A 55,794-nucleotide genomic window follows, 5' to 3' on the forward strand; every position below is an offset into this window, starting at 1 on the left:
CAATAGGCGACTTGTGAAGTGAGGGTGCGGACGCGCCAGTCGCTGCGGGCGAACACCCCCGCCCCGTCCCCTTCCCGCCGCGCGCGACCGACCCCCGCCCACCGCCGGCGGTACCCGGCCGCCATACGCGGGCCGGGGGCAGGCACAAACCCCCTCGCCACCGCCCCTCGCTCCCGCGGGCAGTCGTGCCGCTGGGGCGGCACGGGTGGGCGCGGCACCCCGCTGGCGCCGGGCTGCGCAGGCACCCCCCGTCCAGCACCAACGCCGGGGCACCAACTGAAGGGCACCGGGTTGGACAGCCCAACCAATGCCGCGCAGCAGCGCAGCGCCGGTGCGGCTACATGCGCGACACGTTCCGTTCGTACACCAGGCGGAGCCCGATCAGCGTCAGCCACGGCTCGTGCTCGTCGATGACCGAGCTCTCGCCCAGCACCATCGGCGCCAGCCCACCCGTCGCGATCACCGTCACGTCCTCGGGATCGTCCGCCAGCTCCCGCGCCATGCGGTTGACGACCCCGTCCACCTGTCCGGCGAAGCCGTACACGATGCCCGACTGCATCGCCGCGACGGTGTTCTTGCCGATCACGGTCCGGGGCCGGGCCACCTCGATCTTCCGTAGCTGAGCGGCCTTGACCCCGAGCGCCTCGACCGAGATCTCGATCCCGGGGGCGATGACCCCGCCGACGTACTCCCCCCGCGCGGAGACCGCGTCGAACGTGGTCGCCGTACCGAAGTCGACGACGATCGCCGGGCCGCCGTACAGCTCGTTGGCCGCGACCGCGTTGATGATGCGGTCGGCACCGACCTCCTTGGGGTTGTCGAACTGGATCGGCACGCCCGTCTTCACACCTGGCTCCACGAGGATCGCCGGCACGTCCCCGTAGTACCGGCGGGTGACCTCGCGCAGTTCGTGCAGCACGGACGGGACCGTCGCGCAGATCGCGATGCCGTCGATGCCGTCGCCCAGGTCGTCACCGAGGAGCGGGTGCCTGCCCATGAGGCCCTGGAGGAGGACCGCGAGCTCGTCCGCCGTGCGGCGCGCGTCCGTGGAGATGCGCCAGTGCTCGACGATGTCCTCGCCGTCGAACAGGCCCAGGACGGTGTGCGTGTTGCCTACGTCGATCGTCAGCAGCATGGCCGGTCCTACTCCGCCGCTCGCAGGTCGAGACCGATGTCGAGGATCGGCGAGGAGTGGGTGAGGGCTCCCACGGCCAGGTAGTCGACGCCCGTGTCGGCGTATGCCTTGGCGTTGGTCAGGGTGAGGCGGCCGGAGGCCTCCAGGGCGGCGCGGCCGTCGACGAGGGCCACCGCCTCCGCGCACTCCTGCGGGGTGAAGTTGTCCAGCAGGATCAGGTCGGCTCCGGCGTCCAGGACCTCGCGGAGCTGGTGCAGGGTGTCGACCTCGACCTCGATCGGGACGTCGGGGAAGCGTTCGCGCACCGCGGTGAAGGCCTCGGCGACGCCGCCGGCCGCCACCACGTGGTTGTCCTTCACCAGCGCCGCGTCCGAGAGGGACATCCGGTGGTTGACCCCGCCGCCGCAGCGCACGGCGAACTTCTCCAGGCTGCGCAGGCCAGGGGTCGTCTTGCGGGTGTCGCGGACCTTGGCCTTGGTGCCCTCAAGGGCGTCCGCCCACGCGCGCGTGGCGGTCGCGATGCCCGACAGACGGCACAGGAGGTTCAGGGCGCTGCGTTCCGCGGTGAGCAGGTCGCGGGTGCGGGTCGTGACGGACAGCAGGGTCTGGCCGGCTTCCACAGGGTCGCCGTCCTCCGCCTGGCGTTCGACCTCGAACTCCTCCGTGCAGACGAGCGACATGACCGCCTCGGCGATCCTGAGGCCCGCCACCGTGCCCGCCTCCCGCGCGGTGAAGTCGGCGGTGGCGACGGCGTCCTCCGGGATGGTCGCGACCGTGGTCACGTCCACACCGTGGGCCAGGTCTTCCTGGAGGGCCACGTTGGCGATGTCCTCGACCTCCACCGGGTCGAGACCCGCGTCGGCGAGCAGCTGGGCGAGCGCGGGGTCGAGGCCGCACTCCAGGTAGGTCTCCTCGTCGGCGCCGCAGGCACAGCCGTCGCCACAGCCACCGGAGGAGACGAGGGGAAGGTCGGGGGTGGTCACTGCTGTCACTGCTCCTGGGGCTGGGGAAGGGTCGGGGGGAAGTCTGTGGTGCCGGTGGTGTGCGCCGCCAGCGATCGGTCCGGATTCAGCCGTACGACGATGTGGCGGCGCCAGGTCTCGTCGTCGCGCTCCGGGTGGTCCTCGCGCCAGTGGCAGCCGCGGGTCTCCTCACGGCGCCGCGCGGCGTCGACCAGGACGCGGGCCACACACAGGAGGTTGGTGGACTCCCAGGTGTCCACGCCGGGCTCGGCGGTCTTGCCGTTCTCGTCGAGGGCGTCGCGCGCGTCGGCGTGCAGGTGGTGGAGGCGGTCGGCGGCCTCGGAGAGGGAGGCCTCGGAGCGCAGCACACCGGCTCCCCGGGTCATGATCCGCTGGATGGTGAAGCGGGCCTCCGGGGGGAGGAGGGGGTGCGCGGGGCGTTCCGTTGCGGGGAGCGGTTGCGGCACGCGCGGGTGGAGGGTTCCGGTGCGCGCGATGTCGGTGGCGATGCGCTCGGCGTAGACCAGGCCTTCGAGGAGGGAGTTTGAGGCGAGGCGGTTGGCGCCGTGCACGCCCGTGCAGGCGACCTCGCCGCACGCGTACAGGCCGGGCACGGTGGTGCGGCCGTGGGAGTCGGTGCGGACGCCGCCGGAGGCGTAGTGGGCGGCCGGGGCGACGGGAACGGGTTCGGTGACCGGGTCGATGCCGTGGGCGCGGCAGGCCGCGAGGATGGTGGGGAAGCGGTGCTCCCACATCTCGGCGCCGAAGTGGCGGGCGTCGAGGTACATGTGCTCGGCGTCCTGCTCCCGCATGCGGCGCATGATGCCCTTGGCGACGATGTCGCGCGGCGCGAGTTCCGCGAGTTCGTGCTGCCCCTGCATGAAGCGCACGCCGTCGGCGTCCACCAGGTGGGCGCCCTCCCCGCGGACCGCCTCGGAGACCAGGGGCTGCTGTCCTTCGGCTTCGGGTCCGAGGTAGAGGACCGTCGGGTGGAACTGGACGAACTCCAGGTCGCTCACCTCGGCGCCGGCGCGGAGGGCGAGAGCCACGCCGTCGCCGGTGGAGACGGCGGGGTTCGTGGTGGCCGAGAAGACCTGGCCCATGCCGCCGGTGGCGAGCACCACGGCGGGGGCGTGGACGGCCCCCACGCCGTCGTGCTGGCCCTCGCCCATGACGTGCAGGGTGACACCGGCGGTGCGGCCTTCGGCGTCCGTGAGGAGGTCCAGGACGAGGGCGTTCTCAATGGTGCGCATGCCTCGCGCGCGGACCGCCTCCACGAGGGCGCGGGAGATCTCCGCACCGGTGGCGTCGCCGCCCGCGTGGGCGATGCGGCGGCGGTGGTGGCCGCCCTCCCGGGTCAGTTCCAGGGCGCCGTCGGTCGACTCGTCGAAGTGCGCGCCCGTCGCGATGAGACGGCGTACGGCGTCGGGGCCCTCGGTGACCAGGATGCGGACCGCTTCCTCGTCGCACAGGCCCGCGCCGGCGACCAGGGTGTCCTCCTGGTGCTGCTCGGGGGTGTCGCCCTCGCCGAGGGCGGCGGCGATGCCGCCCTGGGCCCAGCGGGTGGAGCCGTCGTCGAGGCGGGCCTTGGTGACGACCACCGTCGTCAGGCCGGCGGCCTCGCAGCGCAGGGCCGCGGTGAGGCCGGCGACACCGGAGCCGACGACCACGACGTCCGCGTCGATGGACCACCCGGCCGCGGGGGCATGCAGTCGTATGCCGGTGCTGGTCACGAGGCGGCTCCGAAGGTTCCGAAGGTCAGGGGGATGTTGTCGATCAGGCGGGTGCCGCCGACGCGGGCGGCCACCGCGAGGACGGCCTCGCCGGTGAAGTCGTCGCCGATCTCGGTGAAGCCGGACGGGTCGACCAGGGCCAGGTAGTCCAGTGCGAGGGGCGGGTCGAGACGGGCGGCGTCGTCGAGGACCTGGCGGGCGGCGGCGCGGACGGCCGCCGGTCCGCCGGCGGTGGTCGCGACGGCGTGCGCGTCGGCCGCCGCGCGGGACTCCCCTATGGCGCTGAGGGCCTCGGCCCGCGCGAGCGTGGCGGGCACCTCGCGGGCACGCGCGCGCAGCGCCTGCTGGGCCGCGTGCCGGTCCCGGCCCGCGAACAGGGCCTGGGAGAGGGCGAGCGCGGTGCGCCGCTCGGCGGGCGAGAGGTAGCGGTTGCGGCTGGACAGGGCGAGCCCGTCCTCCTCGCGGACCGTGGGGACGCCGACGATCTCGACGTCGAAGTTCAGGTCCCGCACCATGCGGCGGATGAGGGCGAGCTGCTGGGCGTCCTTCTGGCCGTAGAGGGCGAGGTCGGGACGGGTGAGGTGGAGCAGCTTGGCGACGACGGTGAGCATGCCGTCGAAGTGGCCGGGGCGTGCGGCGCCCTCCAGGCGTTCACTCATGGGTCCTGCGGTGACACGGACCTGGGGCTCGCCGCCCGGGTACACCTCGTCCACGGGCGGGGCGAACACGGCGTCGGCACCCGCCCGGCCGGCGAGGTCGAGGTCGGCGTCCAGGGTGCGCGGGTACCGGTCGAGGTCCTCGCCCGCGCCGAACTGCAGCGGGTTGACGAAGACGGTGACCACGACCTCGCCGCCGGGGCCGGTGATCTCCCGCGCGGTGCGGATCAGCGTGGCGTGGCCCTCGTGCAGTGCGCCCATGGTCATCACGACGGCGCGGCGGCCCGCACGGGCGCGGGCGCGCAGTTCGGCGGCGGTGCGCAGCAGGGTGGCGGTCATCGGGCGGCTCCGTTCCGGGACGCGCGCGGCGTCGTGCGGCGGGGAGGGGCAGGGGTGTCCTGGATGCCGCTCACCGGTCCTCCCCGGGGGTGTCTCCGGTGCCGGGGGAGCCGGCCGCTCCGCCCGCTTTGTCGGCGAGCACGCCGAGGAGGTCCTCGGCGAGTTCCGCCTTCAGCAGGCCGTGGGCGAGGGCGCGGTCGGCGGTCGCGCGGGCCATCGCGAGGTAACCCGCGACGGTTCCCGGGGCGTGCCGCCGCAGTTCGGTGACATGCGCGGCGACCGTCCCCGCGTCGCCCCGCGCGACCGGCCCGGTGAGGGCTCCGTCGCCCGAACGCAGGGCGTTGTCCAGGGCGGCGCCGAGCAGCGGGCCGAGCATCCGGTCCGGGGCCTCGACGCCGGCGGTGCGCAGCAGTTCCAGGGACTGGGCGACAAGGGTGACGAGATGGTTGGCGCCGAGGGCGAGGGCCGCGTGGTAGAGCGGCCGGTTCTCCTCGGCGATCCACTCCGGTTCGCCACCCATCTCGATGACGAGCGCCTCGGCGGCCAGCCGCAGCTCCTCCGGCGCGGTGACGCCGAAGGAGCATCCGGCGAGCCGCTGCACGTCGACGGGGGTGCCGGTGAACGTCATCGCCGGGTGCAGGGCGAGCGGCAGCGCACCGGCGCGCAGGGCGGGGTCCAGGACCCTCGCGCCGTACCGGCCGGAGGTGTGCACCAGCAGCTGGCCCGGCCGCACCGCGCCGGTGTCGGCGAGTCCCAGGACCAGCTCGGGCAGCGCGTCGTCCGGAACGGTCAGCAGCACCAGCTCGGACCGCTGGAGGACCTCGGCGGGCGGCAGCACCGGTACGTCCGGGAGCATCTGCTCGGCGCGTCTGCGGGAGGCGTCGGACACGGCGGAGACGGCCACCGGGCGGTGCCCGGCGAGCTGGAGGGACGCGGCCAGGGCGGGGCCCACGCGTCCGGCGCCGACGACGCCGACGGTGAGCCGCGCGGGGCGGTCCCTGGGATCGGGCTGTGGGGTTGTGTTCACGCGACGGTGGCCTTCCCGTTCCAGTCCGCTCGGGGTACCGGACGATTTCTCGTCATGTTAACGCGATCGGTTCCGGGGGCGGTCGGTTGTCCACAGGGTGTGGGTTTCCGTGCGGCGCCGTGACACACGCGCGTGCGGAAATGGGGGTGCCCGTGAGGAGTGGGGCGCGGGATGATCGCGGGCATGAGTGACGCGGCGGACGGCAGGAACGGCACGGTGCCCGGGATCGAGCGGAGGGCCGGGGAGGAGGACGCGTCGCGGCCGTCGCCGCGCGAACGGCGGATCGCCGCCTGGCGCGGTGCCCCGCGGGTGCTGGCGCGTCCCGGTTTCCTCGCCCCTCTCGCGGAGCGGCTGGCTCTGCTGGAGGCGGCGGGCGGCGTGTACGACCTCGACGAGGACTCCGACCTCTACGGCAACGGTGTCGTCGAGGCCTTGGAACGGCGGGTCGCCGGTCTGCTGGGCACCGAGGCCGCCGCGTTCTTCCCCACCGGCACGATGGCCCAGCAGGTGGCCCTGCGCTGCTGGGCCGGCCGCACCGGCGATCCGGCGGTCGCCCTGCACCCGCTCAGCCACCCCGAGGTCCATGAGCGGAACGCGTTCAGCCAGGTCAGCGGGTTGCGTCCGGTGCGGATCACGAACGAGCCCCGGCTGCCCACCGCCGAAGAGGTGCGCGACTTCGAGGAGCCCTTCGGGGCGCTGATGCTGGAGCTGCCGCTCCGGGACGCCGGCTTCGTGCTGCCCACGTGGGAGGAGCTGACCGAGGTGGTGGACGCCGCGCGGGAACGCGAGGCGGTCGTCCACTTCGACGGTGCCCGGCTGTGGGAGTGCACCGAGCACTTCGGCCGGACCCTGGCGGAGATCGCGGGCCTCGCGGACAGCGTCTACGTGTCGTTCTACAAGTCCCTCGACGCCTTCGGCGGCGCCGCCGTCGCCGGTCCGGCGAGTCTGGTCGACGAGGCGCGCGCCTGGCGGCACCGGTACGGGGGCAATGTCTTCCAGCAGTTCCCGACCGCCCTGTCCGCGCTGATCGGACTGGAGCGGGAGCTGCCCCGGCTGCCGGAGTACGTGCGGCACGCGCGGGTGGTGGCCGCCGCGCTGAGCGAGGGTCTGGAGGCCGGGGGGCTGCCCTGGTTCCGTGTCCACCCCGATGTGCCGTACACGCACGACTTCCAGGTGTGGCTGCCGTACGACGCCGAGGTCGTCGCGGAGGTGGCGATCCGGGGGGCGGAGGAGACGGGGGCGATGCTCTTCGCCGACCACTGGGATCCGAAGGGGCCGGGGCTGTCCTGCACGGAGGTGTACGTGCGGGCGGCGGGCCTGGAGTGGACGGCGGGGGATGTGCGGGCGGCGGCGGAGGAGTTCGCGCGGCGGCTGGTCGGCAGCTGATTCCGCCCCCGCCGCCCCTTCCCGTTCCCGTCCCCCGGGGGCGGAGCCCCAGGGTGCGGCCGGGTCAGTCCCGGCGGATGTGCCGGATACCGACCCCCGCCTGGCGCAGCCGCGTCCGCAGCCGCCCCTCGTCGTTGGGGCGCAGGGTCAGTCCGGCCAGTACGGCGATGCGGTCCGCCGTCCTCGGCACCGTGCTGCGGTCGGTCCACAGGTGCTCGGCGAACTCCGGCTCGCCCAGTCGCTCCAGGCAGTGGTCCAACTGCGACACCGCCCAGCTCTCCCGCCGGAGGGATGCCTTCCCCAGGGCGGCCCCGACGAGGCGTCCGAAGCCGCGCTCGCGCAGCCGCCGCAGCACCGTCCCGCGCTCGGCGAGGAGGGTGAAGTGATGGACGTCGTGTCCGAGTTCACGCAGCCGGCCGACGGTCTCCGCGAAGTGGCCGGAGTCCGTGACGGTCATGGGAGCGATCACCACGCCGTCGTGCCGGGTCAGCGTGAGGTCGAGGACCTCGACGACGCCCTGCCGCCAGGACCGCAGGTCCCGGAAGTCGTCGCGGAGGGCGGGCGGCAGCATGCGGTGCAGACCGAACCCGGGGTGCTCGGGGTCGCAGACGACGCTGCCCGGGAGACGGCGTCGTATCTCGTGTGCGGTCTGTGTCTTGCCGCCCCCGAAGGGGCCGTTGATCCACAGGAGCATGGGCGCACCCTACCGACGCGCGGGGCCGGTTTCAGCCGTGTCCGCCGGCCCGTACCAGACCCGTCTCGTAGGCGAGGACGACGACCTGTACCCGGTCGCGCAGGCCCAGCTTGGTGAGGATGCGCCCCACATGGGTCTTCACGGTCGCCTCGGAGAGCACCAGCCGGGCCGCGATCTCGCCGTTCGACAGCCCCTGCGCGACGAGCACCATGACCTCCCGTTCCCGTTCGGTGAGGCGTTCCAGCCGCTTGTGCTCGGGCTGCTTGCCGGAGCTGGGCAGCATCGGCGCGAAGCGGTCCAGGAGCCGGCGGGTGGTGGACGGCGCCACCACGGCGTCGCCGCTGTGCACCGCGCGGATCGCGGCGAGCAGCTCGCCCGGCGGCACGTCCTTGAGCATGAAACCGGAGGCGCCCGCCTTCAGCCCGGAGAAGGCGTACTCGTCGAGGTCGAAGGTGGTGAGGATCAGCACCTTGGGCGGGTCGGTGTCCGCGCAGATCCGGCGGGTCGTCTCCACACCGTCGAGCTTGGGCATACGGACGTCCATCAGCACCACGTCGACGGCGGCGGACCGCAGCACCTGGAGGGCCTCGACGCCGTCGCCCGCCTCCGCCACGACGTCCATGTCCGGCTGGGCGGCGAGCACCATCCGGAATCCGGTGCGCAGCAGCACCTGGTCGTCGACGAGCATCACGCGGATCGTCATCGGGTCTCTTCCGTTCGGTTGTCGGTGATCAGGTCGTCGCGGGGGAGGTGACGGGGGGTTGGCAGGGGGGTGGCAGGTGTCGGCAGGGGCGTGCGGGTACGTCACAGCGCGGGTTTGAGCGGCAGCAGGACGCTGATGCGGAATCCTCCGCCCGGACGCGGTCCGGCGTCCAGGGTGCCGCCGACCATGCCGACCCGCTCGCGCATGCCGATCAGGCCGTGGCCCTGCCCGTCGAAGCCGCCCTCCTCGTACAGTTCGTGGGGAGCGCCCTTGCCGTCGTCCTCCACGAGCAGTCCCAGCCCGTCGTCGAAGTACACGAGACGCACGCTGGCGCCCGCGCCCGGGCCGCCGTGCTTGCGGGTGTTGGTGAGTGCCTCCTGCACGATGCGGTAGGCGGTGAGCTCGACGCCGCTGGGCAGCGGGCGCGCGGTGCCCTCGACCTTGAAGTCCACGGGGAGTCCGGATTCCCGGCACTGCCCGACGAGGTCCTCGATCTGCCGCACGTCGGGCTGCGGCACGTACTCCCCGGCCTCCTGGTGCTCACCGGTGCGCAGCACGCCCAGCAGGCGGCGCATCTCGGCGAGGGCCTGGCGGCCGGTGGAGGAGATGGTCTCCAGCGCCTTCTTCGCCTGGTCGGGTGCGGCGTCGAGGACGTAGGCGGCGCCGTCGGCCTGCACCACCATCACCGACACGTTGTGTGCGACGACGTCGTGCAGTTCGCGGGCTATCCGGGCGCGCTCGGCGGCGACGGCGACCTTGGCCTGGGCCGCGCGTTCCTTCTCCAGGCGGGCGGCCCGCTCCTCCAGTTGCGCGAAGTACGCGCGGCGGGTGCGGATGGAGTCGCCGAGCACCCAGGCGAGGGCGAAGGGCACGGTCTGGAAGACCGCCACGGCGATGTTCTGTGCCGTGCTCGCCGCGCTGTCCGGCCAGCGCAGCTGTGCCAGCGGGGCCGCGCACAGGGCGGCGGTCAGCGCGGAGCGGGAGGCCCAGCGGGCTCCGGTCGCCGCGACCGTGTAGACGATCACCAGCAGGGCGAAGTCGGCGGGCAGCGGCGCCACGTCCACGACCAACTGACCGACACCGGCCACGAGGGCGAGGATCAGCATCCGCTCCGGCATCCGGCGGCGCAGCGCGACGACCAGCGACAGCAGCAGCATGACGGGCACGGTGAGGACCGGCCGGTCCGTTCCCCGGGGCGTCTCCACGGCCGCTCCGGCGAGGAGCGAAATCCCGAACAGGACCACGGCCCAGAAGCCGTCGACCCAGGCCGGGTGTCTGCGGAGGAAGTCATAGAGGCGCTGCACGTAACCCAGCGTAGGGAAGCGAAATGCGTGCAGGGGTCAACCGAAGGGCCGATCCCCAGTCGGTACGTGTACTCCGCAAGGTGGATGCCGGGCGTGGACGCGCGCCCAGGCCTGTCCGGCGGAGCATGCCGGAGACGCGGGGTCCGGCACGCCCGTCCGGGCTGCAAGGCGCCGTAGCTTTCCTCCGACTTGATTCGCCGGACAGGCCCTAACCTGGGCCCGTGACGACGAGGGCGGGTGAGCGGAACCGGTGAGGGCAGGTCTCGGGGAGGGCGGCAGGAAGGGCTGGCGGGCGGCGGCCCAGGAGGCCCTGTACGGGCCGCGCGGCTTCTACCGCGGGCCCGGCGAGGGCCCGGCCGGGCACTTCCGTACGTCGGTGCACGCCTCGCCGCTGTTCGCCGGAGCCGTGGCGCGGCTGCTGTGCCGGGTCGACGAGGCGCTGGGACGTCCGCCGGTGCTCGACTTCGTGGACATGGCGGCCGGACGGGGCGAACTGGTCACCGGGGTGGTCGCCGCACTGCCGGCCGAGGTGGCGGCGCGCACGCGGGCGTACGCCGTCGAGCTGGCCGGGCGGCCCGCCGGGCTCGATCCCCGGATCGAGTGGCGGGCGGAGCCCCCGGAGCGGATCACGGGACTGCTCTTCGCCAACGAGTGGCTGGACAACGTGCCCGTGGACGTCGCCGAGGTGGACGCGGCGGGCGTACCGCGGCTGGTGCTGGTGCGGGACGACGGGACCGAGCGGCTCGGGGAGCCGGTCGGCGGTGCGGAGGCCGCGTGGCTGGCGCGCTGGTGGCCGCTGGGGGCCGAGGAAGGGCTCCGGGCGGAGATCGGGCTGCCCCGGGACCGGGCCTGGGCCGCGGCGGCCGGGACGCTCACGCGCGGGCTCGCCGTCGCCGTGGACTACGCGCACACGGCCGTCGCGCGGCCGCCGTTCGGGACGCTGACGGCCTTCCGGGAGGGCAGGGAGACCGCGCCCGTGCCGGACGGCTCGTGCGACATCACCGCGCATGTCGCCCTGGACGCGTGCGCCGCGGCCTGCGCGCTCCCCGGCGCACGCCTGCTGTCGCAGCGGGACGCCCTGCGCGCCCTGGGCCTGAGCGGCGTACGCCCCCCGCTCGCCCTGGCGTCCGCCGACCCCGCCGGGTATGTACGCGCCCTCGCGAGCGCCGGGGAGGCCGCCGAACTCACCGCGCCGGGGGGACTCGGGGACTTCGGGTGGCTGGTGCAGCCGGCCGGGATCACGGACGTGCTCGGCGGCTGAGCCGCGCCCCCGGTCCGCCCGTCCCCGACGTCTGGCCCGCCCGCGTCACTTGTCGATGTCGCCCACCACGAAGAACAACGACCCGAGGATCGCCACCATGTCCGCGACCAGCGTCCCCGGCAGCAGCTCGGTGAGCACCTGGATGTTGTTGTACGACGCCGAGCGCAGCTTCAGCCGGTACGGGGTCTTCTCACCCTTGCTGACGAGGTAGTAGCCGTTGATGCCGAGCGGGTTCTCGGTCCACGCGTACGTGTGCCCCTCGGGTGCCTTGAGGACCTTCGGGAGCCTCTGGTTGAGGGGGCCCGGGGGCAGCTCGGCGAGCCGGTCGAGGCAGGCGTCGGCGAGGTCGAGGGCGTTGTGGGTCTGCGCGAGGAGGCACTCGAAGCGGGCCAGGCAGTCGCCCTCCTCGCGGGTCACCACCTTCAGGACGTCACCCAGTTCGCCGTAGGCGAGGTACGGCTCGTCGCGGCGCAGGTCGAAGTCGACCCCCGAGGCGCGCCCGATCGGCCCGCTCACCCCGTACGCGTGCACGGCCCGCGGGGACAGGACGCCGACACCGCGCGTGCGGCCCCGGAAGATCTCGTTGCCGAGCACCAGGTCGTCGAAGCGGTCCATGCGGGAGCGCACGTCGGCGACCGCGCCCCGCGCGCGTGTGGTCCATCCGGCGGGGAGGTCCTCCTTGAGGCCGCCCACGCGGTTGAACATGTAGTGCATCCGTCCGCCGGAGACCTCCTCCATGACGTGCTGGAGTTCCTCGCGCTCGGTGAAGGCGTAGAAGATCGGGGTGATGCCGCCGAGTTCCAGCGGATAGGAGCCGAGGAACATCAGGTGGTTGAGCACCCGGTTCAGCTCGGCGAGCAGCGTGCGCAGCCACACCGCGCGCTCGGGGACCTCCATGCCGAGCATCCGCTCCACGGCGAGGACCACGCCCAGCTCGTTGGAGAAGGCCGAGAGCCAGTCGTGGCGGTTGGCCAGCATGATGATCTGGCGGTAGTCCCGGGCCTCGAACAGTTTCTCCGCGCCGCGGTGCATATAGCCGATCACGGGCTCCGCGCGCACGACGCGCTCGCCGTCCAGGACGAGCTTCAGCCGCAGCACGCCGTGCGTGGAGGGGTGCTGGGGTCCGATGTTGAGCACCATGTCGGTGCTCTCCGCCGCGCCGCCGATACCGACCATGGTCTCCGTCGTAGGAGTCATGAACACAGTCTCCCCTACGTACGCTGGCCCCATGGAGACGGGGAGCCCGCAGAACGCGGGACCGGTGGAAACGGGCGCGACGGCGCAGGCGGCAGGACCGGTGGGAGCGGAGGGCGAGCCGACCGGCGCGGAGGGCGAGCCGGTATGGATCGCGCTGCCGCCCCGGCTGCTGAGGATGCGCCGGTTGCTGCTGGTGGTGTGGCTCGGACTGCTGACCCTGGCCACCGGGCTGCTGCTCGGGCTGCTGGCCGGGCCGGGGTGGGCCGCCTTCGCGGCACTGCCGCTGGGGGTGCTGGTCTGGGGCTGGGTGCTGCTGGAGCGGAACTGGCGTTCCTGGCGGTATGCGGAACGCGCCGACGACCTGCTGCTCAGCCGAGGTGTCCTGTGGCGCCAGGAGACGGTCGTGCCGTACGGACGGATGCAGCTGGTCGAGGTCACCTCCGGGCCCGTCGAGCGGCACTTCGGGCTGGCCAGCGTGCAGTTGCACACGGCGGCCGCGGCGACCGACGCCACCATCCCCGGCCTCGACCCCGCCGAGGCGGAACGGCTGCGTGACCGGCTCACGGAGCTCGGCGAGGCACGATCGGCGGGGCTGTGACGGCCCCGGACGTCCACGAGGACGTACTACGGGACCGGCCGCCCGTGTCCGAGAGGCGGCTGCACCCCATCACGCCGTTCAGGCGGGCGTGGGCGTTCGTCGCGGTGCTGATCGGATGGGCGGTGCACGACCCCGACCAGGCGCAGCGCCAGCTGACCCGGCTGACGACCACCACCCTGCTGATCGGGCTCGCCGTCATCCTTCCGGCCGCAGCCCTCTACGGCTTCCTGACCTGGTGGTTCACCCACTTCGCGGTGACCGAGAGCGAGCTGCGCATCCGCACCGGGCTGCTGTTCCGGCGCACCGCGCACATCCGGCTGGAGCGGATCCAGGCCATCGACGTCACCCAGCCGCTGCTCGCACGGGTCGCGGGCGTGGCGAAACTCAGACTCGACGTCATAGGCACCGACAAGAAGGACGAACTCGCCTTCCTCGGCGCCGGCGAGGCGCGTGCGCTGCGCGCGGAGCTGCTCGCGCGGGCGGCGGGTTTCGCACCCGAGACGGCCCACGAGGTCGGCGAGGCGCCGTCCCGGCAGATGCTGCGGGTGCCCCCGGGTGTCCTGGCCGTCTCCCTGCTGCTGACCGGCGCGACGTGGGGCTGGCTCATCGTCGCCGCCGTCGCGCTGCCGTCGCTGTGGGCGGCCACCCACAGCCTGTGGACCGTGCTCGCCGCGGCCGTGCCGATGCTGGGCGCGGTGGGCGCGGGCAGCGTGGGGCGGTTCGTCACCGAGTACGACTGGACGCTGAGCGAGTCACCCGACGGGCTGCGCATCGACCACGGGCTGCTGGACCGGGCGCACGAGACGGTACCGCCGGGGCGTGTGCAGACCGTGCGGCTCGTCGAACCGTTGCTGTGGCGGCGGCGCCGCTGGGTGCGCGTGGAGCTGGACGTGGCGGGGTCCTCGAACTCCCTGCTGCTGCCGGTCGCTCCGCGCGAGCTCGCCGAGTCGGTGGTGGCGCGGGTGCTGCCCGGGGTGGACGTGCCCCCGCGTGAGGCGCTCGTCCGGCCGCCGCGCCGCGCGCGGTGGTGCGTACCGGTGTGGTGGCGCGGCTACGGGTTCACCGTCACCGACGCGGTGTTCGCCGCGCGTCACGGGCTGCTGCGGCGCAGCCTGTCCCTGGTGCCGCACGCCAAGGTGCAGAGCGTACGGCTCGTCCAGGGCCCCTGGCAGCGGGCCCGGGGCGTCGCCGACGTCGTGGTGGACACCGGCGCCGACAAGTCGGTCACGGCCCGTCTCCGGGACACCGCGGAGGCGGCGGCCCTGCTGCGGTCCCAGGCCGAGCGGTCCCGTACCGGCCGCAGGGACGCCCTCCCGGACCGCTGGATGACCTGACCCCCGCGGGTACGGCGCGCCGACCCGCACGTGACGAGCCGGACGGCGTATCCGCGTGTGCGCCTGCGCGCAGAGGTGCCCGGGTCCACCGTGCCGCCCTCGCCGTGGGACGGGAACCGGAACGCCGGATGCCGCAGCGGGTGACCACCCAAGTGGGGCGTGTGCGGGCGGGACCGTACGGAACAGGCGGAGGCGAGGGTGCGGTCGCGGGCCGCGTCCGGTCGTGGTCGGCGGAGACGCGCTACGCGTGAAGCGACCCGAGGCCCCGCGCGCGTGCGCCGGACGGCGGCAGGCCCCGGCGTGCCGTCCCCGGACCGGGACGGGGGCGGGGCCCCGCGCGTGGTGTGTGCGCGGGGCCCCGTCGAGGTGGTCGCCGGTCAGGACACCGCGCTGCGCAGGCCCTGGAGGTCGATGTGTTCGGTCTCGTCGTGCTCCGTCAGGTCGATGACCTGGCCGACCTCGCGGGCCTCCTCATCGGCGGGCTTGTACCGCGCCTCGGCCTCGGCCTTGTGCAGCGCGAGCGCCTCCTGGCCGACGACATCGGCGAGGTCCTCGTTCTGCACGGCGTCCAGGGCGGACCCGTCCGCCTCCTTCTTCGTTCCGAAGAAGTCGAAGCCGCCCTGGGCCACCGGACGCCGTACGGGCGCGGTCGGCGGTACGACCGCCACCGCGGTCGGCACGGTGAAGTGGCCGGAGGGCTGCCGCACGGGCTGGGACGGCGGAGCGGCCGGTGCGGTGGAGGCGGCCGCGCGCTCATGGTCGCCGACCGCCTCGGGCTGCCCCTCGGCCTCGTCCTCCTGCGCGGGCTCCGGCTTGGGCTTCCTGGTCGGCTCGGGGCCGTCGTCCTCGGGGGTGCCGTCGCCCTTCGGAGGGTCGTTCCGCTCCGGGGAGGCCTCGTCCCTCGGTGCGTCACCGCCGGCCCGGGGGGTCACGCCGTCCCGCTCGGCGGTGCCGGCCCCGTCAGCGGCCTCGGCACGGCCCTTTGGGGCGTCCGCATCCCCTGCGTCCTCCCCCGCCTCCGCGGCGGCGTCCTCGCCCTTGGCCAATCGCGACAGCGCCGCGTCGGCGCGCAGGAACAACTGCGACCCCTCCGGCGAGAAGACCGCGGGAGCCTCCGACTCCGCCGCGTCCACCGCCTCCTCGGGCGTTTCCTCGGGCGTTTCTGCGGGTGTTTCCGCGGATTCCGGTTCGCCGGATGCCTCCGACGGCCCCGCCGTCAGCGCGCGGGCCGGAACCGTGGCCTCTATCTCGAGCACCCGGCGCTCCTCCAGGACGCTCGCCCGGTCGACCTCCGCCGCCGCGTACCGCCGCAGCAGCGACGCGTGCTCGTTGCGCAGCCCGGCCAGTTCCGCGCGCTTGGCGCGCAGCCGCTGCTCCAGCTTCGTCCGCAGCTCGCGCGACTCCTCCAGGTCGGACTCGAGTTCGGCGACCCGTTCCTCGAAACGCCACTCGTCGCTCGCACGCGCGCGCGTGAGATCGGCGACGCGTCTGCCCGCCTGGGCGTCCCAGTTCCGCATCACGACGGCGCCGACCACCGTGGTGACAGCGGCAACCGCGGCCACCACACGAAGCGCCGTCGGTTGCGTGAACACCCAGGGCCCCAGGGCGCAGACGACGGAGACGCCTGCGATCGCCGACGGGGGCAGCATTCTGTGCAGAGGCGGGGAATGACGGTGACGTCCACGTGGCATGGCCAGAAACTTACCGCGCGTAGGCGAAGCATGGTGCCCTGCCCCGCAAAATCAAAGCCATACCGTAAGTTTCACAGGGCATCAGGGAACCCGTTCCGAACGTGAATGGACACAGGACCCGAATTCATCAAGATCATTTCCTGCCCGGACGACGGTCCGGCCGCAGGGAAGCCGTCTCCCGGGCATTCCACTTCGCGTGTCTCCGCACCGCTGTCCACGGCACCCACCCCGTCCGGGCCTCCACCCGCGCGGAGGGAACCTCTCCCCCGAAGACGCCGTCCTAGAGGGCGCAATGTCACCGGACGCCCGTATCGGCACCGGATCCACGGTCCCCCGCTGAGCCACGGGACGCGATGTCTGTCAGGACAGGTGAGGAAATGTCGGGCGGGAAGCCGGAACCTCCGGGTGGTCGGCACACCCCGGGCCGACGGCGGGATCCCGGGACCCGGCACGGCGTACGCCGCCTGCTGCGCGGACCGCGTCCCGAGGCGGTTCCCTCCCTCGCCGGGCCCGCGTGCGGTCTGCTGGGCCTCCTGGACATCACCGCCGGCGTCCTCCCCCGCTTCCGGCACCACCGTACGCACGCGGTCGCCGAACTGCTGCCCGGCACGCTCGGCCCGTTCGCGGCCGCCCTCTCGCTCAGCGCCGGGGTGCTGTTACTGCTGCTCACGTGCGGGCTCGCCCGGGGCGAACGGCGGGCCTGGCAGGCCGCCGTCACCCTGCTGCCGGCCGGGGCGGTCGCCCAGTTCGTCTACCGCGACTCCCTCCTCGGCGTCCTGCCCGCACTGGCCCTGCTCGCGTTCCTCGTACGCCACCGCGACCGGTTCACCGCCCCGCCCGGCCCGCACGGCAGATCGCGGGCGCTGGCCCATCTCGTCCTGATGGGCGCCGGTTCACTGCTCCTGGGCCTGGTCGTCGTCAACGCCCACCCGGGCCTGCTGATCGACGACCCCAGCCTCGCCGCCCGCCTCACCCACGTCCTGTACGGCATGTTCGGCTTCGAGGGCCCCGTCCACTACCGGGGTGACGTCTCCTGGACCGTCGCCTTCTCGCTCGGCTCACTCGGCGGACTCACCGCCGTCACCACCGTCTACCTCGCCTTCGGGCCCGGACACCCGGCCGCGCGGCTCACCGAGGACGACGAGACGCGGCTGCGCCTCCTGCTCGCCCGGCACAGCGGCCATGACTCCCCCGCCCACCTCGCGCGGCGCCGCGGCAGGGCCGTCGTCTTCTCGCCCAGCGGCAAGGCCGCGGTGACCTACCGCGTGGTCTCCGGGGTGATGCTGGCCGACGGCGACCCGATCGGCGACGTCGAGGCCTGGCCCGGCGCCATCGAACGATTCATGTACGAGGCCGAGGCCCACTCCTGGACCCCGGCCGTCATGGGCTGCTCGGCGACCGGCGCCGAGGTGTGGACCCGCGAGACCGGGCTCGACGCCCTCGAACCGGGCGGCGCGGCGGCGAGGGACGTCGCGAACCCCTCCCTCACCCGCAGCGCCACGCGCAGCGTGAGAACCCGCTGACCGGACCCACGGTCCAGCGCGTCCCGCGGTCCGGCGCCGGACGCACCGTCGTGCGCCGGGAGCCGCCCGGTCGTGTCCTCGCCCCGTCCGGGGCACACCCGGGCCGCCCCCTGGGCCTACGCTGAAGATATGAGCAACCACAGTGGACGCCGTCGGGTCGCGGGCCTTCCTCACTGGGACCGGTGCGCGGTCATGGGAGTCGTGAACGTCACCCCCGACTCCTTCTCCGACGGCGGCCGCTGGTTCGACACGACGACGGCCGTCAAGCACGGCCTCGACCTGGTCGCCCAGGGTGCCGACCTGGTCGACGTCGGCGGCGAGTCCACCCGGCCCGGCGCCTCCCGGGTCGACGAGGCCGAGGAGCTCAGGCGGGTCATCCCCGTGGTCCGCGGCCTCGCCTCCGAGGGCGTCACCATCTCGGTCGACACCATGCGCGCCTCCGTCGCCGAGCGGTCCCTGGAGGCCGGCGCCGCCCTCGTCAACGACGTCAGCGGCGGCCTCGCCGACCCCGCGATGATCCCGGTCGTGTCCGCCGCCGGGGCCCCGTTCGTCGTCATGCACTGGCGCGGCTTCCTGGAGGGCGGAAACGTCAGGGGCGTGTACGCCGACGTGGTCACCGAGGTCCGCGACGAGCTGCACGCGCGTGTGGAGGCCGTCCTGGAGGGCGGCATCGCGGCCGACCGCGTGATCGTCGACCCGGGCCTCGGCTTCTCCAAGGACGCCGACCACGACCTGGCCCTGCTCGCCCGTCTCGACCGTCTCCTGGGTCTCGGCCATCCCGTACTCGTCGCCGCCTCCCGCAAGCGGTTCCTCGGTCGTGTCCTGGCCGGCCCGGACACCACGCCCCCTCCCGCCCGCGAACGCGACGCGGCCACCGCCGCCGTCTCCGCCCTCGCCGCGAAGGCGGGCGCCTGGGCGGTCCGTGTGCACGAGGTACGCGCGACCGCGGACGCCGTACGGGTCACCCGCGCGATAGAACAGGCACGCACGGCACCCCCCACACCCCCCCGACCCGGCGCGCGCGGCGCAGAGGGAGCCCGGTGACCGCACCCCACACCGATGTCGAGCAGGTCGAGGCCGCCAACACCGCCTTCTACGAGGCACTGGAGAGGGGCGACTTCGAAGAGGTCGCCTCGCTCTGGCTCACCCCGGCCGATCTCGGCGTCGACGAGACCTACCACGACCCGGCGGACAGCGGCGTGGTCTCCTGCGTCCATCCCGGCTGGCCGGTACTCACCGGACGCGGCGAGGTCCTGAGGTCGTACGCCCTGATCATGGCGAACACCGACTACATCCAGTTCTTCCTCACCGATGTGCACATCTCCGTCACCGGCGACACCGCGGTGGTGACCTGCTCCGAGAACATCCTCAGCGGCGGCCCGGCCCCCGAGGCCGGCGAGGAGCTGGGCCCCCTGGTGGGCCAGCTCGTCGTCGCCACCAACGTGTTCCGGCGCACCCCGGCCGGATGGAAGCTCTGGTCGCACCACGCCTCCCCGGTCCTCGCCGAGGAGGACGAGTCCGAGGAGGACGACACCCCCGAACCCGGCACCCCCGGCTGAACACCGGGGACGGAACACCCCGGACCGGGCATCTCGGATCGGGCCTCTCGGACCGAGCGCCCGGGACAAGCGATCGGGACAAGCGATCGGGACAACAGCACCCCGACCGAACAGCCGGGCCGGATTCCGGCCCTCCGACATGGCCGGAATCACGACGCCAGGGGCGGATACGGCCGCCGGCCGTCCTGTGAACCTTCGCCCTCCTCAGGGCAAACGGGAGGTGAGGCCTCCGCACACCGGCCCGCGGCGGCACCCCCGGGGCATCGGCGATGTCGGTGGCCACGGGTAGATTCGGGTACAGGCCGGTGTGCCCTCCGTACCCGGGACCGACCGGCCGGACCGACGACTGCAGGAGTGATTCGCGTGGATCGTGTCGCGCTGCGCGGCCTGAAGGCCCGCGGGCACCACGGGGTGTTCCCGAAGGAACGCGAGGAGGGCCAGACCTTCATCGTGGACCTCGTGCTCGGCCTGGACACCCGGCCGGCCGCGGCCGACGACGACCTGACGAAGACCGTGCACTACGGCATCGTGGCCGAGGAGGTCGTGGCCGTCGTCCAGGGGGAGCCCGTCAACCTCATCGAGACGCTCGCCGAGCACATCGCCCAGGTCTGTCTGAAGCACGACGTGGTGCGGGAGGTCGAGGTGTGCGTCCACAAGCCGGACGCGCCGATCACCGTGCCCTTCGACGACGTGACCGTCACCATCACCCGGAGCCGCGTATGACCAGGCCGTCCACCACGGGCCACACCGACCCGACCGTCCAGCCCGTCCCCGCCTCCGTGGTCGAGCGGGTCGACGCCGCCGACACCACCCTGCAGAACCCCCGGCCGGCCGTGGTCTCCCTCGGCGCCAACCTGGGCAACCGCCTGGAGACCCTCCAGGGCGCCGTGGACGCCCTGGAGGACACCCCGGGCATCCGGGTCAAGGCGGTCTCCCCCGTGTACGAGACGGAGCCATGGGGCGTCGACCCCGGCAGCCAGCCCTCGTACTTCAACGCGGTCGTGGTCCTGAAGACCACCCTGCCCCCGTCCTCCCTGCTGGAGCGGGCACAGGCGGTCGAGGACGCCTTCCACCGGGTACGGGACGAGCGCTGGGGCCCGCGCACCCTGGATGTGGACATCGTCGCCTACGCGGACCTCCACTCGGACGACCCCCGGCTCACCCTGCCGCACCCGCGCGCCCACGAGCGTGCCTTCGTCCTCGCCCCCTGGAACGACATCGACCCCGGCGCGCGCCTTCCCGGCCACGGATCGGTCGCCGATCTTCTCGGCGCGGTCACCCGGGACGGGGTCACGCCCCGCGCGGACCTGGAACTCCGGCTGCCCGAGTAGCCGTTAAGGTCGAGACGACCACTTTCCGGGGCACCGGTCCGGGGAACGCGAAGGGACACCGTGAAAGAGCTGCGCATCAGGGTGCTGGCCGGCGTCTTCGTCGTCGCCGGAATCCTGTCCTGGGCCGGCGCCCGCCTGTGGAACTCCTTCGGGACCCTCCCGAGCGTGCCCGTGGCCGCGCCCATCGTCCTCGCCCTGATCGCGGTGGTCCTCGCGGCCACCGCGCTCTCGCTGCGCGCCCGCCTCAAGGCCCAGCGCGAGCGGCAGCACGACGCCAAGGGCGTCGACCCGTTGATGGCGGCCCGGGCGGTCGTGTTCGGTCAGGCCAGCGCCCTGGTGGCGGCCCTGGTCGCCGGTATGTACGGCGGCACGTTCGTCTTCCTGCTGGAATCCCTGGACATCCCCGCCCGCCGCGACCAGGCCATCTACGCCGGGTTTTCGGTCGTGGCGGGCATCGGCGTCATAGCGGCGGCCCTCTTCCTGGAGCGCGTCTGCAGGCTCCCGGAGGACGACGAGCACAACGGCCCAGGGGCTGTGCCGACCGTGTGACACGTCTGGCCTACCAAGGCTGGCGGGCCAGGTGTCCGTTGACCAGGAAGCCGGGGTGGGGATCGAGTCGGTAGCTGTAAAGGGTGAACGGCTTGTTCGTGGTGGTCCGCAGCCGAACCTCGCGGACCTGGGTCCAGTTGGACTCTCGGAGTTGCAGGGAGTGCTGCTCAGCTTTGAAGGTCCCCCGCGAGGGCCAGCTGTCGGCCACGACCAAGTGTGATGCCAACCCGTTGGTCTTCGGGGTGAACCGTGCGCCCACCACCTGCGCCGGCTCGGAAAGGAACGGCACGTTGCCGCTGACCAGCAGGCGACCGGACCAAGCCCTGGAACGGAAGCCATCGCCGTCCGTGTAGCCGTCGAGGAAGCCCTCGAACGTTTCCCCGTCCCGGAGTACAACCCTGGGAAATCGCTGTCTCATGTGGTGCGCGTCTCCGCCCACGTACTGCCTCATCAGGTCGGCCAGATACGACGACACCACACGCACACGAAAGCCCGGAACATCCCTCTGGAGGTACCCGGATGGCCGCGTCACTGCCTCCAGACGTGCAGGGAGACCGGTGGCCGCTGTCAGGCACGTCGCATAGCGCGTGGCGAACGTCTTGTCATTGACCACCAGGGACAGATAGTTCTTGCCGACGCTGCCGTCCGCGCAATTGGCTCCGATCAGGTAGCCGAGCTCATAACCCGGCTTGATGATCAACCGTGTACGACACAACTTCCGCGCCTGTGTCCAGGCGAGCACGGTCCCCGCAGCGTCCCTCGCGTTGACCCATCCATCGGGCGTACCCAACATCTGGTCGGGTGCCACGGTGAATCTCACGTGATCGGTCACGACGTCCGCCACTTCACGAGCCCGGACCGTGGTGACCGCTGTGACCGTGGTCCGGACCGTACGCCCCCCGTCCAGCGTCCAAAGGCGACACCCCACCCGTACATCCCTCGCCGGCAAGCGACCGTCCACAGCGTTCACCGTCTGCTTACTGGGCAGTCCGTACTCCACGGCAATCCTCCTTGATCAGCGAGCAGCTCACTGATCAAGGAAGGTATCGGGCACCACTGACAATCACGTCAGCGCGCCAATATCAGGCTCATTGCCTCGGATCGGGTCGTAGCGTCCCGCAGCTGACCACGCACCGCCGACGTCGTGGTCTTGGCACCGGGCTTGCGAATGCCACGTACCGACATGCACATGTGCTCGGCCTCGATGACGACAATCGCACCCCGAGCTTCAAGGATTCTCATGAGAGAGTCGGCAATCTGTGTGGTGAGACGTTCCTGCACCTGCAGGCGACGAGCGAACACCTCAACCAGCCGGGCAAGCTTCGACAGGCCGGTGATCTTGCCGTTTTCGGCCGGGATGTACCCGATGTGGGCCACGCCGTGGAAAGGCAACATGTGGTGCTCGCACAGGCTGACGACTTCAATGTCCTTCACGAGGACCATTTCGTCATGCCCGATGTCGAAGGTAGTCGTGAGTACTTCCTCGGGCTGCCGCGCATGCCCGGCCAGAAGTTCCCGATACGCCCGCGCCACCCGTGCCGGAGTCTCCTGAAGCCCTTCGCGGTCCGGATCTTCCCCAACCGCGATCAGCAGCTCACGTACGGCGTTCTCAGCCCGCTTCTCGTCGAACTCGCCGATGCGGGCCTTGCCGTCCAGCGTCACGGGGTCGGTCATGGAGTGCCTCGTTCCTGTGCCTTCACGCGTGACGGGCACGCGTCTCAACTGCGGGTACGCAAAACGCCGCGCCCCCAGGCTAGAACCAGGGGGGCGCGGCATCCATTCCGGGCCCGGTGGGGCGCCGTGAGCCGTGGGTCAGCTCTCGGGGCGTTCCTCCGGGGTCCGCTCGGGCGCCGGGGCGGGCTCCGCCGCGGTGCTCTTGACGGTGGTGATGGCCGGCGTCGCGCCGTTCGCGCCGTTCGTCAGGGCCAGCTCCTTGGGGGAGAGGACCGGCGGACGGGTGGACGGCGTACGGTGCGAGGAGCCGGTCCAGGCGGGCCGGGGCGGGCGCTTGACGATCGGCGCGAAGACCTCGGCGATCTCCTCCTTGCCCAGCGTCTCCCGCTCCAGGAGGGCCAGGACCAGGTTGTCGAGGACGTCGCGGTTCTCGACCAGGATCTCCCACGCCTCGTTGTGCGCGGTCTCGATGAGCTTCTTGACCTCTTCGTCCACCAGCGCGGCGACCTCTTCCGAGTAGTCCCGCTGGTGAGCCATCTCACGGCCCAGGAACGGCTCGGTGTTGTCGCCGCCGAACTTGATCGCGCCGAGCCGCTCGGTCATGCCGTACTGCGTGACCATCGCCCGGGCCAGACCCGTGGCCTTCTCGATGTCGTTGGCCGCACCGGTGGTCGGGTCGTGGAAGACGAGCTCCTCCGCCGCGCGGCCGCCCAGCATGTAGGCCAGCTGGTCCAGCATCTCGTTGCGCGTGGTGGAGTACTTGTCCTCGTCGGGCAGGACCATGGTGTAGCCGAGGGCGCGGCCTCTGGACAGGATGGTGATCTTGTGGACCGGGTCGGAGTTCGGTGAGGCCGCCGCGACCAGGGCGTGACCGCCCTCGTGGTACGCGGTGATCTTCTTCTCCTTGTCCGACATGATCCGGGTCCGCTTCTGCGGGCCCGCCACCACACGGTCGATCGCTTCGTCCAGCATGTGGTTGTCGATGAGCTTCTGATCGCTGCGCGCGGTCAGCAGCGCGGCCTCGTTCAGCACGTTGGCCAGGTCGGCACCGGTCATGCCGGGGGTACGGCGGGCGACGGCCGACAGGTCGACGTCCGGGGCGACCGGCTTGCCCTTCTGGTGCACCTTGAGGATCTCCAGCCGGCCCTGCATGTCCGGGCGGTCGACCGCGATCTGGCGGTCGAAGCGGCCGGGCCGCAGAAGGGCCGGGTCGAGGATGTCGGGCCGGTTCGTCGCGGCGATGAGGATCACGCCGCCCTTGACGTCGAAGCCGTCCATCTCGACGAGGAGCTGGTTCAGGGTCTGCTCGCGCTCGTCGTGACCACCGCCGAGGCCGGCGCCGCGGTGGCGGCCGACCGCGTCGATCTCGTCGACGAAGACGATCGCGGGAGCGTTGGCCTTGGCCTGCTCGAACAGGTCACGGACCCGGGAGGCACCGACACCGACGAACATCTCGACGAAGTCGGAACCGGAGATCGAGTAGAACGGCACGCCCGCCTCGCCCGCGACGGCACGCGCGAGCAGGGTCTTGCCGGTACCGGGCGGGCCGTACAGCAGCACGCCCTTGGGGATCTTGGCGCCGACGGCCTGGAACTTCGCCGGCTCCTGCAGGAACTCCTTGATCTCGTGGAGTTCCTCGACGGCCTCGTCGGACCCCGCGACATCGGAGAACGTCGTCTTCGGGGTGTCCTTGGTGATGAGCTTCGCCTTGGACTTGCCGAACTGCATGACGCGGGAGCCGCCGCCCTGCATCTGATTCATCAGGAACAGGAAGACCACGACGATGAGGACGAACGGCAGCAGCGACAGCAGAATGCTCACGAACGGGTTCTGCTTCGACGGCGAGACCGTGTAGCCGTCCGGGATCTGCTCGTTCTGGAACTTGTCCTGCAGCGTATTGGCGATGGTGACGCCCTGGTCGCCGATATAGCTCGCCTGGATCTTCGAGCTGTCCTTGACCTTCTCGCCGTCCTTGAGCGTGACCTTGATGATCTGCTCGTCGCCGGTGGTCAGCTTGGCCGACTCGACCTTGTTCTCATTGATCGCCTGGACGACCTGGCCGGTGTCCACCGTCTTGTAGCCGCCGGACGAGCCGACGACCTGCATCAACACGACCACGGCAAGGACGGCCAGCACGATCCACATGACCGGCCCACGGAAGTATCGCTTCACGTCCATCCATACGGAGCGGTGCCGCCCCGTCCCTCCTGCCATAGTGAGTTTGACAAAGACTGTTCTTCGGACGGTACCCCAGCATTGCCCCCCGAAGCTGCGGGGGGACAGCCGGCATTCGCGTCCACGCATGCTCCAACGCCGCGGAGCCCGCCGGGGTTCCCGATCACCGTACGGCGGGCCGGGCCCTGGCGTTCAGCCGCCGTAGACGTGGGGGGCGAGCGTACCGACGAACGGAAGGTTGCGGTACTTCTCGGCGTAGTCGAGGCCGTACCCGACGACGAACTCGTTGGGGATGTCGAAGCCGACCCATGCCACGTCGATCGCGACCTTGGCGGCCTCGGGCTTGCGCAGCAGCGTGCACACCTTGAGAGAGGCGGGCTCGCGCGAGCCGAGGTTGGAGATCAGCCAGGAGAGGGTCAGTCCCGAGTCGATGATGTCCTCGACGATCAGGACGTGACGGCCCTTGATGTCGGTGTCGAGGTCCTTGAGGATCCGCACCACACCCGAGGACTGGGTGCCCGCCCCGTACGACGACACGGCCATCCAGTCCATGGTGACAGGGGTGGACAGCGCTCGCGCGAGGTCGGCCATCACCATCACCGCGCCCTTGAGCACACCGACGATCAGCACGTCCTTGCCCGCGTACTCCGCGTCGATCTTCGCGGCAAGCTCCACCAGCTTGGCGTCGATCTCTTCCTTGGTGATGAGCACCTTCTCGAGGTCGGCACCCATGTCTTTCGCGTCCACCCGCATCACTTTCGGTCGTCCCACCGGCCGGTCCGGTCCGCCCCGCGACTCACAGGGTCGGTGGGGTCCGGAATCAGCCCTGCCGAATCACCAGTCTGCCACCCTGCCGGCGAGCGACGACCCGGCCGGGGAGATTGATGGCCCCCTGACCGCGCCAGCCGGTGATCAGCCGGTCGACCTCCTCGATGTGGCGGGCGAACAGCGAACCGGCCGGAGCACCGGCCTCGATGGCGGCGCGGCGCAGCACCCGGCGGCGCACCGCGGGCGGCAGCGCGTGCAGCGCGGCACACTCCAGGCGGCCGTCGTCGTCCCGTACGCCGGCCTCGGCCCGGCCGGCCCACGCGTCGAGCGCGTCGGCGTCGTCGCGGGAGAGCTGGGCCGTCCGGGCGAGGGCCTCGACGACGCCCTTGCCGAGGGCCTTCTCCAGAGCGGGCAGGCCCTCGTGGCGGAGCCGGGAGCGGGTGTAGGCGGGGTCGGCGTTGTGCGGGTCGTCCCAGACGGGGAGGGACTGGACCATGCAGGCCTTGCGGGCGGTCTGCCGGTCGAGCTGGAGGAAGGGGCGCCGGTAACGGCCGTCGGCCCCCGAGACCGCGGCCATTCCGGACAGGGAGCGGATGCCGGAGCCCCGGGCGAGGCCGAGCAGGACGGTCTCGGCCTGGTCGTCGCGGGTGTGGCCGAGCAGGACGGCGGCGGCGCCGTGCCGTTCGGCGGCGGAGTCCAGGGCGGCGTAGCGGGCGTCCCGGGCGGCCGCCTCGGGTCCGCCGGCCCCTCTTCCCCCGCCACGCCGGTTCGAGGCGCTGTGCGCCACCTTCGTCTCGCGGCCGACGGCGACGGCGACGGATTCGACGGGGCTGAGGCCGAGTTCGCGCAGGCGCACGACGACGTCGGCGGCGCGCTGGTCGGAACCGGCCTGGAGGCCGTGGTCGACGGTCACGCCGCCGGCGCGCAGGCCGAGCCGGGGGGCTTCGAAGGCGAGGGCGGAGGCGAGCGCCATGGAGTCGGCACCGCCCGAGCAGGCCACGAGCACGAGCGGGGAGGAGGCCGGCTCGTGCGGTGGGTGGCCGGGAGCTCGGCCGTGGTCGTCGAGGATGTCGGTCAGGACGCGGCGGACCGCCAGGCGTATCGCCGCGACCGCAGGATGGGGACCCATGTCCGGTTCCCTTCATGAAGTTTTCGGGGGGTGAGCCCGAGGTCCGGTCACTCAGAGTGTGTAGATGGTGACAGAACCGGGGCGTACCCCGAGCATTGCACGCCTGCCCAGAGCCCACGGTCCCTCGGACGGGTGATTGGCGGGGCGTCCGTCTGCCAACGGCCGGATGCCTCGCCCGACGGGGACGCGGGGCTCACGCCTCCGGTTTGCGGTGCACCCGGGTGATCCAGTCCACCGGTTTGGCGATCTCCGCCTTGGTGGGGAGGGTGTTGGGCGAGGTCCACACCCGGTTGAAGCCGTCCATGCCGACCTCCTCCACGACGGCGCGCACAAAGCGTTCGCCGTCGCGGTACTGCCGGAGCTTCGCGTCCAGGCCGAGCAGCTTGCGCAGGGCCATGTCCAGCCGGGAGGCGCCCTTGGCACGGCGCTGCTGGAACTTCTCACGGATCTCGGCGACGCTCGGCACCACCTCGGGTCCCACCCCGTCCATGACGAAGTCCGCGTGGCCCTCCAGCAGGGACATCACGGCCGTGAGCCGGCCGAGGATCTCGCGCTGCGCGGGCGTCTGCACGATCTCCACGAGGGAGCGGCCTTCGTCGCCCTCCTCGCCCTCGGGACGGCCGCCGACGAGGGACTGCGCGGCCTCGCGGACGCGTTCCAGGACGGTCATGGGGTCGACGTCGGTCTCCTCCAGGAACGACTGGATCTCGCCCTCCAGATGGTCCCGCAGCCAGGGCACCGCGGTGAACTGGGTGCGGTGGGTCTCCTCGTGGAGGGTCACCCACAGGCGGAAGTCGTGCGGTTCGACATCGAGCTCGCGCTCGACGTGAACGATGTTGGGGGCGACTAGCAGCAGCCGGCCGCCGCCGTTCGCACCGGCCGGGAGGTCGCGGGTGGCGGGGGCGAAGGTCTCGTACTGGCCGAGGACGCGGGAGGCGAGGAAGGACAGCAGCATGCCCAGTTCCACGCCGGTGACCTTGCCGCCGACGGCGCCGAGGACCACATTGCCGGGGCCGGTGCCGCGGCGTTCCTGCATCTTGTCGAGGAGCGGCTTGAGCAGTTCACGGAAGCCGGCGACATTGGCCCGGACCCAGCCGGGGCGGTCGACGACGAGCAGCGGGGTGTCGTGGGTCTCCTCGGTGCCGAGTCCGGTGAAGCCCCGGACATGTTCCTCCGCGGAGACCGCGTGCCGGCGCAGTTCCGCGACGACGGCGCGGGCCTCGTCACGGCTCACGTCGGGGCCCGGGCGCATGAGCCGGGTCGCGGTCGCGACCGCGAGATTCCAGTCGACCATCCCGGAAGAGGCAGCACCACCGATGCTCGTCATGCGTCAACGGTACGTGAGTGCCCCGGCTTGGGGCAGGGCGACGAGGGGCGGGGCGGGGTGGAGGCCGGGCGGCCGGGGAAGGCGGCGGCGATACCCGTCGGGGGGTGGGCAGGTTCGGCGGGAAGGTGTTTTCGCCCCCGCCGCCCCTTCCCGTCCCGTCCCTGGGGGCTTCGCCCCAGACCCCCTCGCGCAGTTCCCCGCGCCCCTTGTGGGCTCCGACGGCGGGTCAGCGGCAGCCGCAGGCGGCCAGGGCGGTGGCCGCCTTGTCCAGGGCGGACTGGGCCGCGTCCGGGCCGGTGGTGTCGTTCGCCAGGAAGGCGAAGGCCAGCAGTCGTCCGTCCTTGTCGACGACGGTCCCCGCCAGCGTGTTCACGCCGGTGAGCGTTCCGGTCTTGGCGCGTACGACGCCGGCCGCGCCGTCGCCGTAACGGCCTGCCAGGGTGCCGGTGAAGCCGGCGACGGGCAGTCCGGTGAGGGCGGGGCGCAGCTCGGGACGGGCCGGGTCGCCGGCCTTGACGAGCAGGGCGGTGAGCAGGTCGGCGGTGAGTTTGTCCCGCCGGTCGAGGCCGCTGCCGTCCTTGACGTCGGCACCCTTCAGCGGGAGGCCGAGCTGTTGGAGGCGGGCGGTGATCGCCGCGCCACCGCCGGCGAAGTCGGCGGGTTTGCCGGTGGCGAGGGCGGTGTGCCGGGCGAGGGCCTCGGCGAGGTCGTTGTCACTGTGGGTCAGCATCCGTTCGACGAGGGCGGCGAGCGGGGGTGAGGAGACCGTGGCGAGGGTGGTGGCCCGGGTGGTGGCCTTCGACGCACCGGGCGGCGTGACCTTGATGCCGTGCTCCGTCAGCAGGTCGCCGAACTTCCGCGCGGCGTCTGCCGCCGGGTCCGGTACCCGCGGGGCGGGGCCGCTGACGGAGTCGTCGGTGCGGGCCTCGTCGACCATCAGCGGGGTGACGGCGGCGATGTTGGGGTTCTCCCCGATCGGGTGCGTCGTGGCGCCCTTGTAGAGGGTCGTGTCGTACGACAGCGTCACCTCGCGCACCCCGCGTTCGGCGAGGGCGGCGGCGGACCGCTCGGCGAGTTCCCGCAGGCCGGCGAGGCCCCGGGCCTCCTTGCGGGCGGTGAGGGTGGGGTCGCCGCCCCCGACCAGGACGACCTCCTTCGTGTCGGGTTCGTACACCACGCGGGTGGTGAGGCGGTGGTCGGCGCCCATGGCGGAGAGCGCGGCGACGGCGGTGGCGATCTTCGTGGTCGACGCAGGGACCAACGCGTCCGCCGAGCCGGTGCCGTACAGCCGTTGGCCGGTGGCCACGTCGACCACGGCGGCGGAGCGGCTGCCGAGTGCCGGGATCTTCAGCAGCGGGTCGAGGACGCCGGCCAGGGTCTTGGCGGCGGGTGCCGACCGCGCGGCGGTGGCGGTGCCGCCGAGGCCGGTGAGCACGGAGGCCGCCGGAGGGGCGGCCCCCGGTCCGCGGGGCGGCGTACCGGCGTGGGCGCGGCCGCCGCCGTGATCTGTGCCACGCGAGGCCGCCAGGGCCACGGCGCGGTCCCGCTCGGCCGTACGCTGACCCGAGGAGTCCCAGGGACCGGCGGCGGTCGCCACACCCGCGGCCAGCGCCAGACCGGCGGTGGCGGCGGTCGCGGTGAACTGCCAGGTCTTCGGCCGCGTGACCTGTGGTGAGCCCTTCCGGCCGGTCAGCGCCGACCGTGGCCGTACGGCCGCGGCGACGCGCGCCAGACGTGGCCGTACGGTCTCCGCCGCCCGGGCGACACGCGGCCGTACGGCACCCACGAACCGCACGACATGCGGTCTCGCGGCCCGCCAAGGCCTCAGCTCTGGCACGACCACCAGCCCCTTTCGCGATCACACACCTGCGTGAGGGACACTTAACCACCAGAAGTATGTGCTGATCATGGAGGAGCGTCCGGTGGAGTTCGACGTCACGATCGAGATCCCGAAGGGTTCGCGGAACAAGTACGAGGTGGACCACGAGACGGGTCGGATCCGCCTGGACCGTCGGCTCTTCACCTCGACCGCCTACCCGACCGACTACGGCTTCGTCGAGAACACCCTCGGGGAGGACGGCGACCCGCTGGACGCGCTGGTCATCCTGGACGAGCCGACGTTCCCGGGCTGTCTGATCCGCTGCCGGGCGATCGGCATGTTCCGTATGACGGACGAGGCGGGTGGCGACGACAAGCTGCTGTGCGTCCCGTCGACGGACCCGCGGGTGGAGCACCTGCGCGACATCCACCACGTGTCGGAGTTCGACCGCCTGGAGATCCAGCACTTCTTCGAGGTCTACAAGGACCTGGAGCCGGGCAAGTCGGTCGAGGGCGCCAACTGGGTGGGCCGGGTGGACGCCGAGCTCGAGATCGAGCGCTCCTACAAGCGTTTCAAGGAGACGGGCGGTCACTGAGCTCCCCCCGCCGCGAGACACAGGACGGGCCGCACGCGCGCGTGCGGCCCGTCCTGCTGTGCGTGCGCATACTGAGGCCTTACGGGGTTACGGGGGTACGGGGGTACGGGGGTACGGGGCAGGGTGGAGACGATCTTTCGGACGGTGTCGTAACAGGGAGCGAAGGGCGTGACGGACGCGGAGGGCCGCAAGCCGAGGTCGGACGAGGCAAGGGCGGTGTTCACGCCTCCTGCCGGGGCCGCGGCGGCAGCCGAGGCCGACTCGTCGACGACATCCGAGTTCGCCGTTCCCGACGGGCTGGCCGTCCCGAGGACCGGTACGGAGTCGGAGACGACCTCCGAGTTCTCGGTGCCGGACGGCCTGGACGTGTCGTCGCCGCAGCCGGCCGAGTCCGAGGGGTCGGCGTTCAACCCGCCCAGCACCCACAGCTCGAAGCAGCTGCCGCCGGCGTTCACCCCGCCGAACGGTGTACCGGTCGTCAGCCTCCCCCGGGACGTGCCGTGGCAGGACCGGATGCGCACCATGCTGCGGATGCCGGTGACCGAGCGGCCGGCCCCGGAGATCGTGCAGCGGCACGACGAGGCGGGGCCCGCGGTGCCGCGCGTGCTCGACCTCACCCTGCGTATCGGGGAGCTGCTGCTGGCGGGCGGTGAGGGCGCCGAGGACGTGGAGGCGGCGATGTTCGCCGTGTGCCGCTCCTACGGCCTGGACCGCTGCGAGCCCAACGTCACCTTCACCCTGCTGTCGATCTCGTACCAGCCGTCCCTGGTCGACGACCCCGTGACCGCGTCCCGTACGGTGCGCCGCCGCAGCCCCGACTACACCCGGCTGGCCGCGGTGTACCAGCTGGTGGACGACCTCAGTGACGACGAGACGCAGGTCTCCCTTGAGGAGGCCTACCGCCGGCTGGCGGACATCCGGCGCAACCGGCACCCGTACCCCGGCTGGGCGCTGACCGTGGCGAGCGGGCTGCTCGCGGGTTCGGCCTCGGTACTGGTCGGCGGCGGCGCGCTGGTGTTCGTCGCCGCCGCTATCGGCGCGATGCTCGGCGACCGGCTGGCCTGGCTGTGCGCGGGGCGCGGGCTGCCGGAGTTCTACCAGTTCACGGTGGCCGCGACGCCGCCGGCCGCGATCGGGGTGGCGCTCACCGTGGCACACGTGGACGTGAAGGCGTCCGCGGTGATCACCGGTGGGCTGTTCGCCCTGCTGCCGGGGCGGGCACTGGTGGCGGGCGTGCAGGACGGCCTGACCGGCTTCTACATCACGGCGTCCGCGCGTCTGCTGGAGGTTCTGTACTTCTTCGTGGGCATCGTGGCCGGAGTGCTGACGGTGCTGTATTTCGGAGTGCAGCTGGGAGCCGAGCTGAACCCGGACGCGGCGCTCGGCGGCAGCCCGCAGCCGCTGCTGCAGATCGCCGCGTCCATGGGACTCTCCCTCGCCTTCGCGGTACTGCTCCAGCAGGAACGGTCCACCGTGCTGATGGTGACCCTGAACGGCGGCGTCGCCTGGCTGGTGTACGGGGCCATGCACGTCACGGGTGACATCTCACCGGTGGCGTCCACGGCCGTGGCGGCCGGCGTGGTGGGCCTCTTCGGGCAGTTGCTGGCCCGGTACCGGTTCGCGTCCGCGCTGCCGTACACCACGGCGGCGATCGGGCCGCTGCTGCCCGGTTCCGCCACCTACTTCGGTCTGCTGGGCATCGCCCAGAACGAGCTCACCTCGGGACTGGCGTCGCTCACGAAGGCCGTGGCCCTGGCCATGGCCATCGCGATCGGGGTGAACCTCGGGTCGGAGATCTCCCGCATCTTCCTGCGGATCGGCTCCCCGGAGAAGCGCCGGGCGGCCAAGCGGACGCGGGGCTTCTAGCCGGGCTTCTAGCGGGGCTTCGCACAGGTGTTGCCGCCCTGCGGCGGGATGGCGGGCTCCGTCCGGCGGGTCAGTAGCCGCCGTTGTAGGGCTGCTGCTGGTTGTAGTGCTGGTCGTTGCCGTACGGCTGCTGCGGCTGAGGCTGGTGGGGCTGCTGCTGGGGCTGCTGCGGGTAGCCCTGATTGCCGTACGGCTGCTGCTGCTGCGGGTAGCCGTACTGGTTGCCGTAGTGCTGCTGCTGGGGCTGCTGGGGGGTCGCCGGGTTGATGCGGCGCAGCTGGGTCGTGGCGTCGTCCATGACCGGGGCCTGCGGGTGCGGGGGCACGGCGGCCGGGGCCTCGGCGGCGGCCCGCTTCTTCTTCCCGCGCTCGCGCACGTATTCGATGATGATCGGCACCACCGACAGGAAGACGATCAGTACGAGGATCACCTCGACGTTGGTCTTGATGACCTCGATCTGCCCGAGCCAGTAGCCCGCCAGGGTGACACCGGTGCCCCAGGCGACACCGCCGATCACGTTGTACGTCAGGAACGTGCGGTACTTCATGCGGCCGGCGCCGGCGACGATGGGGGCGAAGGTGCGCACGATCGGCACGAAGCGGGCCAGGACGATCGCCTTCGGGCCGTACTTCTCCATGAAGTCGTGGGCCTTCTCCAGGTTCTCCTGTTTGAAGAGCTTGGAGTTCGGCCGGCTGAACAGCCGGGGACCGAAGAACTTGCCGATCATGTAACCGACTTGGTCGCCGATGACGGCGGCCAGCACGATCAGCGTGCAGACCATCCACAGCGGCTGGGTGATGTAACTCCCCTCGGCCACGAAGAGACCCGCCGTGAACAGCAGGGAGTCACCGGGCAGGAACGCGAAGAGTCCGGACTCCGCGAAGACGATCAACAGGATGCCGGGAAGGCTGAAGGTCTCGATCAGGTAGTCCGGGCTCAGCCACTCAGGGCCGAGCGCAAGCGTGGTCACGGGGAAGTGGCTCCTGCAGCTGGAGGGTACGGGCGGGGCTGGCTGCCCAAATTATGAACGCAACCGTCGAGGCCCAGGTTCCGCGGGGGTACCCAGGATGCACCGTGTCCGGCCCCGGAGAAAGCCGGGAGCCGCCGCCGTTCGCCATCACCGCTGGTCGTGGCCCGGGAACCGCCTGGGAGCGGTCCGGGAGCGGCCCGGGCCACGATCGCTCAGGATGCGTGCCGGGCGGCGTTGGCGAGGATCGCGTCCCGCATGTAGACGGCGAGACCGGGCTTCGCCTGGTCGATGTTCCGCATGAAACGTTCATCGCTGACGTACATCTCGCCCAGGCAGGCGTGCATCTCGTGTCCGCAGTCGTAGTGATGGCGGGTGATCCCCTGACGGTGGGCCTCGGCGGCATCCATCGCCGCCTCGGAGTCCGCCGGCTCCCCTGCCTCCATCAGCTCCACGAACCGCCGGGTGAGTTCGTCCGCCTCGCGCTGGATCCGCTGCCAGTCCTCCTTGGTGTAGGAGGCCGTGCGCCGCCGCGACTGACGGTAGGCGTCGGTACCGCCCCAGCGTTCCTGAACCTCCTCCTCGTACTGGTCCGGGTCGAAGTCCCCGAACACCTCGAACTTCTCCTCGGGCGTCAGATCGATCCCCATCGCGCGTGCCTCCATCGCGTGTTCCACGGCCGCCGCCATCTTCCGCAGCTTCTCGATCCGGGCGGTCAGCACCTCATGCTGTCGGCGCAGATGCGCACGCGGGTCCGCGTCCGGGTCGTCGAGCAGGACGGCCACCTCGTCGAGCGGGAAGCCGAGCTCTCGGTAGAACAGGATCTGCTGGAGCCGGTCGAGGTCGGCGTCGCTGTAACGCCGGTGCCCCGCGTGGCTGCGCTCGCTGGGCGCGAGCAGGCCGATGCCGTCGTAGTGGTGCAGCGTGCGCACCGTGACGCCGGCGAAACCGGCCACCTGTCCCACGGAGTAACCCACTTCCGCTCCTTTCGATTTCCGCCCCCCAGCCTGGATCCTCACGCCACGTGAGGTGCAAGCGGGTTCCCGATTTGCCCGTATCGCCCGTTTATCGTGTGCGCGTGGCCCAGGACGACGCACGCTCCGCTCCCCACTCAGCTCCGGCGGCCTCGGCACGCACCCTGCTGTCGGCCCTCGTCCCCGCGCTGCCGGCCGGTGGGCATGGTGACGAGTCCAGTCCTCCTCGGGCCCGCCCTCCCTGCATCGCCTCCCTGCCCGCCCGGCCACTGGTCACCGGCCGCCCGCAGACGCGGCTGCGGACGGACGGGACGGCGGTCCGGTGACACACCCCGTCCACCCCACCCCCCTCACCGGCCTCTCCCGGCCACCCCACCTCGTACGGAGACCCCCATGCCGCTCCACAACGTCCCCCCGCACGACGAGCACCCCCTGTCCGTCAACCCCTTCCTCGGGCCGGCCAATCCCCTCGGGGACATGACCGAGGCGCCGCCCAAGCACCGGATGCCCGCCGCGCCCATGGCGCCCTCGACGGCCTATCAGCTCGTGCACGACGAACTGATGCTGGACGGCAACGCGCGGCTGAACCTGGCCACCTTCGTCACCACCTGGATGGAGCCCCAGGCCGGGGCCCTGATGGCGGAGTGCCGGGACAAGAACATGATCGACAAGGACGAGTACCCGCGCACGGCCGAGCTGGAGCGGCGCTGTGTGGCGATGCTCGCCGACCTGTGGAACGCGCCGGATCCGTCGGCCGCCGTCGGCTGTTCGACGACCGGTTCGAGCGAGGCGTGCATGCTCGCCGGGATGGCGATGAAGCGGCGCTGGAGCCGGCGTACTCCCGCTCCGGGCGCCCGGCCCAACCTCGTCATGGGCGTCAACGTCCAGGTCTGCTGGGAGAAGTTCTGCACCTTCTGGGAGGTGGAGGCCCGTCAGGTGCAAATGGAGGGCGAACGGTTCCACCTCGACCCGGCCGCCGCCGTCGGGCTGTGCGACGAGAACACTATCGGGGTCGTCGGCATCCTGGGCTCCACCTTCGACGGGTCCTACGAACCGATCGCGGACCTGTGCGCGGCGCTGGACGAACTCCAGGAGCGCACCGGCCTCGACATCCCGGTGCATGTCGACGGGGCGTCCGGCGCGATGATCGCGCCCTTCCTCGACGAGGACCTGGTGTGGGACTTCCGCCTCCCGCGCGTGGCGTCGGTCAACACCTCGGGGCACAAGTACGGGCTGGTGTACCCGGGTGTCGGCTGGGCATTGTGGCGGGACGCGGACGCGCTGCCCGAGGAACTGGTCTTCCGGGTGAACTACCTGGGCGGTGACATGCCGACCTTCGCGCTGAACTTCTCCCGGCCGGGCGCGCAGGTCGTGGCGCAGTACTACACCTTCCTGCGGCTGGGCCGGGAGGGCTACCGCGCGGTGCAGCAGGCCGCGCGGGACGTGGCCACGGGGCTCTCCGCGCGGATCGAGGCGCTCGGCGACTTCCGGCTGCTCACCCGGGGCGACGAGCTCCCGGTGTTCGCGTTCACGACCACGCCGGAGGTGACGGCGTACGACGTCTTCGACGTGTCCCGGCGGCTGCGCGAGAGCGGCTGGCTGGTGCCCGCGTACACCTTCCCGGCGAACCGCCAGGACCTCTCCGTCCTTCGCGTGGTGTGCCGCAACGGCTTCTCGGAGGACCTCGCGGACATGTTCGCCGACGACCTGTCCCGCCTGCTGCCCGACCTGCGCCGGCAGCCGCGCCCTCTGACCGAGGACAGGAACGCGGCCACCGGGTTCCATCACTGACGGCCGTTACCGCCCACCCAGTGGGCCTTCACAGGTCCGGACGTGGCTGTGCCCCGGACTGTGTGCAAAGCAGTGACAGTGCTCCGGGGCTCACGCCTCGGAAGGTAACAGGAATCTCACCCGGGACACCAGCGGCGGTGGCGTCGGGTCAGGCCCCGGACGCGATCGATCGCGTACCCAAGCAGACGGAGGTCAAGGCGGACGAGTGGACGTGAGTCAGCGGGCGGTCAGGAGGGGAGGCTGCCACTCCTGACCGCCGTGACGAACGTCGACCAGGCGGATGCCGGAACGATCACTGCGGGACCATGAGGGTTCTTTGAGTCACGTACGGGAACACCCCGGCGGTGGCCGTCGAGGACTTCGAGGCAACTGCCGCCCTGGTCGTTGCTGTAGGAGGACTTACGCCACCCCTCCAGCGCCGCTGTGCTCGGTATGACTCGGTCGGTCATGGCGTTTCGCAGTCCCTTGCTGTCGCCCTGAGCAGAGCCAGGGATGCCTTCAGAGGAAGGGCGTTGCCCAGCGCGAAATCGTAGCGATGCTGGATTTCCTGGACGATGGACGGGGAGTCATGGACTTTTCCCATCCACAGACCCTCACCGTAGGCCACCGGCGGCTGGTCCTCGAACCACATCAGCGTGAGCATGTTGCTCAGGAGCGGGTGCGTCCCCAGGGCAAACGGCAAGACGTGCACTTGGATCCGGCCGGTTTCGGCAAGACGCACAAGGTGGTTGAGCTGCTGGGCCATGACTCCTGGTCCGCCGATGTGACGCCGCAGCACAGCCTCGTCCAACAGCGCCCACACTACGGGCGTCACCGGATCATCCAGGATCTTCGCCCGCTCCAGGCGTGTGACAACGAGCCTGTCACATTCCTCTTCATCACCGGAGGGAACGACGTGCTCAGAACCGCACGCGCGTACCTTTCCGTCTGGAGGATGCCCGGGACGAACGACAAGGCGAACTCCCGGATCATCACCGCCTGTTGTTCGAGCAGCCGGGCCGCCTCGAAGTAGTCGGCGACCGCCGCTTCCTCCTGCGGCAGGAAGCGGCTCAGCACGTTTCCCGTGTTCAGGGCATTGTCGAGCCGCCGCGCATCCTCCCGCGACGGCACCCGGCGCCCCGCCTCGATATGCGCGATGTGCGTTCGAGTCCTGACCGCCGCCTCGGCCAGTTGCTGTTGCTTGACGTCCTCCAGGCCCTAAAGGACCTGGATTCCTACCACGGTCGGCTGACCGTCTCGGTGGGTTCCTGCTTCAACGCGCTGCGCCGGGACGGACCCGGTCTTACCTGCGCTCCACGAGGCGTTTAGCCTGTCCGCCCGTCCGGCGGCCAGGATGTTGCGTGCTGCGTTGATGTCTCGGTCGTGGACGGTCCCGCACTCCTGGCAGGTCCACTCGCGGACCGACAGGGGCTTGGGGCCGTCCTTGATTCCGCAGGCCGAGCAGACCTGGGAGGTGGGCTCGAAGCGTCCGATCCTGCCGAAGTGCCGGCCGTGCTTGTGGGCCTTGTACTCCAGCATGTTGACGAACTGCGACCATCCGGCGTCGTGCACGGACTTGGCGAGCCGAGTGCGTCCGAGGCCGGACACCGCGAGGTCTTCCACGTACACCGCTTGGTTCTCGCGGATGATCTTCGTGGATTCCTTGTGGTGCCAGTCCCGGCGGCGGTCGGCCACCTTGGCGTGCTGACGTGCGACCCTCTTGCGGGCCTTGGCCCGGTTCTTCGATCCCTTCTCGCAGCGCGACAGGGCCTTCTGCATGCGCTTGAGCTTCTTCTCCGCGCGGCGCAGGAACTTCGGCGAGTCGACCTTGCGGCCGTCGGACAGCACCGCAAAGTGGGTGAGCCCGAGGTCGATGCCGGCCTCGGTGTCCAGCTCGGGCAGGAAGTCCGGCTCGGTATCCACGACGAACGATGCCCAGTACCGTTCGGAGGCGCCCTTGGTGATCGTGACGCTGGTCGGCGCTGCCGGGAGCGGCCTGGACCACTTCACCTTGAGGTCGCCGACCTTCGCCACGTACACGGTGCCGTTGTCGCGCAGGGAGAACCCGTTGGCGGTGAGGCGGATGCTCTGCCGATTGTCCCGCTTGGACTTGAACCGGGGCGGAGCGACCTTCGGGCCCTTGCGCTTGCCGGTGACCGAGGAGAAGAAGTTCCGGTAGGCGGTGTGGAGATCCCGCAGGGACTGCACCAGCACGACCGAGGACACCTCGCCAAGCCACGCACGCTCCTCGGTGCGCTTGGCGGCGGTGATGACCTGCTTCTGGAGGTCGTTGTCCTTGATGTACGGCAGCTCCGCCTCATGGGCTTCCCGACGGGCGCGGAGCCCGTCGTTGAAGACCACGCGGGCGCACCCGAACGCCTGGGCCAGCGCACGGCGCTGAGGGGCGTCCGGGTAAACCCGGTAGTTGTAACGGAGCTGCATGAGGGTGACTCTAGCATTTGGTCTATGACTTCTGAGGGTGAGTACCGGCGAGGAAGACACGTCGTTTCGGCAATGCACGTTCACTTGGTCTTCGTGACGAAATACCGGCGTGGCGTGTTCAACGACGAGATGCTGACCGCCTGCGAGAACGCCATGTGCAAGGTATGCGAGGACTTCGAGGCGGAACTGAAGGAGTTCAACGGCGAGGCCGACCACGTCCACCTACTCGTCCACTATCCGCCGAAGGTCGCGGTGTCGGCCCTGGTGAACAGTCTCAAGGGTGTGTCCTCGCGCATCCTGCGCCGGGACTTCACTGGCCGCGTGAACCGCGCCATCGTGCACGGCCACTTCTGGTCGCCGTCCTACTTCGCCGCCTCGTGCGGCGGCGCACCGCTGACGGTGGTGAAGCAGTACATCGAGCAGCAGCGCCGTCCGCTGTAGCTTCGCTCTGCGGACCGTTCCGGCTCACCCCGCCCTGAAGGACGGGGCTTGCGCCGGGATCATCGGGTCACCTCAAACCCCCTGGCGAGCCTAATACGGGCGGTTTCACTCTGTATGTCGATCGCTACAGAACGCGACATCGACCACGGAGTTCACCCATGCCCGGCCTCATCGCCCGCCTCCTCGAACCGCTGCTCAGCCTCGTCACCCCCGGTACCGGACGACATCGGCTCGACGCACAGGACGGCCACGACCTCTCGCCCCCGTTGACCGAGGGCCCGCCGCCGCACCAGTTCGGCGCACGTCCCCTCCGCGGCGAGGACCACAACCTCGTACGCCCCTACCTCGTCGCGCACGAGCGCCGCGAACAGGAGCGGCGCCAGCAAGCCCGGCGTCACTCCCTGCTGATCGCCCCACAGGGCATCCGCATCCACCTGCCCCCGCACCCGCACCCGCCGCACTACTTGGGACTCGGACTCACCGCATGACACACAACGCCCTCACTCCCGCCCGCCTCCTCCCCTGGCCCGGCCCCGAAGGCAAGCCCTGCTACCTCCTGACCGACGGCAGCGGGCGTCTCTCCCGGGCCGCCGACACCGCCGAGAGCATCCAGCTCGACATGGCCGGCGACCTCCTCGCCCACCTCGCCGACATGCTGGACGACGAGCACGTGACTGCCGTCCAGCTCCGCTACCTCCTCGCCCGCATGAACGAAGCCCTGACCGACGTGTGCCGCATCGCGGAGAGCAGGGGCGCCCGCCTGCGCGTGTATACCGACGTCAAGGCCGGTACGGGTCCGATCGACACCCCCTCCCCCGATGACGAACCGTCATGAAGTCGTCCCACGGCGCCCAGGAAGCCCGCCGGGCCGCCGTCGGCTCGGCCGGGACCTCCGGCGGTGGCGCAGTGAAGGCGTACACCTCGCACGCGTCCGGTATTCACTGCGGCAGCCCTGTCCCGGACAAGGCTCTGACCAGGCCGGACACGGTGGTGCACCAGAGTGGACGGAAGGTACTACACAGGCGGGAGGACGTACCTCATCTCCGACTCAGCCTGCGAGTCCTCGGGGTTCTAGCCAGAAGCCGGAGGCGATGGTGCCTCTCCCGTCCGATCGGAGAGGCACCGTTCCGTTTCGCTGTGGCCCATGAGTCCGGCTCGTTGGTCGCAGCGGTCGCCGGGCGCCGCAGTGGGACATCCGAGAGACAGTTGCGGACCCGCTTCACCGGCTGAGCCGCGCGAAACGCCGTACCGCCAGCGGGAAGAACAGCGCGAGCAGTGCCAAGGGCCACAGGACGGCGGCCCCCACGTGCCCCGGCTCCCCGCCCGGACCGCCGAACAGGTCGCGGACAGCCGTGGCGGTGTGGGACATCGGGTTCCACTGGACGACCGTGCCCAGCCAGCCGGGCATGGAGCCGGGGTCGGCGAAGGCGTTGGACAGGAAGCCGACCGGCCAGACCAGGATCTGCACGGCCTGCACCAGTTCCGGCTTCCCGGCCACCAACGCCAGGTGGATGCCGATCCACAGCATGGCGAACCGGAACAGCAGGAGCAGCCCCACGGCGCCCAGGAAACCCGCCGCGCCGCCGTGGGCGCGCCAGCCGAGGGCGGCGGCGACGGCGAGCAGCACCGCCAGGCCGATCGCGGACTGGAGCATGTCGGCGGCGGAACGGCCCACCAGGACCGCACCGTTCGCCATCGGCATGGAGCGGAAGCGGTCGATGACCCCCTTGTTGAGATCCTGGGTGACGGCGACCATGGTGCCCTCCAGACCGAAGGCCATGGTGAGCGCGAGCATGCCGGGGACCAGGAAGTCGAGGTACTCGCCGCTCACGCCCCGGCCGCCGCCGACCAGGTAGCCGAACATCAGCAGCAGCATCACCGGGAAGACCAGGTTCACCACCACGGCGACCGGTTGCCGCCCCCAGCGGGCGAGTTCGCGGCGGGTCATGGTCCAGGAGTCGGTCAGGGCGTACGTCGTGGTGGTCACGCGGCCTCCTTCACTCGGTCGTCGCGCCCGGTCAGGCGCAGGAACACCTCGTCGAGCGTCGGCCTGCGCAGGGCGATGTCCTCGGCCTCGATGCCCGCCTCCTCCAGCGCGCGGACCACCCCGGCCAGGGCCGCCATGCGGTCGGTGACCGGTGCGCTGAGCAGCCGCCGGTCGGGGTCCACGGTGACCGTGTCCTGCGGTACGGGCAGCAGTGCGACGGCCGCGCGCAGCCGGCCGGCGTCGCGCAGGACCACGTCGATGCGGTCGCCGCCGATGGCCCCCTTGAGCTCGTCCGCGGTGCCGTCGGCGATGACCCGGCCGGCGTCCACGACCGAGATGCGGTCGGCGAGCTGGTCGGCCTCCTCCAGGTACTGGGTGGTGAGCAGGACGGTCGTACCGCCGCCGACCAGGGAGCGGACCGAGTCCCACACCTCCGCGCGGCCGCGCGGGTCGAGGCCGGTGGTCGGTTCGTCCAGGAAGAGCACCTCCGGTTCGGTGATCAGGGAGGCGGCGAGGTCCAGGCGGCGCCGCATGCCTCCGCTGTACTGCCGTACCGCCTTGCGGCCGGTCTCGGTGAGGTCGAAGCGCTCCAGCAGTTCGTCGGCACGCGCGCGTGCGCGCCGCGCGCCCAGGTGGTGCAGGCGGCCGAACAGTTCCAGGTTCTGCCGGCCGCCGAGTTCCTCGTCGAGGGCCGCGTGCTGGCCGAGCAGGCCGATCCGCAGCCGCACCGCGTACGCCTCGCGCACCGCGTCGTGGCCCGCCACCTCGACCCGGCCCGCGTCGGGGCGCAGCAGGGTGGCCAGGATCCTCACCAGGGTGGTCTTGCCCGCACCGTTCGGCCCGAGTACTCCGTGCACCGTGCCGCGCGCGACCGTGAGGTCGAGCCCGTCCAGTGCGGGTCTGTTGTTGCTGCCGCCGCTTCCGCCGTAGGTCTTGCGCACTTCCTCGACGGTGATCGCCGCGTCGGACACCGACACCCCCTCATTAGTCAAACTTGACTACCAGCCTCGACGGTAATACCCGTGGGGCAACTCGTCAAACTTGATTACCGAAGGTCTCCGGGATGCCGCTCCCCCGTGGCGTACGGGTTCTCCTCGCCCTCGGCGAGAACGGCGACGAACGGTTCGCCCTCGCCGGCGAAGGTGTAGGCGCCGCCCCGGATGCGTTCCACGAGGCCGCGGGTCCACGCGGCCCCGGTGTCGGCCGAGTGGACCCAGAGGTCCATGATCTCGCCGATGTGGCCCAGTTGACCGGGGCCGCCCTCGGGGGTGTAGTACTCGGTGACGGCCTTGCGCCACTCCCCGATGGCGTGCAGGCGCTGCTCCAGGAGGGCGAGGGCCTCCTCGCGCTCCAGGTCGACGATGAAGCCGAGCCCCGCCGAGAGCACGTCGGGCTTCTGGTCGTAGGACGTCAGCGCCTCCCGCAGCAGCCGGAAGAACTCCTCGGTGCCCTGCTCGGTGATCTCGTACTCGGTGCGCGGCGGGCCGCCGGCCGTGGACGGGGCGATCTCGTGCGCGTGCAGCAGTCCCTGCTTGGCCATCTGCTTCAACGCGTGGTAGATCGAGCCGGGCTTGGCGTTGGACCACTCGTGCGCGCCCCAGTACTCCAGGTCGTTGCGCACCTGGTAGCCATGGGCCCGCCCGTGCTGGCGCACCGCGCCGAGCACCAGGAGACGGATCACTGACATGCGGTCCAGAGTAGGCCGCGCGCGCTCGGCCCCGGGAGCTGCCCTGCCCGGAGGCCCGCCGGTCGCGGACACCGGAGAGGACGTGCGCGTCAAGGGCCACGGTGCGGTCGGCGATGCCCGGTCCCCCGGGCACCACCCTCCTCGGAAGGTTCGTTCCCGGCAGGCCGATCGGTGACACGCAGGAGGGTGCCCGCGCTCACCGGATCAGCTCGCGGTGTCCGGCGGCGGCGTCGAGCGCCGCCGCCGGCTCTCGCTCAGAACGGGAAGCCGCTGCGGCCGTGCTGGACCGAGATCCACTTCATCGTGGTGAAGGCGTCCAGCATCGTGTCGCCGTTCAGCCGGCCGATGCCCGAGTGCTTCTCGCCGCCGAAGGGCACGATCGGCTCGTCGTGCACGGTGCCGTCGTTCACGTGGAACATGCCGGTGTCGATCCGCTTGGCGAAGTTCACGCCCCGCTCGATGTCACCGGTGTGCACGGCGCCGCTCAGCCCGTACGGGGTGTCGTTGACGATGCGTACGGCGTCCTCCTCGCCGTCGAACGTCACGAGGAAGGCGACGGGCCCGAAGACCTCCTGCCGGAGCAGCGCCGAGTCCGCGGGCAGTCCGGCCAGTACGGACGGCTCGACCAGGTTGTCGGTGCGGTCGCCCCGCACGAGAGCGGTGGCGCCCTCGGCGAGCGCCTGCTCGACGACCGCCGACAGGACGTCCGCCTGCCGGGAGTTGATCACCGGGCCGATCACGGTCTCCGGGTCGCGCGGGTCACCGGCCTTGAGGGTCCTGACCTTGGCCACGAACTTCTCGGTGAACTCGTCGGCCACCGCGCGGTCGACCAGGACGCGGTTGGCGGCCATGCAGACCTGGCCCTGGTGGACGTACCGGCTGAAGACGGCGGCGTCCACGGCGTAGTCGAGGTCGGCGTCGTCGAGGACCACCAGCGCACTGTTGCCCCCGAGTTCGAGGACCGAGCGCTTGAAGAGGGAGGCGCACACGGTCGCCACGTGGCGGCCGACCTGGTCCGAGCCGGTGAAGGAGATGACCTTCGGGATCGGGTGCTCGAGGAAGGCGTCGCCGATCTCCGCGATGTCGGTGATGAGCACGTTCAGCAGGCCGCCGGGCAGCCCCGCGTCCTCGAAAATCTTCGCGACCAGGGCACCGCCGACGATCGGCGTGTTCTGGTGGGGCTTGAGCACCACGCCGTTGCCGAGCGCGAGCGCGGGGGCGACCGACTTCAGCGAGAGCAGGAACGGGAAGTTGAAGGGGCTGATCACGCCCACGACGCCGACGGGCACGCGGTAGACGCGGTTCTCCTTGCCGTCCACCGGCGAGGGGATGATCCGGCCCTCGGGACGCAGCGCCAGATGGACCGCCTCGCGCAGGAACTCCTTGGCGAGGTGCAGTTCGAAGGCCGCCTTCAGACGCGTACCGCCGAGTTCGGCGACGATCGCCTCGGCGATCTCCTCCTCGCGCTCCTCGACCAGCCTGAGCGCCTTCTCGAACACCGCACGGCGGGCGTACGGGTTGGTCGCCGCCCACTCCTTCTGCGCGCGGGCGGCCGCCCGGTACGCCTGATCGACCTCGTCGACCGTGGCTATGGTGATCGACGCGAGCTTCTCGTCGTCGTACGGATTGAAGTCGATGATGTCCCAGGAGCCGGAGCCCGGGCGCCACTCACCGTCGATGTACTGCTGAGCCAGGTCGGTGAAGTACGACGACGACATGTGATCCCTCATCCTTTGCTGCGTCAGCAGAGCATTGATCGACGTCACGGTCTGATCACATGTCATCGTACTTGTGTTTCAACCAAGTTGGGCTGTTCTCAGGAGAGTTGCAGCAGTCCCCGGAGCAGATCCCGGCTCTCCGACGGACCCGGGCTGTCGTGCTGGAGCTCCTTGAGCGCCTTCTCGTACTGGCTCACGTCCTCGGCCTTGTCGAGATACAGCGCGCTGGTGAGCTGCTCCATGTACACGACGTCCGACAGATCGGACTCGGGGAAGCTGAGGATGGTGAACGAGCCCGACTCACCGGAGTGACCGCCCAGGCTGAACGGCATCACCTGCAGCCGGACATTGGGCCGCTCGGAGACGTCGATGAGGTGCTGGAGCTGCCCGCGCATCACCGCGCGGTCGCCGTACGGCCGGCGCAGCGCGGCCTCGTCGAGGACGACATGGAACTCGGGGGCCCGCTCGGAGACCAGGTACTTCTGCCGCTCCAGGCGCAGCGCCACCCGCCGCTCGACATCGGCGTCGCTCGCGCTCCGCATGCCCCGCCGCACCACCGCGCGGGCGTACTCCTCGGTCTGCAGCAGACCGTGCACGAACTGCACCTCGTACGCGCGCAGCAGCGACGCCGCGCCCTCCAGGCCCACATAGGTGGGGAACCAGCTGGGCAGCACGTCCGAGTAACTGTGCCACCAGCCCGCGACATTGGCCTCCCTGGCGAGCGAGACCAGCGAGGCGCGCTCCTGCTCGTCCGTGATGCCGTAGAGCGTCAGCAGGTCCTCGACGTCCCGGGTCTTGAAGCTCACCCGGCCCAACTCCATCCGGCTGATCTTCGATTCGGAGGCGCGGATCGAGTAGCCCGCCGCCTCGCGCGTGATCCCCCGCGCCTCACGCAGTCGCCTGAGTTGTGATCCGAGCAGCATGCGCCGCACCACCGATCCCGGCTCTCCCGCGCTCACGTTCGCCAGCCTCCCCAACGTCTCCAGGCTCCGCAGTCTGCCACTAAAACACTTCGAGCAGTACTCGTCCGGTTACGGAAACGGAATCCAGCCGGGGGATCCGATCGGAAGGCGGCACGGAACGGGCGGCCCGTGGCAAGGAGTACACAGGAGAACAGCCAGGAGTGGTCAGGAAGATGACGGAAAAATTGCCCAACAAACCCGTACGGGCGGGTGGAATTCGGTCAGCTGCACGTGCATCTGCCCTTGCATCTGCTGTACGCATCCGAAACCATGGTCTCCGCACCACCGCCGCTCGCTGAGACCGCGAATTCCCGGGAGTGCCTCGCATGGGGACGAATGGATCGACCATGCTCGAGCCGTTACGGCAGGGCCTTCCGCCGCTGAACCTCGCGGCCGCCTCCGACGCCGCGTCCTGCGCCCTCCCCGCCCGCTACGAAGCGGTCCGCGAGGCACGTCAGTTCACCCGCAAGACCCTTGACCAGTGGGACCTGAACGACCGTTTCGACGACGTGTGCCTGGTGGTCTCCGAACTGGTCACCAACGCCCTGCGGCACGCGCTGCCGGCCGGGGCCAAGCGGCTGACGCCACAGGAACCGCCGGTGCGGCTGCATCTGCTGCGCTGGTCGGAGCGGCTGGTGTGCGCGGTGCGCGACCCCAGTGACGCCAGCCCCGTCGCCCGGGACTCCGACGACTTCTCGGCGGAGTCCGGCCGCGGGCTGTTCCTGGTCGACTCCTTCAGCGACGGCTGGGGCTGGCACCCGATGGCGGGGGCGCTCAGCGGCAAGGTGGTCTGGGCACTGTTCCTGCTTCACCGGCCGGTGGAAGGGGCAGGCCCCGGCGCATGACGCACCGCGGCGGCCACCGGCGCCCCGGTGCTACGCGCGTCGCCGCATCCTGGGCATCCCGGGTCCCTTCCGGCACACCGGGCCCCGTTCCGCGCACCCCCGGGGCGGGTCAGCCGACGACCAGATGGTCGAACTCGCCGTCCTTCACACCCAGCAGCATGGCCTCGATCTCCGCGCGGGTGTAGACGAGCGCGGGACCGTCGGGGAAGCGGGAGTTGCGCACGGCCACCTCTCCGCCGGGCAGCCGGGCGAACTCCACGCAGGATCCCTGCGAGTTGCTGTGCCGGCTCTTCTGCCATGCCACGCCGTCCAGCGCGGTGGCCGCCATGCCGTTGTACGCACCCGGCACGCCGGGCGCGCCGGCACCGTCGTACACGTCACCGTCGTACACGTCGTGGTCCACAGGTCGCTCCCCGCTGGTGCACTGGCTGGTGTGACCATTGATGCAGTGGTCAACTGACCCGGATCATAGCTTTGTTCACGTGCATATGCATGGGCAGATGCACGTGCACGCGGGGTGTTCCCGCGATTACAGCGTCGGTGGTCGCCTTGTGTCCGCTTTGACGGACGCTTTACCGAAACCCCGCTGCCTTGAAGACGCACGCGCGGGCTTTTGTGTTCCGCCGTGTGCCGTTCTGTTCTGGTGAGGTGAGTCGGCGACGGTGCGAGGTATCTCACGGGGGCTGGCCGGGTGGTGGGCGGTTCCTGTTAGCTGACTGCGATCGTCCGGCCGAGGGGGCCGGCAACAGGCAGGGGGCTCGGAGTGACTTCGGACGCTTCGGTGGGTTCGGTGGGTTCGGTGGGTTCGGTGGGTTCGTTGGGTTCGGCGGGTTCGGCGGCGGGGTCCTCACCCGCGACGCCGGCATCGCGCGAAGGGCGCGGCTCCCGGCGCGCTCGGGCGGCGGCCGTCGCCGTGGCGCTGGCCGGCGCGCTCGTGCTGACAGCGTGCAGCGGGGGCGGCTCCGACGACGCGGACGGCCCGGCCACACCGACTCCGTCTGCCACGGCGAGCGCGGACTCCGGTGGCGGCACGGGAGATTCCGGCGCGAGCGCGACCCCGGCGGGCGAGCTGGAGGGCAGCTGGCTCACCACCAGCGGAGGCAAGGCAGTGGCCCTCGTGATCACCGGCGGGGACGCGGCCCTTTTCGCCACCGGCGGCACAGCGTGCACCGGCACCGCGGAGGTGGACGGTGACAACGCGTCGATCAGCATGAAGTGCACCGACAGCGCCGAGAACCGGACGAAGGGCACGGTCGACTCCGTCGACGGGACCACGCTGAAGGTCACCTGGGAAGGCGACCTCGGCACCGAGACGTACATCAAGGCCGAGGGCGGCACTCTCCCGACGGGGCTGCCGACGGCCGGGCTCGGCTCCTAGCACCGGACAGCGGGCGCCCCCTTCCCGGAAAGCCTCCCACCCACCGCCGAACCGGGCACCCCGAACCCGCGCAGGCAGGACGGCACTCACGGGCAGGACGGCACCGCAAAGGACACACCCCGGCACCGGCCACGACCGCACAGAACCCGGACAGCGGGCGCCACTTTCCCGGAAGACCTCCCGCCCACCGCCGGACCGGGCACCCCGGACCCGCGCGGGCAGGACGGCACTCACGGGCAGGACGGCACCGCAAAGGACAAGCCCCGGCGCCGGCCACGACCGCACAGAACCCGTACAGCGGGCGGCTTCCGCGGCACGCTCCCGCCCACCGCCGGACCGGCCCGCCCAGGGCCCGGACAGCGGACGACGCCCTTCAGGGAAAGCCTCCCGTCGGCCGCCGGACCGGGCGCCCCGGACCCGCGCGGCGGGACAGCGGCGTCAGGGCAAGGCTCCCCGGGCAGCCGGGTTGCCCGCAGACCCCGCACGCGGCGGGGCGGGGCCGCCTCAGGGCAGGCGCGGGCGCGGGCGGACCTGTGCGTCGTCCGCCGCGCGGGAGCCCTGCTCCCAGCCCGCCGCGTCGCTCACCCCACGCAACCGGGTGGTGGTCGTCTCCGGGAACAGACGGTCCGTCCGGTCGGAGACCGCCACCGTGCGGGAGGCGAGGACCGGGAGCAGGTCGGCGCTCACCGGGGTCTCGGCCGCGGCCGCGGCCGCGAGCCGTGATCCCATGCGGTGGGCGTAGGCCGCCAGGAAGGACTGCCGGAAGGTCTTGGTCCGCTTTCGTCCGTCCGCGCGCTGCGCGGCCTCCGCCGTGGTCATCGCGGTGGTGGCCTGTACCAGCAGTGAGGTGTAGAGGAGCTCGACCGCCTCCAGGTCGGAGGCGAAGCCGACCACGGTGGAGAAACCGAGCGCCTCGTTCCACACGGCCCGGCAGCGGTTCGCGTCGGCGACCGCGTCCAGCAGCACCGCCTTGGCCTGCTCGTACGGCGGTTCCACCCCGATCCGGCAGGCGCCCGGCGTCTCGGCGGTGGGCTCCCGCGCGGCGAGCAGCGCCTCGTCGACGCTGTGCCGGGCCATCAGTTCCTGCGCCTTGCCGCTGAGCGCCTCCGCCTCCTCGGGGAACCCTGTCGCCTCCGCCTTGGCCAGCAGTGCGCGAATGCGCCCGAGCATCCGGGACTCCGGCCGGCGGTCGCCCGGGCCGGGGGCGGCCGTCTCGTCGAGGGGTTCGAGCGCGGGCAGCCGCAGCAGCAGGCGGTAGAGCTCCAGCAGGGCCGTGGCGTGCCGGAAGCGGTCGCCGCGCGGGGCGGGGTCCGCGCCCTGTTCACCGAGCTGCGCCAGTTGGGCCGTCCAGCGCGGGCCTCGGGGCCGGTCCTCGCGCGGGGCCTGCCCGAGGATCAGCGCCGAGACGAGTCGTACGTGCACCTCGTCCAGTTCGCGCCGGACGATCCGTACGACGTCGGCGGGCTGCCAGCCGCGCCGCCAGGCGGTGGCCACGAACTCCTCGCCCCGCCGGGTCAGTTCCGCGTCGGCCGCCGGATCGGCGGCGAGCAGGGAGGCGCCGGTGTCGAGTGCGGCGTCGCCGGTGTCGTAGAGGGCTGCCCGGAAGGCGCGGTCGACGGTGCTGGACGTACTCACGGGCCGATGGTGCCATGCCCGGCACCCACCCGATGGTGTCAACCTCGGGTTGACACTCCCCCACTGTCAACTTACGGTTGACAGTATGACGACGAACCGAGCCATCAAGTCCTCCGTACGTCTCGACGACCTCATCGCGGCCATCAAGAAGGTCCACGAGGAGCCTCTGGAGCAGCTCCAGGACGCGGTCCTCGCCGGTGAGCACCTCGGTGACGTGGCCGACCATCTGATCGGTCACTTCGTCGACCAGGCCCGGCGTTCCGGCGCGTCCTGGACGGACATCGGCAAGAGCATGGGCGTCACCCGGCAGGCGGCCCAGAAGCGCTTCGTGCCGAAGGAGGGCTACGACGTCGACCTGGGCCAGGGCTTCGATCGTTACACCCCCCGCGCGCGCAACACGGTCATGGCCGCGCACCACGAGGCCCGGGCCGCGCGCAACGCGGAAGGTCTGCCCGAGCACCTGGTCCTGGGTCTGCTGGCCGAGCCCCAGGGGCTGGCCGTGAAGGCGATCACCGAGCAGGGCGTCACCGTGGACGCGGTCCGCGAGGCCGCCCGCGCGGCGCTGCCCCCGGCCGTCGAGGACGCCCCCGAGCTCGTGCCGTACGGCCCGGCGGCCAAGAAGGTCCTGGAACTCACCTTCCGCGAGGCCCTCCGCCTGGGCCACAACTACATCGGTACCGAGCACCTCCTGCTCGCCCTGCTCGAACACGAGAACGGCAAGGGCCTGCTCAGCGGCCTCGGCGTCGGCAAGACCGCCACCGAGCGGTACATCACCGAGATGCTGGCGCAGTACGTCGAGACGCGGACCGAGGACGAGCCGGCGCAGGAGGGCTGATCCACGGCACTCCGGGCCGGGGTGCGGGTGGCGTCCCGCCGGGTGGTGCAGCCGATCAAGGCGCCGGAATCCGCAGGTCGAGGGCATCGCTCTCGCCGGACCGGGGGTTCAACCGGCCTCAGCAGAGCGCCTCGTGGGCGACCGCCTCTGCGCAGACCGTCAGGGGCCTCGTACCGGAATGCGTAACTCTTGATCCCCTGCACCACGTCGCGGGACACGACCCGGGGTGCGTCGGACCCCGGGCGATGCCGCCCGCATCCTCACTGTCAGACCCCCCTGTCACACTCGCGGCATGACCGACCGGTGGGCGCTCGCTCCGGCCGAGGACGGCGGCGTGGACGTCGCCCCCCTCGGTCCGGACGGGCTGCCCGCAGGTCCGGTGCGGCGGGAACCGGACCTCGCCGAAGCCGTGCGGAGCCGCCCCGGGGTCGCCCGGTGGGTGTGGCGGTCCACCGCCGAGGTCTACCCGCGCCTGCTCGCCACGGGGGTGCGAGTGGAGCGGGCGTACGACATCGAGGCCGCCGAGACGCTCCTGCTCGGTCACGAGGGGCGGTACGGGGAACCCCGTGCGGCCGCGGCCGCGCTGGCCCGGCTGCGCGGCGGCCCCGTACCGCCCGATCCGCCGCAGCGCCAGGCCGAACCGGGCGCACAGTCGTCCCTCTTCGAACCCCAGGGCGTCCCGCTGCCGCTGACCGACCTCCTCGCGGTCTACGCCGAGCAGCAGCGGCGCACCGGCGCGACCGCGCATCCGGACCGGATGCGGCTGCTGACCGCCGCCGAGTCGGCGGGCATGCTGGTGGCCGCCGAAATGAACCGCGCGGGTCTCCCCTGGCGGGCGGACGTGCACCGCGCGGTGCTGCACGACCTGCTCGGCGAACGGTACGCGGGCGGCGGCGAGCCCCGTCGGCTCGCCGAACTCGCCGACGAGGTGTCCCAGGCCTTCGGCCGCCGGGTCCGGCCCGATCTGCCGGCCGACGTGGTCAAGGCGTTCGCACAGGCCGGTATCAAGGTCTCCTCGACCCGCCGCTGGGAGATCGAGTCCGTCGACCACCCGGCCGTCACACCGCTGATCGAGTACAAGAAGCTGTACCGGATCTGGGTCGCCCACGGCTGGTCCTGGCTCCAGGACTGGGTGCGCGACGGCCGCTTCCGGCCCGAGTTCCTCGCGGGCGGCACGGTGACCGGCCGCTGGGTGACCAACGGCGGCGGCGCCCTGCAGATCCCCAAGGTGATCCGCCGCGCGGCCGTCGCCGACCCGGGCTGGCGGCTCGTCGTCGCCGACGCCGACCAGATGGAGCCGAGAGTGCTGGCGGCGATCTCCCGCGACCCCGGGCTGATGGAGGTGGCCGGCCGGGAGACCGACCTCTACCAGTCGGTGTCCGACCGCGCCTTCTCCGGCGACCGCGCCCAGGCCAAACTCGCCGTCCTCGGCGCCGTCTACGGCCAGACCTCCGGCGACGGCCTGAAGAACCTCGCCGCGCTCAGACGCCGCTTCCCCAAGGCGGTGGCCTACGTCGACGAGGCCGCCCGCGCGGGCGAGGAGGGCCGCCTCGTCCGCACCTGGCTGGGCCGCACCTGCCCACCGGCCGCCCGTACGACGGACGACTCGGTGGAAGAGGCGGGCATCCCGCTCGCCGAGGAGGACGAGCCCCAGGTGTCCGGCGCCCGCCCGTGGGTCCCGGGGTACGCCTCGGCCGACGCCCGCGCCCGGGGCCGCTTCGCCCGCAATTTCGTGGTCCAGGGCAGCGCCGCCGACTGGGCCCTGCTGCTGCTCGCCGCGCTGCGGCAGACCCTGAGCGGCATGGCGGCCGAGTTGGTCTTCTTCCAGCACGACGAGGTGATCGTGCACTGCCCCGAGGCGGAGGCGGCGACGGTGGCGGAAGCGATCCGGCAGGCGGCGGACCTGGCCGGCCGCCTGACGTTCGGCCGGACACCGGTCCGTTTCCCGTTCACGACGGCGGTGGTGGAGTGCTATGCCGACGCGAAGTAGTCGGTTGGGTTCGCCGCCGATGTGCCGCTGACTGTCCTGATCGGCCCGCTCTGGCCCGGGGTGCTGCTGGTGTCCCTCGCGGTGTCCCGGGACGCATCGCTGCCGACCGGGGTTCCGGTCGGCGGAGGCGGACGCCGGGGCTCCGTCCCTCTGTTCACCGCCCTGCGGCTCAGATGACCGGGGGCCGTCCGAGCCGGGTCAGCCGCCACACCGTCCGCCAGCGCATGGCCCGCCGCTCCCCGGCCGGCTCCCGCAGTCCCTCCACGAACCCGCCCGCCCAGGCACGCAGTCCGGCGGCCGACCGGTTCCGCAGCAGGGTGAGCAGCACCCACACCCCGAGATGGACGGGCATGAGCACGAGCGGCAGCCGCCGCCGGACCAGCCACACCCGGTTCCGGGCGTTCACCCGGAAGTAGATGGCGTGCCGGGCCGGCGAGGTCTTCGGGTGCTGGAGCAGCAACTCGGGTGCGTAGCGAATCCGCCACCCGGCGTCGACGGCCCGCCAGGCGAGGTCGGTCTCCTCGTGCGCGAAGAAGAACGCGCCGGGCCAGTCACCGATCTCGTCCAGCATCGTCATCCGCAGCGCGTGCCCGCCCCCGAGGAACCCGGTGACGTACCCGCCCTTCATCGGATCGGCCTTCCCGAGCCGCGGCACATGCCGCTGCTGTGTCTCCCCCAACTCGTCCGCGATCCGGAATCCCACGATCCCGAGCCGGTCGTCGGCGGCGTACAAATCCCGTACGCGCCGCAGCACATCGACGTCGACCAGCAGGCCGTCGTCGTCCAGCTCGACGACGACGTCCACGTCCCCGAACTCCCGCAGCCGCTCGATCCCCACGTTCCGCCCGCCGGGGCAGCCGAGGTTCTCCTCCAGCTCGATGGTGGTGACCTCACCGGGCAGGGACAGCCGGTGGGCGAACTCGGGCAGCGGGCAGCCGTTTCCCACGATCACGATCCGTGTGGGCGGCACATCCTGCTTGGCCACCGACTCCAGCAGCGCGTCCACCTCGGCCGGCCGGTTCCCCATGGTCACGACGGCGACGGCGATCCTCGGCGTCGTCTCCATGCCCTCACCTCACTGCAACCGGCCGATCCGCTGACACGCGATGCTAACCGTTCACGGTGAGGACGCCTAAAGTACGCCGCCCCTGGGTGGATCACGGCCGGCTCACCGTACGCGCCACCCCGGCGGCCCACGCCGTTACCAGGATTCAGCGGTTCCGCAGGTGTCCGACGTGCGGCGAAGGGTCTCGGCTTGGGCACGCTTGGGCGTAATCATTGACTCTTAGGTTAGGCATGCCTTATCCATGAGGTGCTCACGGAGAAGAAAGGCAAGGCACCCTCATGGGACGCAACACCATGCGCCGGCTCACCACACTCGCCGCGGTGGCCCTCGTGGCTCCACTCATGGCCGCGTGCGGCGGCGAGGACGAGGACAAGGGCACCGGCTCGGGGGCCAAGGCCGCGGAGCAGAGCGGCACGCTGGTCGTCTACTCCGGCCGCAGCGAGGAACTGATCGACCCGCTGCTGAAGAAGCTGGAGAAGGCCACCGGCACCAAGGTCGAGGTCCGCTACGGCGACAGTGCCGAGCTCGCCTCGCAGCTGCTGGAGGAGGGCGACAGGACGAAGGCCGGCCTGTTCATCGCCCAGGACGCGGGCGCGCTCGGCGCCCTCGCCAAGGAGGGACGCCTTCAGGCTCTGCCGCAGAAGTCCCTGGACAAGGTCGACGAGGCCTACCGTGCCGAGGACGGCACGTGGGTCGGCGTGTCGGGGCGGGCCCGGGTCATCGCCTACAACCCGGAGAAGACCGACAAGGCCCCGGACAGCGTGCACGACCTGACCAAGGCCGAGTGGAAGGGCAAGGTCGGCTACGCGCCCACCAACGCCTCCTTCCAGGCGTTCGTCACCGGCATGCGTGTGCTGGAGGGCGACGACGCCACCCGTGAGTGGCTGAAGGACTTCAAGGCCAACGACCCCCAGGTGTACGAGAAGAACGGCGCCATCCTCGACGCCGTCGACTCCGGCGAGGTGACCCTCGGTCTGATCAACCACTACTACTGGTTCGAGAAGGCCGCCGAGGTCGGGGCGGACAAGATGACCGCCGAACTGCACTTCCCGGTCAAGGGGGACCCCGGCGCACTGGTCAACGTCGCCGGTGTGGGCGTCCTCAAGGGCGGCGACCAGAGCGCGGCCGCGCAGAAGGCCGTCGACTACCTGCTCTCCGCCGAGGCGCAGACCTACTTCGCCGACACGACCAAGGAGTACCCGCTGGCCGCCGGTGTCACCAGTGAGGTCGAGGGCCTGCCGCCGCTGGACTCCATCGAGGCGCCCGAGATCGACCTGAGCAAGCTGGAGTCGCTCCAGGAGACCCTGGTGATGCTCCAGGAAGCCGGAATGGTCTGACGGAACCGGTGTCACGCACATGAACAACACCGGCCGGCCGGTCCGTACCGCCCCCCGCCCGGATGCCGCGCCCCGCCCGGATGCCGCGCCCGCAGCGTCCGGGCGCGGGCGCGCCGGACGCCTCCGTGCGGGGCGCCGGCCGCCGCTGCTCCTGGTCGCCGGGGCCTGCGCGGCGGCGGCCCTCGCTCTGCTACCGCTGGTCTATCTGGGCGTCCGGGCCCTGGAACGCGGTCCCGGCTTCGCCTGGGACATCGTCACCACCGACCGCACCCTCGAACTGCTCGCCCGCAGCCTGGGACTCGCCGTCGTCGTCGTCGCGGCCTGTCTGGTCCTGGGCATCTCGCTGGCCTGGCTGACGGTGCGGACCAGGCTGCCCGGCGCCCGCGTCTGGTCGGTGCTCGCCACGCTGCCGCTCGCCGTGCCCAGCTACGTCGCGGCCTTCGCCTGGATCTCCGCCGAGCCCCGCCTCGCCGGATTCACCGGCAGCGCCCTCGCCCTGACGCTGGTCAGCTACCCGTACGTGCATCTGCCGGTGGCCGCCGCGCTGCGCGGCATGGACCCGGCGCAGGAGGAGGCCGCGCGCTCACTCGGCCACGGTCCGCTGCGTACCTTCTGGCGCGTCACCCTGCCGCAACTGCGCCCCGCGGCGGCCGGCGGGGGCCTGCTCGTCGCGCTGTACGTCCTCTCCGACTTCGGGGCGGTCTCGATCATGCGGTACGAGACCTTCACCCGGGCCATCCACACCTCGTACCGGGCGAGCTTCGACCGCACCCCGGCCGCCGCGCTCAGCTGCGTCCTGGTGCTGATGACGGTGTTGCTCGTCGCCGCCGAGGCCCGTACCCGCGGCCGCGCCGGGCATTCGCGTACCGGCGGCGGCACCGCACGGCCCGTGCCCCCGATCCGGCTCGGCGCCCTGAAGTGGCCCGCGCTGGGATGGTGTTCGGCCGTCGCCGCGGCCGGCGTGGCCTTCCCGCTCGCCACCCTGGGCTACTGGCTGTCCGTGGGCAACTCCCGCACCTGGGAACCGGACCGGCTGCTGGGGACCGCGGGCAGCACGCTGACCGTCGCCGCCCTGGGCGCCGCACTCACCACCGTCCTCGCGCTGCCCGTCGGCATCCTCGCCGCCCGCCACCGCTCCCGCACCGCGCACCTGCTGGAGCAGGCCGCCTACGCCGGACACGCGGTGCCCGGCATCACCGTCGCCCTCGCCATGGTCTTCCTCGCGGTCCGCTACGCCCCCGAGCTCTACCAGGAACTCCCGCTGCTCGTCGCCGCCTACGCGGTGCTCTTCCTGCCCGTCGCCGTCGCCGCGACCCGTGCCGCCGTCCTGCAGTCGCCGCCCCTGCTGGAGGACGTCGCACGCTCGCTCGGCCGCGGACCGCTGCGGGTGCTGCGCGAGGTCACCGTGCCACTCGCCGCCCCCGG

51 protein-coding genes and 2 pseudogenes (1 of these 53 only partly in view) are annotated in these 55,794 nt (G+C 71.6%); 23 read left to right on the forward strand and 30 right to left on the reverse strand.

Annotation, left to right across the window (positions count from 1 at the left end):
* Positions 1 to 337: 337 nt before the first annotated feature.
* The 5 genes from ACIF9R_RS32830 to ACIF9R_RS32850 all read right to left on the reverse strand — a co-directional run bounded on the left by ACIF9R_RS32830 (position 338) and on the right by ACIF9R_RS32850 (position 5,852).
* A complete protein-coding gene (locus ACIF9R_RS32830; RefSeq protein WP_399986059.1) occupies positions 338 to 1,135 on the reverse strand; it encodes a type III pantothenate kinase in 798 nt (265 codons plus the stop codon).
* Positions 1,136 to 1,143: 8 nt separating this feature from the next.
* A complete protein-coding gene (nadC, locus tag ACIF9R_RS32835; RefSeq protein WP_399986107.1) occupies positions 1,144 to 2,118 on the reverse strand; it encodes a carboxylating nicotinate-nucleotide diphosphorylase in 975 nt (324 codons plus the stop codon).
* Positions 2,119 to 2,123: 5 nt separating this feature from the next.
* The gene (locus tag ACIF9R_RS32840; RefSeq protein WP_399986060.1) at positions 2,124 to 3,830 is read right to left on the reverse strand and encodes an L-aspartate oxidase; all 1,707 of its coding nucleotides are present in this window, start codon (positions 3,828 to 3,830) and stop codon (positions 2,124 to 2,126) included.
* A complete protein-coding gene (gene panC, locus ACIF9R_RS32845) occupies positions 3,827 to 4,825 on the reverse strand; it encodes a pantoate--beta-alanine ligase (protein ID WP_399986061.1) in 999 nt (332 codons plus the stop codon). The genes ACIF9R_RS32840 and panC overlap by 4 nt, the downstream gene beginning before the upstream one ends.
* 70 nt (positions 4,826 to 4,895) lie before the next feature.
* Positions 4,896 to 5,852 (reverse strand): Rossmann-like and DUF2520 domain-containing protein, encoded by a 957-nt coding sequence (locus ACIF9R_RS32850; protein WP_399986062.1) that lies wholly within the window; start codon positions 5,850 to 5,852, stop codon positions 4,896 to 4,898.
* Positions 5,853 to 6,023: 171 nt separating this feature from the next.
* On the opposite strand from ACIF9R_RS32850, the gene ACIF9R_RS32855 reads away from it, so the two are divergent.
* A complete protein-coding gene (locus tag ACIF9R_RS32855) occupies positions 6,024 to 7,238 on the forward strand; it encodes a threonine aldolase family protein (protein ID WP_399986063.1) in 1,215 nt (404 codons plus the stop codon).
* 64 nt (positions 7,239 to 7,302) lie between these two features.
* Here ACIF9R_RS32855 and ACIF9R_RS32860 read toward each other — a convergent pair whose 3' ends face one another.
* The 3 genes from ACIF9R_RS32860 to ACIF9R_RS32870 all read right to left on the reverse strand — a co-directional run bounded on the left by ACIF9R_RS32860 (position 7,303) and on the right by ACIF9R_RS32870 (position 9,939).
* Positions 7,303 to 7,932: an AAA family ATPase gene (locus ACIF9R_RS32860; RefSeq protein WP_399986064.1), complete on the reverse strand. Its 630-nt coding sequence runs from the start codon at positions 7,930 to 7,932 to the stop codon at positions 7,303 to 7,305.
* 31 nt (positions 7,933 to 7,963) lie between these two features.
* Positions 7,964 to 8,635, reverse strand: coding sequence for a response regulator (locus ACIF9R_RS32865; RefSeq protein WP_399986065.1), 672 nt, complete (start codon positions 8,633 to 8,635; stop codon positions 7,964 to 7,966).
* Positions 8,636 to 8,736: 101 nt separating this feature from the next.
* Positions 8,737 to 9,939 (reverse strand): sensor histidine kinase, encoded by a 1,203-nt coding sequence (locus tag ACIF9R_RS32870; protein ID WP_399986066.1) that lies wholly within the window; start codon positions 9,937 to 9,939, stop codon positions 8,737 to 8,739.
* Between the two features lie 250 nt (positions 9,940 to 10,189).
* Between ACIF9R_RS32870 and ACIF9R_RS32875 the strand changes: the two genes are divergently transcribed.
* Positions 10,190 to 11,200, forward strand: coding sequence for an SAM-dependent methyltransferase (locus ACIF9R_RS32875; protein ID WP_399986067.1), 1,011 nt, complete (start codon positions 10,190 to 10,192; stop codon positions 11,198 to 11,200).
* Positions 11,201 to 11,245: 45 nt separating this feature from the next.
* On the opposite strand, the gene ACIF9R_RS32880 is transcribed toward ACIF9R_RS32875, so the two are convergent.
* A complete protein-coding gene (locus ACIF9R_RS32880) occupies positions 11,246 to 12,397 on the reverse strand; it encodes an NADH-quinone oxidoreductase subunit D (RefSeq protein WP_399986068.1) in 1,152 nt (383 codons plus the stop codon).
* Between the two features lie 31 nt (positions 12,398 to 12,428).
* Here ACIF9R_RS32880 and ACIF9R_RS32885 point away from each other — a divergent pair, with 31 nt between their 5' ends.
* On the forward strand, positions 12,429 to 12,995 hold the full coding sequence (locus ACIF9R_RS32885) for a PH domain-containing protein (protein WP_399986069.1): 567 nt from the start codon (positions 12,429 to 12,431) through the stop codon (positions 12,993 to 12,995).
* Positions 12,992 to 14,329 (forward strand): PH domain-containing protein, encoded by a 1,338-nt coding sequence (locus ACIF9R_RS32890; RefSeq protein WP_399986070.1) that lies wholly within the window; start codon positions 12,992 to 12,994, stop codon positions 14,327 to 14,329. The genes ACIF9R_RS32885 and ACIF9R_RS32890 overlap by 4 nt, the downstream gene beginning before the upstream one ends.
* Before the next feature lie 377 nt (positions 14,330 to 14,706).
* On the opposite strand, the gene ACIF9R_RS32895 is transcribed toward ACIF9R_RS32890, so the two are convergent.
* Positions 14,707 to 15,978 (reverse strand): hypothetical protein, encoded by a 1,272-nt coding sequence (locus ACIF9R_RS32895; RefSeq protein WP_399986071.1) that lies wholly within the window; start codon positions 15,976 to 15,978, stop codon positions 14,707 to 14,709.
* A 419-nt stretch (positions 15,979 to 16,397) separates the two neighbouring features.
* Between ACIF9R_RS32895 and ACIF9R_RS32900 the strand changes: the two are divergent.
* The 6 genes and pseudogenes from ACIF9R_RS32900 to ACIF9R_RS32925 form a co-directional block, all read left to right on the forward strand.
* Positions 16,398 to 17,534: pseudogene (locus tag ACIF9R_RS32900) on the forward strand (phosphatidylglycerol lysyltransferase domain-containing protein); the annotation flags it as partial.
* A 138-nt stretch (positions 17,535 to 17,672) separates the two neighbouring features.
* Positions 17,673 to 18,587, forward strand: a complete 915-nt coding sequence (gene folP, locus ACIF9R_RS32905; protein ID WP_399986072.1) for a dihydropteroate synthase — start codon at positions 17,673 to 17,675, stop codon at positions 18,585 to 18,587.
* A complete protein-coding gene (locus tag ACIF9R_RS32910) occupies positions 18,584 to 19,102 on the forward strand; it encodes a nuclear transport factor 2 family protein (RefSeq protein WP_399986073.1) in 519 nt (172 codons plus the stop codon). Before folP ends, ACIF9R_RS32910 begins: the two co-directional genes overlap by 4 nt.
* Positions 19,103 to 19,465: 363 nt before the next feature.
* Positions 19,466 to 19,825, forward strand: a complete 360-nt coding sequence (gene folB / locus ACIF9R_RS32915) for a dihydroneopterin aldolase (RefSeq protein ID WP_397745787.1) — start codon at positions 19,466 to 19,468, stop codon at positions 19,823 to 19,825.
* Positions 19,822 to 20,433 (forward strand): 2-amino-4-hydroxy-6-hydroxymethyldihydropteridine diphosphokinase, encoded by a 612-nt coding sequence (gene folK / locus ACIF9R_RS32920; RefSeq protein WP_399986074.1) that lies wholly within the window; start codon positions 19,822 to 19,824, stop codon positions 20,431 to 20,433. Before folB ends, folK begins: the two co-directional genes overlap by 4 nt.
* A gap of 60 nt (positions 20,434 to 20,493) precedes the next feature.
* Positions 20,494 to 20,982, forward strand: a complete 489-nt coding sequence (locus tag ACIF9R_RS32925) for a DUF3180 domain-containing protein (RefSeq protein ID WP_399986075.1) — start codon at positions 20,494 to 20,496, stop codon at positions 20,980 to 20,982.
* Positions 20,983 to 20,992: 10 nt separating this feature from the next.
* Here ACIF9R_RS32925 and ACIF9R_RS32930 read toward each other — a convergent pair whose 3' ends face one another.
* From ACIF9R_RS32930 to dacB, 7 genes are all read right to left on the reverse strand, one after another.
* On the reverse strand, positions 20,993 to 21,682 hold the full coding sequence (locus ACIF9R_RS32930) for a hypothetical protein (RefSeq protein ID WP_399986076.1): 690 nt from the start codon (positions 21,680 to 21,682) through the stop codon (positions 20,993 to 20,995).
* Positions 21,683 to 22,050: 368 nt separating this feature from the next.
* Positions 22,051 to 22,656, reverse strand: a complete 606-nt coding sequence (gene folE, locus ACIF9R_RS32935; protein ID WP_399986077.1) for a GTP cyclohydrolase I FolE — start codon at positions 22,654 to 22,656, stop codon at positions 22,051 to 22,053.
* 138 nt (positions 22,657 to 22,794) lie between these two features.
* Complete coding sequence (ftsH, locus tag ACIF9R_RS32940) at positions 22,795 to 24,834, reverse strand: ATP-dependent zinc metalloprotease FtsH (protein WP_399986078.1); 2,040 nt, start codon at positions 24,832 to 24,834, stop codon at positions 22,795 to 22,797.
* A gap of 189 nt (positions 24,835 to 25,023) precedes the next feature.
* Positions 25,024 to 25,584 carry a hypoxanthine phosphoribosyltransferase gene (gene hpt, locus ACIF9R_RS32945; RefSeq protein WP_399986108.1) on the reverse strand — a complete coding sequence of 187 codons (561 nt, stop codon included), beginning with the start codon at positions 25,582 to 25,584 and terminating at the stop codon, positions 25,024 to 25,026.
* A gap of 67 nt (positions 25,585 to 25,651) precedes the next feature.
* A complete protein-coding gene (tilS, locus tag ACIF9R_RS32950) occupies positions 25,652 to 26,728 on the reverse strand; it encodes a tRNA lysidine(34) synthetase TilS (RefSeq protein WP_399986079.1) in 1,077 nt (358 codons plus the stop codon).
* A gap of 193 nt (positions 26,729 to 26,921) precedes the next feature.
* Positions 26,922 to 28,055: a zinc-dependent metalloprotease gene (locus tag ACIF9R_RS32955; protein ID WP_399986080.1), complete on the reverse strand. Its 1,134-nt coding sequence runs from the start codon at positions 28,053 to 28,055 to the stop codon at positions 26,922 to 26,924.
* Positions 28,056 to 28,281: 226 nt separating this feature from the next.
* Entirely contained in the window at positions 28,282 to 29,850 is a 1,569-nt protein-coding gene (gene dacB / locus ACIF9R_RS32960; protein WP_399986109.1) for a D-alanyl-D-alanine carboxypeptidase/D-alanyl-D-alanine-endopeptidase, read from the reverse strand.
* Between the two features lie 127 nt (positions 29,851 to 29,977).
* On the opposite strand from dacB, the gene ACIF9R_RS32965 reads away from it, so the two are divergent.
* Together ACIF9R_RS32965 and ACIF9R_RS32970 are read left to right on the forward strand one after the other, a co-directional pair.
* The gene (locus tag ACIF9R_RS32965; RefSeq protein ID WP_399986110.1) at positions 29,978 to 30,469 is read left to right on the forward strand and encodes an inorganic diphosphatase; all 492 of its coding nucleotides are present in this window, start codon (positions 29,978 to 29,980) and stop codon (positions 30,467 to 30,469) included.
* Between the two features lie 168 nt (positions 30,470 to 30,637).
* Complete coding sequence (locus ACIF9R_RS32970) at positions 30,638 to 32,335, forward strand: threonine/serine exporter ThrE family protein (protein ID WP_399986081.1); 1,698 nt, start codon at positions 30,638 to 30,640, stop codon at positions 32,333 to 32,335.
* Positions 32,336 to 32,405: 70 nt separating this feature from the next.
* Here the strand turns inward: ACIF9R_RS32970 and ACIF9R_RS32975 are convergent, their stop codons facing one another.
* Both ACIF9R_RS32975 and ACIF9R_RS32980 read right to left on the reverse strand, forming a co-directional pair.
* The gene (locus ACIF9R_RS32975) at positions 32,406 to 33,305 is read right to left on the reverse strand and encodes a DedA family protein (protein WP_399986082.1); all 900 of its coding nucleotides are present in this window, start codon (positions 33,303 to 33,305) and stop codon (positions 32,406 to 32,408) included.
* Positions 33,306 to 33,517: 212 nt separating this feature from the next.
* Positions 33,518 to 34,279, reverse strand: coding sequence for a MerR family transcriptional regulator (locus ACIF9R_RS32980; protein WP_399986083.1), 762 nt, complete (start codon positions 34,277 to 34,279; stop codon positions 33,518 to 33,520).
* Between the two features lie 101 nt (positions 34,280 to 34,380).
* Between ACIF9R_RS32980 and ACIF9R_RS32985 the strand changes: the two genes are divergently transcribed.
* Together ACIF9R_RS32985 and ACIF9R_RS32990 are read left to right on the forward strand one after the other, a co-directional pair.
* A complete protein-coding gene (locus ACIF9R_RS32985; RefSeq protein ID WP_399986113.1) occupies positions 34,381 to 34,602 on the forward strand; it encodes a hypothetical protein in 222 nt (73 codons plus the stop codon).
* A gap of 67 nt (positions 34,603 to 34,669) precedes the next feature.
* Positions 34,670 to 36,067: a glutamate decarboxylase gene (locus ACIF9R_RS32990; RefSeq protein WP_399986084.1), complete on the forward strand. Its 1,398-nt coding sequence runs from the start codon at positions 34,670 to 34,672 to the stop codon at positions 36,065 to 36,067.
* A gap of 227 nt (positions 36,068 to 36,294) precedes the next feature.
* Here the strand turns inward: ACIF9R_RS32990 and ACIF9R_RS32995 are convergent, their stop codons facing one another.
* The 3 genes and pseudogenes from ACIF9R_RS32995 to ACIF9R_RS33005 form a co-directional block, all read right to left on the reverse strand.
* Entirely contained in the window at positions 36,295 to 36,516 is a 222-nt protein-coding gene (locus tag ACIF9R_RS32995; protein WP_399986085.1) for a DUF397 domain-containing protein, read from the reverse strand.
* Positions 36,513 to 37,261: pseudogene (locus ACIF9R_RS33000) on the reverse strand (Scr1 family TA system antitoxin-like transcriptional regulator). The gene ACIF9R_RS32995 and the pseudogene ACIF9R_RS33000 overlap by 4 nt, the downstream one beginning before the upstream one ends.
* Before the next feature lie 3 nt (positions 37,262 to 37,264).
* Positions 37,265 to 38,488: an RNA-guided endonuclease InsQ/TnpB family protein gene (locus ACIF9R_RS33005; protein WP_399986086.1), complete on the reverse strand. Its 1,224-nt coding sequence runs from the start codon at positions 38,486 to 38,488 to the stop codon at positions 37,265 to 37,267.
* 24 nt (positions 38,489 to 38,512) lie between these two features.
* Here ACIF9R_RS33005 and tnpA point away from each other — a divergent pair, with 24 nt between their 5' ends.
* From tnpA to ACIF9R_RS33020, 3 genes are all read left to right on the forward strand, one after another.
* The gene (gene tnpA / locus ACIF9R_RS33010; RefSeq protein ID WP_399986087.1) at positions 38,513 to 38,929 is read left to right on the forward strand and encodes an IS200/IS605 family transposase; all 417 of its coding nucleotides are present in this window, start codon (positions 38,513 to 38,515) and stop codon (positions 38,927 to 38,929) included.
* Between the two features lie 158 nt (positions 38,930 to 39,087).
* On the forward strand, positions 39,088 to 39,417 hold the full coding sequence (locus tag ACIF9R_RS33015) for a hypothetical protein (RefSeq protein WP_399986088.1): 330 nt from the start codon (positions 39,088 to 39,090) through the stop codon (positions 39,415 to 39,417).
* Positions 39,414 to 39,764 carry a hypothetical protein gene (locus tag ACIF9R_RS33020; RefSeq protein ID WP_399986089.1) on the forward strand — a complete coding sequence of 117 codons (351 nt, stop codon included), beginning with the start codon at positions 39,414 to 39,416 and terminating at the stop codon, positions 39,762 to 39,764. Before ACIF9R_RS33015 ends, ACIF9R_RS33020 begins: the two co-directional genes overlap by 4 nt.
* Before the next feature lie 384 nt (positions 39,765 to 40,148).
* On the opposite strand, the gene ACIF9R_RS33025 is transcribed toward ACIF9R_RS33020, so the two are convergent.
* The 5 genes from ACIF9R_RS33025 to ACIF9R_RS33045 form a co-directional block, all read right to left on the reverse strand.
* Entirely contained in the window at positions 40,149 to 40,877 is a 729-nt protein-coding gene (locus ACIF9R_RS33025; protein WP_399986111.1) for an ABC transporter permease, read from the reverse strand.
* A gap of 35 nt (positions 40,878 to 40,912) precedes the next feature.
* Entirely contained in the window at positions 40,913 to 41,887 is a 975-nt protein-coding gene (locus ACIF9R_RS33030) for an ATP-binding cassette domain-containing protein (protein ID WP_399986090.1), read from the reverse strand.
* Between the two features lie 74 nt (positions 41,888 to 41,961).
* Complete coding sequence (locus tag ACIF9R_RS33035) at positions 41,962 to 42,603, reverse strand: PadR family transcriptional regulator (RefSeq protein ID WP_399986091.1); 642 nt, start codon at positions 42,601 to 42,603, stop codon at positions 41,962 to 41,964.
* Positions 42,604 to 42,857: 254 nt separating this feature from the next.
* Complete coding sequence (locus ACIF9R_RS33040) at positions 42,858 to 44,321, reverse strand: aldehyde dehydrogenase family protein (RefSeq protein WP_399986092.1); 1,464 nt, start codon at positions 44,319 to 44,321, stop codon at positions 42,858 to 42,860.
* Positions 44,322 to 44,419: 98 nt separating this feature from the next.
* Positions 44,420 to 45,244, reverse strand: a complete 825-nt coding sequence (locus tag ACIF9R_RS33045) for a helix-turn-helix domain-containing protein (RefSeq protein WP_399986112.1) — start codon at positions 45,242 to 45,244, stop codon at positions 44,420 to 44,422.
* 386 nt (positions 45,245 to 45,630) lie between these two features.
* Here ACIF9R_RS33045 and ACIF9R_RS33050 point away from each other — a divergent pair, with 386 nt between their 5' ends.
* Complete coding sequence (locus ACIF9R_RS33050) at positions 45,631 to 46,128, forward strand: ATP-binding protein (protein WP_399986093.1); 498 nt, start codon at positions 45,631 to 45,633, stop codon at positions 46,126 to 46,128.
* 109 nt (positions 46,129 to 46,237) lie between these two features.
* Here ACIF9R_RS33050 and ACIF9R_RS33055 read toward each other — a convergent pair whose 3' ends face one another.
* Complete coding sequence (locus ACIF9R_RS33055) at positions 46,238 to 46,531, reverse strand: DUF397 domain-containing protein (protein ID WP_399986094.1); 294 nt, start codon at positions 46,529 to 46,531, stop codon at positions 46,238 to 46,240.
* A 405-nt stretch (positions 46,532 to 46,936) separates the two neighbouring features.
* Between ACIF9R_RS33055 and ACIF9R_RS33060 the strand changes: the two genes are divergently transcribed.
* A complete protein-coding gene (locus tag ACIF9R_RS33060) occupies positions 46,937 to 47,506 on the forward strand; it encodes a hypothetical protein (protein WP_399986095.1) in 570 nt (189 codons plus the stop codon).
* A 504-nt stretch (positions 47,507 to 48,010) separates the two neighbouring features.
* Here the strand turns inward: ACIF9R_RS33060 and ACIF9R_RS33065 are convergent.
* Entirely contained in the window at positions 48,011 to 49,141 is a 1,131-nt protein-coding gene (locus ACIF9R_RS33065; protein ID WP_399986096.1) for a DUF2786 domain-containing protein, read from the reverse strand.
* 85 nt (positions 49,142 to 49,226) lie between these two features.
* Here ACIF9R_RS33065 and ACIF9R_RS33070 point away from each other — a divergent pair, with 85 nt between their 5' ends.
* Positions 49,227 to 49,976, forward strand: a complete 750-nt coding sequence (locus ACIF9R_RS33070) for a Clp protease N-terminal domain-containing protein (protein ID WP_399986097.1) — start codon at positions 49,227 to 49,229, stop codon at positions 49,974 to 49,976.
* Between the two features lie 292 nt (positions 49,977 to 50,268).
* A complete protein-coding gene (locus ACIF9R_RS33075; RefSeq protein WP_399986098.1) occupies positions 50,269 to 51,966 on the forward strand; it encodes a bifunctional 3'-5' exonuclease/DNA polymerase in 1,698 nt (565 codons plus the stop codon).
* A gap of 169 nt (positions 51,967 to 52,135) precedes the next feature.
* Here the strand turns inward: ACIF9R_RS33075 and ACIF9R_RS33080 are convergent, their stop codons facing one another.
* Entirely contained in the window at positions 52,136 to 53,032 is an 897-nt protein-coding gene (locus ACIF9R_RS33080; protein WP_399986099.1) for a glycosyltransferase family 2 protein, read from the reverse strand.
* A 278-nt stretch (positions 53,033 to 53,310) separates the two neighbouring features.
* On the opposite strand from ACIF9R_RS33080, the gene ACIF9R_RS33085 reads away from it, so the two are divergent.
* Together ACIF9R_RS33085 and ACIF9R_RS33090 are read left to right on the forward strand one after the other, a co-directional pair.
* The gene (locus ACIF9R_RS33085; protein WP_399986100.1) at positions 53,311 to 54,369 is read left to right on the forward strand and encodes an iron ABC transporter substrate-binding protein; all 1,059 of its coding nucleotides are present in this window, start codon (positions 53,311 to 53,313) and stop codon (positions 54,367 to 54,369) included.
* Between the two features lie 19 nt (positions 54,370 to 54,388).
* Positions 54,389 to 55,794 carry the 5' portion of an ABC transporter permease gene (locus ACIF9R_RS33090; RefSeq protein ID WP_399986101.1) on the forward strand. It continues 211 nt past the right edge of the window, so 1,406 of the gene's 1,617 nt are visible here — the first part of the coding sequence; it begins with the start codon at positions 54,389 to 54,391; its stop codon lies off the right edge, out of view.

This window comes from Streptomyces sp. NPDC086080 (assembly GCF_044540255.1).
Classification (GTDB): Bacteria; Actinomycetota; Actinomycetes; order Streptomycetales; family Streptomycetaceae; genus Streptomyces.

Excerpts from the sequence above, each read along its gene's own strand:
- ACIF9R_RS32830 (WP_399986059.1), bottom strand. The coding sequence starts at position 1,135 with ATGCTGCTGACGATCGACGTAGGCAACACGCACACCGTCCTGGGCCTG.
- panC (WP_399986061.1), bottom strand. The coding sequence starts at position 4,825 with ATGACCGCCACCCTGCTGCGCACCGCCGCCGAACTGCGCGCCCGCGCC.
- ACIF9R_RS32855 (WP_399986063.1), top strand. The coding sequence starts at position 6,024 with ATGATCGCGGGCATGAGTGACGCGGCGGACGGCAGGAACGGCACGGTG.
- ACIF9R_RS32860 (WP_399986064.1), bottom strand. The coding sequence starts at position 7,932 with ATGCTCCTGTGGATCAACGGCCCCTTCGGGGGCGGCAAGACACAGACC.
- ACIF9R_RS32865 (WP_399986065.1), bottom strand. The coding sequence starts at position 8,635 with ATGACGATCCGCGTGATGCTCGTCGACGACCAGGTGCTGCTGCGCACC.
- ACIF9R_RS32880 (WP_399986068.1), bottom strand. The coding sequence starts at position 12,397 with ATGACTCCTACGACGGAGACCATGGTCGGTATCGGCGGCGCGGCGGAG.
- ACIF9R_RS32885 (WP_399986069.1), top strand. The coding sequence starts at position 12,429 with ATGGAGACGGGGAGCCCGCAGAACGCGGGACCGGTGGAAACGGGCGCG.
- ACIF9R_RS32895 (WP_399986071.1), bottom strand. The coding sequence starts at position 15,978 with ATGCTGCCCCCGTCGGCGATCGCAGGCGTCTCCGTCGTCTGCGCCCTG.
- folP (WP_399986072.1), top strand. The coding sequence starts at position 17,673 with ATGAGCAACCACAGTGGACGCCGTCGGGTCGCGGGCCTTCCTCACTGG.
- folK (WP_399986074.1), top strand. The coding sequence starts at position 19,822 with ATGACCAGGCCGTCCACCACGGGCCACACCGACCCGACCGTCCAGCCC.
- folE (WP_399986077.1), bottom strand. The coding sequence starts at position 22,656 with ATGACCGACCCCGTGACGCTGGACGGCAAGGCCCGCATCGGCGAGTTC.
- ftsH (WP_399986078.1), bottom strand. The coding sequence starts at position 24,834 with ATGGACGTGAAGCGATACTTCCGTGGGCCGGTCATGTGGATCGTGCTG.
- hpt (WP_399986108.1), bottom strand. The coding sequence starts at position 25,584 with ATGCGGGTGGACGCGAAAGACATGGGTGCCGACCTCGAGAAGGTGCTC.
- tilS (WP_399986079.1), bottom strand. The coding sequence starts at position 26,728 with ATGGGTCCCCATCCTGCGGTCGCGGCGATACGCCTGGCGGTCCGCCGC.
- ACIF9R_RS32955 (WP_399986080.1), bottom strand. The coding sequence starts at position 28,055 with ATGACGAGCATCGGTGGTGCTGCCTCTTCCGGGATGGTCGACTGGAAT.
- ACIF9R_RS32990 (WP_399986084.1), top strand. The coding sequence starts at position 34,670 with ATGCCGCTCCACAACGTCCCCCCGCACGACGAGCACCCCCTGTCCGTC.
- ACIF9R_RS32995 (WP_399986085.1), bottom strand. The coding sequence starts at position 36,516 with ATGACCGACCGAGTCATACCGAGCACAGCGGCGCTGGAGGGGTGGCGT.
- ACIF9R_RS33005 (WP_399986086.1), bottom strand. The coding sequence starts at position 38,488 with ATGCAGCTCCGTTACAACTACCGGGTTTACCCGGACGCCCCTCAGCGC.
- tnpA (WP_399986087.1), top strand. The coding sequence starts at position 38,513 with ATGACTTCTGAGGGTGAGTACCGGCGAGGAAGACACGTCGTTTCGGCA.
- ACIF9R_RS33015 (WP_399986088.1), top strand. The coding sequence starts at position 39,088 with ATGCCCGGCCTCATCGCCCGCCTCCTCGAACCGCTGCTCAGCCTCGTC.
- ACIF9R_RS33020 (WP_399986089.1), top strand. The coding sequence starts at position 39,414 with ATGACACACAACGCCCTCACTCCCGCCCGCCTCCTCCCCTGGCCCGGC.
- ACIF9R_RS33025 (WP_399986111.1), bottom strand. The coding sequence starts at position 40,877 with ATGACCCGCCGCGAACTCGCCCGCTGGGGGCGGCAACCGGTCGCCGTG.
- ACIF9R_RS33035 (WP_399986091.1), bottom strand. The coding sequence starts at position 42,603 with ATGTCAGTGATCCGTCTCCTGGTGCTCGGCGCGGTGCGCCAGCACGGG.
- ACIF9R_RS33040 (WP_399986092.1), bottom strand. The coding sequence starts at position 44,321 with ATGTCGTCGTCGTACTTCACCGACCTGGCTCAGCAGTACATCGACGGT.
- ACIF9R_RS33045 (WP_399986112.1), bottom strand. The coding sequence starts at position 45,244 with ATGCTGCTCGGATCACAACTCAGGCGACTGCGTGAGGCGCGGGGGATC.
- ACIF9R_RS33050 (WP_399986093.1), top strand. The coding sequence starts at position 45,631 with ATGCTCGAGCCGTTACGGCAGGGCCTTCCGCCGCTGAACCTCGCGGCC.
- ACIF9R_RS33070 (WP_399986097.1), top strand. The coding sequence starts at position 49,227 with ATGACGACGAACCGAGCCATCAAGTCCTCCGTACGTCTCGACGACCTC.
- ACIF9R_RS33075 (WP_399986098.1), top strand. The coding sequence starts at position 50,269 with ATGACCGACCGGTGGGCGCTCGCTCCGGCCGAGGACGGCGGCGTGGAC.
- ACIF9R_RS33080 (WP_399986099.1), bottom strand. The coding sequence starts at position 53,032 with ATGGAGACGACGCCGAGGATCGCCGTCGCCGTCGTGACCATGGGGAAC.
- ACIF9R_RS33085 (WP_399986100.1), top strand. The coding sequence starts at position 53,311 with ATGGGACGCAACACCATGCGCCGGCTCACCACACTCGCCGCGGTGGCC.